Origin of the sequence: Hymenobacter wooponensis, from assembly GCF_004745865.1 — a bacterium.
GTDB lineage: Bacteria > Bacteroidota > Bacteroidia > Cytophagales > Hymenobacteraceae > Hymenobacter > Hymenobacter wooponensis.
On record NZ_SRKZ01000001.1, the window covers coordinates 1 to 57,671 of the forward strand.

Below are 57,671 nucleotides of genomic sequence, written 5' to 3' on the forward strand. Positions count from 1 at the left end.
ACGACGGGATCCTGCTGCGGCCGGGCCAGACGCTGATCCAGGGGGCACAGGTGTTCAACATGGTCTACAACACGCAGCTGGTGGGCAACACGGTGGAGAACGTGGAGGCGGCGGCCAACACGGGGGCGCCGGCTTACATCGGGCTGCTGCCCTACCAGTACGGGGTGAGCCAGACGCTGGGCACGGCCGCCATTGGCGTCGAAATCCGGGATAACGTACTCCAAGGACGAGGTGGGGCCTACACACCTTCCTATGCCAATAACAACCAATTGGGCATGGAAGGCTACTATAACTTCTTCCTAGCCCAGTACATCGGTAGCATCAGCACTATCCCTATCACTCTCGGCACGATATTTCAAAACAACACGGCCCGCGACTGCTCTAATGCATACTACCTGAGCTCGGGGATTCATAACACGCTGCTGTGCTCAACCACGCTGCGCAACGTGGGTAAATTGGTAGATGATCGGAAGCTTGCGAACAGTACGCAGGCTTCCGTAAACACTGTTTCTGAATGTACCGCCCCCACCTCCGGGCCAGACAAAAGCCGACAACGGCCCGTAGCCGATCCGAAAACCAATGCCCCCATTCCGCGCAATGGCGGTGCCACCCGGGTAGTGCCGCTAACGGGCTTCGCCTATGATGGCGTCCTGACTGGGTTTACTATTACGGCGTTGCCGCTGGCTTCGCAGGGGACGTTGTATTTGGGCAGCGTGCCAGCCGCTCAGAATGCTCCGCTATCGGTTGAGCAAGGGGCTATGCTAAGCTTCGAGCCTCGCAATGGCTACACGGGTGATGCAGTATTTACTTATACCTCAGCTGATAACCAGGGTATGGTAAGTCTGGAAGCAAACTTTGTAATTCCGGTAACCAATCCGCTGCCCGTAGAGCTAACGCAGTTCACGGCAAAAGCCCGGAACGCTGATGCCGTCTTGACCTGGACGACTGCCTCAGAGCTACACAACCGCTACTTTGCCGTAGAGCGCAGCTTCGATGCTAGCCGTTTCCAACGGGTGGGAACCGTGCAGGGCGCCGGCACCACTGCTACGGGAGCCACCTATAGCTTCGTGGACGCCAATGTACCTGGCCTAGTTCAGGGCCCGGTTTACTACCGCCTCAAGCAAGTTGATTATGATAGCACCGCGACGTATAGCGCCGTGCGCGCCCTCACCTTTGCGCGGTCGGCACCGATAACCCTGAGTGTTTACCCCAACCCAACCGTTAATCAGCTTCACGTTCTGCTGCCAACTGCCGGAGCTCGCCTCACAGTATATTCGGCTACTGGCCTAGTAATACTAGACACGCGCACTGACACAACGGAAGGAGCGCTTGACGTGGAACAACTGCCCGTGGGCAGCTATTTGCTAATGGTTCAACCCGACCGCGGCGCGCAGATGCACCACCAGTTTATCAAAGAGAAGTCGTAAGAGTAAAGCAGATAGCAAGAGCCCGAAAAGGCGCGGTTAACTTATCCGCGCCTTTTCGGGCTCTTGCTATTTAACCAAAGGCAAAAGAGGCCTAATAGCGTAGCTTCAAGTATTTGCGCACCAGTCCTTACCAGTGTCTGTGTCAAGGGCTCCCAACCATTACAGTCTCATGGCATCTCAACTACAATCCTGTGCATCCCTTTATATATCAGTTACTTGTCAACATCACACCACCCAAGTCATATCGGTAAGCAGGCCTAGCAGAAGGCATTAGTGCAAGTAAACAGTAGAGGGCAAACGGCTTTTTATACTTTCCTGTCATAGTTTGACTATTGTAATATTCTATAAAAAACTAGAATTATATCTAGCAAACATCCAAGCTATTTTCTACTTTAGCCATGCAAATTCGTGGTGATGGTATGGGAGACGTATGGGGTTACCGTTGTAGGCCACACTAGGTGCGGCTAACGCAGAATTACCAGCGGCTTCCACTCAAACCATCTACTACTTCTCACTGGCTATGGCCTACTGCAAGAAGTCAAGCCAGTACCTGCCAACACTTATCTAATCATACATTATAGAAGCGGCGGACAATATGTGCTGCCCAACGAAAGCACGCTATTAAAGAACGAACCTCTACTTCAGCTACGCTCTCGTAGCTCTGACGCTACCATGTAAACGGGGTAGACAAGCCTGGTGCTACCCACGGCCAGCGGCCTAGCAGGCCCTTTTCTGACAGAACGACTCCTCACTTAAGGGCACCATAAGGTAGCTGGCTGCGGATTTGCGCCCAAAGTTCTGCCTAGCCCCCCGAGAGGCAACCTACCCACCCTCATTTATTGGTACCTATGGACCTAAACTTTTACCTAAAAGCGAGGCATTGGAGAAGCCGCTTTCTCTTGTTTATAATGCTGGCCTTTCCCTTCGGGGTTTTAAGCCCTCACTCCATTAAGGCCCAATCATCGGGCAGCAAGCCAGGAGTTGGGGGCAACGCCCAAGGGGAAAAACCGGGAAACAAAAAGGCCAAGCTTCCTCCCGAGAATCTGGGGGCAGTTATGCTGGCTAACGCGCAGTATAACTTCTCTTTTTCGAAAAGCGGGTTAAAAAACGTGAGTTTGGGCAACCCTACTTCCTTGCAATTTGGGCCCGATGGTCGGCTGTATGTATCCCAGCAAAATGGTATCATCAAGGCCTTTACCATTGTACGAGCAGGCCCCGGTGACTATACCGTTAGTGCAACCGAAACGATTGACCTGATCAACACTATTCCCAACCATAACGACGACGGCAGCCTCAATACTCAGGTTACTACGCGCCAGGTAACGGGCATTCTGGTGGTAGGCACTGCCACTAGCCCTATTCTATACGTGTCGTCGAGCGACAGCCGCATTGGCGGACCGGATGGGGACTTCAACCTTGATACGAACTCGGGCATTGTCTCGCGGCTTACCCGTACGGGCAGCACCTGGAGCAAGATGGACCTAGTGCGGGGCCTACCCCGTTCGGAGGAAAACCACTCGGTGAACGGTATGCAGCTGGATGCTACCAAAAACACCCTGTATCTAGCCGTTGGCGGGTTTACCAATGCCGGCGGACCCTCCACCAACTTCGCCTATATCAATGAGTATGCCCTATCGGCTGCTATTCTGTCTATCAATCTAACGGCTATTGATGCATTGCCCACCAAGGGCAGTGGCACCACTACTTATAAGTATGACCTGCCAACGGTAAACGACCCCACCCGAACCAATAACCCCGATGGCACCGACGTGAACGATCCATTTGGGGGAAATGATGGCCTAAACCAAGCCAAAATAGTGGCCGGTGGCCCCGTTCAGGTGTATTCGGCCGGGTACCGCAACCCCTACGATTTGGTAATTACGAAAACCCCGGGCAAAGCGCGCCGCATGTATACCATTGATAACGGGGCGAATCAGGGATGGGGGGGCTACCCGGACAAAGAAGGGTCTCCGGACGTGACCAATAAGTACTTGACTAACGAACCCGGCTCTACCGTTCCCAGCACGAATGAAGGCGTGGTAAACAACCTGGATAACCTAGAGTACATCGGCAACTTAGACACGTATATTCCGGGCAGTCACTACGGCGGCCACCCCAACCCCATTCGGGCCAACCCTGCGGGCGCGGGGCTTTACGTGCACAATGGTACCTCCGGCACGTGGCGTTCCAGTAAAACCGGCACCACCCCATTGCCGCAAGACTGGCCTCCAGTACCCCAGGCCCACCCCATTGAAGGTGACTTTCAGATGCCAGGGGTAGGCGATACGTCGCCCCTGACGTTCACCAACTCAACTAACGGCTTGGCGGAATACACGGCTTCTAACTTTAGCAACGCCCTGAAGGGTACCCTGTTGGCCTGCAGCTACGATGGCAGCATCTACAAAATCACCTTAACCGAGGATGGCACCGGCGTTACCAATCCGAAAGCTGCGGCCGACAAGGTCAATCAGGATCTGCCCTTTGCTTCCAACTTCGGCTCTATCCCGCTGGACGTAACGACGCAGGGAGATACCGACATCTTCCCGGGTACGGTGTGGGCGGCCACATACGGCTCAAACACCATCACCGTATTCGAGCCCCAAGACTTTCTGGTCTGCACTGGCCTGTACAACAGCGCCGACGACGACAATGATGGGTACACAAATGCGGATGAAATTGACAATGGCTCACAGCCCTGCTCGGCGGCAAGCGTACCGACGGATACAGACAAGGACTTGATTTCTGACCTCAATGATCCGGACGATGACAATGATGGCCTAGCCGACAACGTGGACCACTTCGGAATTGACGCAAATAATGGACTCTCTACCAGTATGCCCGTACGGTATGAGCTGCTCAATAACTACCCAGGCACTGGGTTTTACGGCGTAGGCTTTACCGGGCTGATGGTAAGCGGTACCAACGACTATTTCGATTTATACGAAGACAAAAACCTGATTCCGGGAGGTACTGCCGGCGCTTTCACGGTGGTGAATGTTTCCGCGGGCGATGCGCTGGGTGCCCTCAACAACCAGGAGAATGCCTTTCAATTTGGAGTGAAGGCGGGTGTTGCTACCGGGCCATTTACGATCAAAAGTCGCCTCCTAGGCCCCTTCTTCAACGGTCAGACGCCAGTAAACAACCAGTCGCAGGGTATTTATATCGGCAATGGCGACCAAGACAACTACTTAAAGATTGCCCTGGTTGCGAATGGGGGCCTGGGCGGCATCCAGCTAGTGTATGAAAAGGCAGGCAGCGTGGTGCTCAACACAACGTACGCCCTCCCCGCTGGTATTCCTTCTTCAACCTTGGACTTGGTGCTGGCCGTAAATCCCTCCACAGGCACAGTACAGCCCAAGTACTCAGCCAATGGTGGCTCGCTGGTTAACCTAGGCTCGCCTATTACACTGAGCGGAGCTCTGCTGACTATCCTACAAAGCAACCAAGCGCTAGCAGTAGGGCTTATTGCTACCAGCCGGGGCGCGACGCCTTTCACCGCCACTTGGGACTTTATCTACGTCACGGCAGATGAGGCCTTAACGGCGGTTTACCGGCTCAATGCGGGTGCCGATGCGCTGATGACGTCGCTGGGCTCGTTCACGGCCGATCAGTACTTCACGCCAACTCCCGGTAACAGTTACGCCAGCAGCGCCACTATTGCCGGCACCAATGACGCTGCCCTCTACCAAACCGAGCGCTACGGAACCGCAGGTAGCTTTAGCTACGCTCTGCCCGTGGCCAACGGCAGCTACCGGGTAGTGCTGCACTTTGCGGAGCTGTACTGGACCGCCGCCGGCCAGCGCGTGTTCGATGTGAGCTTGGAAGGGGCCCGCGTGCTCGACAATTACGACATCGTGAAGAAAGTAGGAGCCTTCACGGCCACCACCGAAACCTTCACCACTACCGTTGCGGACGGTACGCTCAACCTGCTATTTAGCGGCACTGCCGCCGATGGAGGCGTTGATCAACCCAAGGTGTCGGCAATTGAAGTCTACTCGAATACTCCCTCCGTTAACCGGCCGCCGGTGGTGGCTACTCCTATTCCGGATCAGGTAGCCACCATAAACACGGCATTCAGCTACGCAGTACCGGTTAGCACATTTGCCGATGCAGACCTGGATCCGCTGACGTATACGGCCACGCTCAGCACAGGCCTAGCCCTGCCCAGCTGGCTCACCTTCACGGCCAGCACGCGCACCTTCAGCGGCACGCCCCCGGCCGGCAGCCCCGCCAGCCTAACCCTGCGCGTTTCGGCCAGCGACGGCAAGGGCGGCTCCGCCCTCGACGACTTCCTGCTCACCATTACGGCGGCTACGCTGGCTCCCGTGTACCGTATCAACGCTGGGGGTGACCAACTGCCTACTTCGCTCGGGACATTCGCCGCCGACTATTATTATTCTGCTGCCACGAGCTACGTGTACACCACTACCTCCCCCATTGCCGGCACTACCGACGACGCGCTGTACCAGACGGAGCGCAGTTCTAGTACCAACCAAGGTAGCTTCACTTATGCCCTGCCCGTTCCGAATGGCACGTACCGGGTGGTGCTACACTTTGCCGAAACCTGGTGGACCGCCGCTAACCAGCGCGTGTTTGATGTGAGCCTGGAAGGGGCCCGTGTGCTCGACAATTACGACATCGTGAAGAAAGTAGGAGCCTTTACCGCTACCACCGAAACCTTCACCACTACCGTTGCGGATGGTACGCTCAACCTGCTATTTAGTGGCCTAGCGGGGGATGGCGGGATAGACCGCCCCAAAGTCTCGGCCATTGAGGTGTTTTCCACCACGGCGGTCGGGAATCGGGCCCCACTGGTTGCTACCTCCATTCCAAACCAAGGAGCCACAACGGGCACAGCTTTCACCTACACCTTTCCCGCGGCTACTTTCTGGGATGCAGACCTGGACCCGCTGACGTACACGGCCACGCTCAGCACAGGCCTAGCCCTGCCCAGCTGGCTCACCTTCACGGCCAGCACGCGCACCTTCAGCGGCACGCCCCCGGCCGGCAGCCCCGCCAGCCTGACGTTGCGCGTTTCGGCCAGCGACGGCAAGGGCGGCTCCGCCCCCGATGACTTCCTGCTCGCAATTGCCGGCTCTAACTGGACCCCGCTGCTGCGGGTGAATGCCGGGGGCAGCCAGCTAACAACGTCGATGGGCAGCTTTGCCGCCGACCAGTATTATACCGCAGCCAACAGCTACGTGTACACCACTACTTCCCCCATTGCCGGCACTACCGACGACGCACTGTACCAGACGGAACGCAGCTCCAATGTCAACCAGGGCAGTTTCACGTACTCTATGCCCGTAGCCAACGGCACGTACCGGGTGGTGCTACACTTCGCCGAGCTATACTGGTCGGGTACTGGCAAACGGATTTTCGACGTGAGCTTAGAAGGAACCCAGGTACTCGATAATTACGACATCGTGAAGAAAGTGGGCGCCTTTACCGCTACCACCGAAACCTTTACCACTAGTGTAGCCGACGGCGCACTTACGCTCTACTTCAGCGCCTTGGCTAATGATGGCGGAATAGACCGGCCCAAGGTTTCCGCCATTGAAGTGTACTCCACTGCTCCCGCTAGCGCCCGCACAAGCAGCGTAGCCACGTCTATGTTGCACACAGATGAAACCGTAACGAAGGCCGAGGGCGCAACCTCCGTCACGGTTTACCCCACCCCCACCCGCGACGGGCGCCTACACCTGCGCCTGCCCGCAACTGGGCCGGGCTTCCGCTCTTACCAACTCTACTCTGCCCTTGGCCAACAGCTGGCTACTGGCCTACTACCGGCCGCAGCCGGAGACACGGTACCACTAGACCTGAGTTCCTACTTGCGTGAGCCCGGCGTGTACATGCTGCGCCTGATAGGCCCAGGGGCGAACCTACCCCTCAAACTCGTCAAAGAGTAGGTACTCCGCCTGCGGCGCTACCAAGCCCCTGGCCTGCTAGGCCACTCAGTCTCTGGCTCAGCTATACCCATCTACAAGCTGCGTCGCAACCGCCAGGGTTGCGACGCAGCTTGTGGTTCTGCCCTAATCACCCCTACTCCTTCCATAACCTATGAAAAACGCCTTCTCCTGGCGCACTCATCCTAAGGGATTGTATCGCCCTCTGCTAGTGCTGTGGCTGCTGTTGATGCCGCTGTTGAGTCAGGCCCAAAGCGCGGGCTGGACCTTAGCGACGCCATCCAACACCCCCAAGTGGGTAGGGTTTAGCGTGATGATCAACAATAAGATGTACGTGTTTTCGGGGTTTGATAACAGCGCTGTTCACACTACCGCCAAGTGCGAAGTCTACGACCCGGCCACCAACGCGTGGGCGTACCTAGCGGACATGCCCTATCCGGTAACGCACGCTGGCATTACCGTGGATGGCACGAAGGTATATGTAGCCGGGGGCTTCTTGGGCGGGTTGGTAGGAGACCCCAATTCCGACCTGCTACAGGTGTATGACGTGCCCACTAACTCGTGGAGCCTGGGCCCCAAGCTACCGAGCCGGAGCGGCGGCAATGCGCTGGTGCGGGTAGGCCGGAAGCTACACTCCTTCGGGGGCCTGCTGGATGACCGGCAAACCGGAGCCAACGTCCATTACGTGCTAGACCTAAGCAATTTGGCCGCCGGCTGGACAACGGCGGCCCCCATGCCTGATGCTCGCTGCCACTTTGCCACGGCTCATGTGGGGGGGAAGATTTATGCCATGGGCGGGCAGGTCGGCCACGATGGGCCCTACAATGACGTGAGCTACGTGCAGGCCTACGACCCAGCGACGGATACCTGGACGCGGCTACACGATATGCCCTACATCCGCTCACACAGTGAGCCGGCCACCTTTGTGGTGGATGGCAAAGTGATGCTGGTGGGTGGCCGCAGTGGCCGCCCCAACGGCTTCGACAACGTACTCAACAACGTTACTACCTACAACCCTGCCACCGACACCTGGACTGAGCAGGCCCCGCTGCTGGATCATTTATTTGGCCCCGCCGCGGAAGCAATCGGTAATGTGCTGATTGTTTCAAATGGCGGGCTAAACCAGGCCACTAACCCCCAGACTACCACGCGCAAGCGCGACCTGCCTCGTACCCCCAACAACATCATTGGCTTTGCGCCGGGTAAGCTAACCCTAACTGCCGCGGCAGGGGCGGCGGTGAGCAAGCAGGCTTTATTATGGGCCTTCAGCGGCACCCCAGGTTATACCATTGATGTGAGTACCCTGCCTAGCTGGCTCAGCGTGAGCCCAGCGGCCGGAACCATTGACTTGCTGGGAGGCACTGAGGTTAAAGTTACTGCTTCAACGGCAGGCCTCAGTGCCGGCACCTACTCGGCTACGGTTAGGGCCAAGGCCACTGGCTACCCCGATGCCACGCTGGAGGTAGCCCTCACGGTGCTGGGGGGCAAGCCTAAACTGCTGTACCTGTACGGCAGCATTCCCCCATCCATTCATGACATGCGGTTGGCTGACACTGGCAACCAGGGCATGTCTCAATTCAACCAATTGCTAAGCGAAACAGGGTTTAGCGCAGTAGAGGCTCTTGATGCATCCGTAACGCTCGATGTCGCCACTCTCAGCACGTATAAGGTGCTTATCCTGGGATCTAACAACCGTCGGTTCAGCGCCGCCGAAAAAGCAGCCGTGGCAAGCTGGGTAAACAGCGGAGGTGGCCTACTGGCTTGGTCAGACGCGGCCTTTGGCTGGGAAAATGGCGGCCTCAACAGCACCGTGGGCGCCGCCAGCGACAATGACCTGACCGACCAGTTCGGCATGCACTTTCTGCGCGACAACGGGCTGAGCGTATTTACCCTAAATCAGTGGAGCCAGAACCACTACATCAACCGCTTCAATAAAAACGGCGGCATTACCATTGAAGCGGAAGGAGTCAGCCCCGTGCGCACCAGCGCGCCAGCTACCATATTGGCTGGCTTACCAACGGGTAAGGCCCAGCTTAATAGCTTAGACGGCCCCGTGACGGCGGCCGACGCCGCCCTGGCAATTGCGAAGGTTGGCCAAGGGCGCGTGGTGGGTTTCTTTGACCGTAATGCCTTTTGGAACGCGGGCGAGGGCACCTATTTAAGTCGGGTTGATAACCGGGTATTTGCCCAACGCATACTGCAGTGGGCGGCCGGCGCTGATGACGGCGAAACACTGGCCCCGAAAGTTGTTAACCCCATTGCCGATGTAACGGTGCAGAAAGGCAGCGCCCCCACCCAGATTCCCTTGGCTGGTGTATTTACCGACAACGGCGGTGTTAGTAACCTTCAGTTTAGCGTTGTGGGCAACTCTGACCCAAACGTAATCCGCACGTCAATTAACGGCTCTACCCTAACGCTTACCTATGAGCCTACCCTTTTAGGTGCCAGCGATATAGTGGTGCGGGCTACGGATGCCGAAGGGCTGTGGGTAGAAGATACGTTCCGGGTTATTATTAATCCTTCCAATCCCAGCACGGCTACCTACCGGCTAAATGCGGGTGGGGGTGCGTTGAGCACAGCCCTGGGCAGCTTCGCCGCCGACCAGGGCTACTCCGCCGCCACCAGCTACGTGTACACTACTACCTCCCCCATCGCCGGCACCACCGACGACGCCCTCTACCAGAGCGAGCGTAGCTCCAGCACCAACCTGGGCAGCTTCACCTACGCCCTGCCCCTGCCCAACGGCACCTACCAGGTCGTGCTGCACTTCGCCGACATCTACTGGAGCAGCCCCGGCCAGCGCGTGTTCGACGTGAGCCTGGAAGGCCAGAAGGTGCTCGACAACTACGACATCATCCGCAAGGTGGGCCCCTTCACGGCCACCACCGAGACGTTCACCACCACGGTCTCGGATGGGGTGCTGCACCTGCTGCTGAGCGCCCTGGCCAGTGAGGGTGGCGTGGACCGGCCCAAGCTCTCCGCCCTCGAAGTGTATGCCACCGCTCCCAACAGCAATCAGGCCCCGGTGGCTAATGCAGGCCCCGACCAGAGCCTGCGTTTGCCCGCTACTAGCACGAGCCTTGCTGGCTCAGGCACGGACCCAGACGGCTCAATCAGCGCCTACCGCTGGAGCCAAGTTAGCGGGCCAAACACAGCCAGCTTCAGCAGCCTGACCGCCCCTTCACCTACCGTTAGTGGCCTAGTAGCTGGTAGCTATGTCTTTAGTTTGGTAGTTACAGACAATCAGCAAGCCAGTAGCGCGGCTGATTTGGTCACGGTCTCGGTAATTTCTGACGCTAACACAGCCCTTTACCGTCTCAACAGCGGAGGCGGGCAATTAACTACGTCGCTGGGCACTTTTGCCTCCGACCAGTATTATGGCTCGAGCAACACCTATACTGTCACCACCCCTATTGCGGGCACTACCGACGATGCGTTGTACCAGACCGAGCGCTACGGCAACAATGGCCTACTAACGTATGCTTTACCCGTAACCAACGGCACCTACCGGGTGGTGCTACACTTTGCTGAAAACTGGTGGACCGCCGTAGGCCAGCGCGTCTTCGACGTGAGTATGGAGGGCGCGAAGGTGCTTGATAACTTCGACATCTTCCGCAAGGTCGGGCTCAATACAGCCACTACTGAAACGTTCACCGCCACGGTTGCTGACGGCACCCTAAACATCTTGCTTAGCTCATTAAGCAGCGACGGCGGAGTAGATCAGCCGAAGGTGGCGGCAATTGAGGTTCTGTCGGCCGGAACCAACCAAGCCCCGGTGGCTAATGCAGGCCCCGACCAGAGCCTGCGTTTGCCCGCTACTAGCACGAGCCTTACTGGCTCGGGCTCGGACCCAGACGGCTTAGTCAGCGCTTACCGTTGGAGCCAGGTTAGCGGGCCAAACACGGCCAGCTTCAGCAGCCTGACCGCAGCTACGCCCACCGTTAGTGGCTTAGCGGTTGGCACATATGTTTTTAGCCTAGTAGTCACCGATAATCAACAGACTCCTAGTACCGCCGACCAAGTTACGGTCTCGGTAATTTCTGGCACGGGAGGAACAGTAGTATACCGGCTAAATGCGGGTGGGGGTGCGTTGAGCACAGCCCTGGGCAGCTTCGCCGCCGACCAGGGCTACTCCGCCGCCACCAGCTACGTGTACACTACTACCTCCCCCATCGCCGGCACCACCGACGACGCCCTCTACCAGAGCGAGCGTAGCTCCAGCACCAACCTGGGCAGCTTCACCTACGCCCTGCCCCTGCCCAACGGCACCTACCAGGTCGTGCTGCACTTCGCCGACATCTACTGGAGCAGCCCCGGCCAGCGCGTGTTCGACGTGAGCCTGGAAGGCCAGAAGGTGCTCGACAACTACGACATCATCCGCAAGGTGGGCCCCTTCACGGCCACCACCGAGACGTTCACCACCACGGTCTCGGATGGGGTGCTGCACCTGCTGCTGAGCGCCCTGGCCAGTGAGGGTGGCGTGGACCGGCCCAAGCTCTCCGCCCTCGAAGTGTATGCCACCGCTCCCAACAGTAACCAGGCACTGAAGGTTAGTTCGGCTACAGCGGAGCAGCACCTGGCCGCCAAGGTTGATAAGAACGAAGCGCTTCAGGTAGAGCTATATCCCAACCCAACCCAAGATGGACGGCTGTGGCTACGCGTACCGCCGACGGTGGGCCCGCTCTCGTATCAGCTTTACTCAGCCTTAGGCCAGCGCCTAACTCAAGGCTCTCTGACGGCCGGGTCGGCGTCTCAGACTACCTTACCTCTGGAGCTAGGCCAGTACCTCACTCAGCCTGGCGTATATATGCTCCATCTATTAGGCCCTAGTTTGCACCGCCAGCTAAAGGTGGTTAAACAGTGATTCTAGCTCACGAGTAGCTACTCTAGCTAACAGCCCGGCAATAGCTGGTAAAGAAACCAACCCTGTTACCTAGGTAAGTTGAGAGGTCAACTAGAAGAATCTGACTAAAACGCCTTTGTTCGCTAGAACGAATGCCAATCTGATCAGGCAAAAGCATAGAAATAGCCCAATGCACTGACTAATAAGACATTTCGGCTAAAACATGAATCTTTGTATATATATTCAAAAAACTTTAACTTTATTTTGATTAGTTATGAATGAGCTATACTTTAGGTGCAAAGAAGCTAGTGAGTGCTCTTCTTATTCATTTGATAATATGGCGTTTGCGAAAACATATAGATAACGCCATATTTTATTAATCCAAATCAAGAAAGAAAATGCACGTAGGGAAAGAAAACATTGTGCTAGTTCCGGGAACAAACTGCTAAGCAGCACCTCCCCAACGAACTACCCGTGTTACAGCGTCTGAATAACTGCTACTCCAACGGACTGGAGCTTACCAGCAGAACGCCGAGCTACTTAACTGCCCATCCCTTAGCAAGCCTGCCCCCCCACCCAGGCGTTGCATTACTCAAGCTCTAACTGAGCTTACTGGCGAAGCGCTGCCACATTTTTAACTCACACTGTATCAAGTGGAGTTTACTAGTGTGTCGCAGCAGCAACTATTCATCATGCGGAAAATAATTCAGTTCCGGATAAATAGCTTCTTAAGCTACTACAACTATGCACGTAGAAACTTTAAACAAAGGAACTATGTCACAGCATTTTTTACCAACGCACGTTGATAATATTGTACTTGGTGCCTTTATTAGAAAAAGGGCTTTTGACTTCCTGTTTTCCTTATGCGTAACCGTATTATTTCTAAGCTGGTTTATTCCTCTGATTGCAATAATTATCAAGCTAGATTCTAGAGGGCCAATATTTTTTAAACAGCTACGAACCGGAAAGCATAACAAGCCCTTTTACTGCCTGAAATTTAGAAGCATGCGCCTTAATGCGGATGCCGACCACAAACAAGCAACCAAAGGCGACGCTCGAATCACAAAATTCGGGGCCTTTATGCGCAAAACAAACATTGATGAATTACCACAATTTATCAATGTGCTCCGAGGCGAGATGTCAGTGGTAGGCCCTAGGCCACATATGCTAAAGCACACTGAAGACTACTCTCGCCTGATCGATAATTTTATGGTTCGGCATTTGGTAGCTCCTGGCATAACAGGCTGGGCCCAGGTAACAGGTTACCGCGGCGAAACCAAAGAAACTGAAGCCATGGAAAAACGCGTCAACACCGATATTTGGTATATCAAAAACTGGTCGTTCATGCTCGACCTGAAAATTGTTCTACTAACAGTAAAACAGACATTCAAAGGAAATGAGAATGCTTATTAATGTAATAAATTACAGCAACGCTTATCTATCGATTATTGTATTGACTTTCTAACGCTTTAATATCAGATAATATGCCTTCCAATTTAGCAACAATTTCTTCCGCCGACTTGCCGTAAGCAGTATGCTTATTTGTCCAAGCAAGAAATTGCTTAACCTCTTCTCTGGCAAACTTCACCATTGTAGAAGCATTTTCTAAAAACTCATCTTCGGGTTCCATATGCTAACCTACGCAGCTTGTGTCTGATTTGATTTAACACAAAAGTAAAATTCTAGCACAGATAACGAATCCTTCATTATCAATACAACAGTTACACCAATTTCAATACACTGCTAACCAGCTTAATACAAACCCAAAGACATTACCACGGGAGTACATTTCTCCCTCCTACGTGGTCGGATACCCCGCTTCCTGAGCTCCTTAAGTTACCGACCTCGAATACTCGCAGTAAGGCTTCTCGCCAATCTGTACTGCCCCAAGTAAAAGCCACGCTCTATTCTAATTCCCACTTTTTATTTCTAAACCAAACAGGATTTCTGTGGCTGATGCCTACCCACAAGTGATAGGCGCCAGTTTATAAAACATAATATTCTCCCGCATGAGTAGCCCTACAACGAGACTGATTTTGTTTTTGCTTATCGTGGTGTCGTCAACTGCATGCCGACCTACTCGAAACCTTGTTTATTTCAGTGACTTAAAGAATAATGACAATTATAAAGTAGATGTATCTGCAAACTCTGAATTACGATTCCAGCCGAATGATTTATTAAGCATCCAGCTCATTAGCCTCAGCCAAGAGTCTAATGCCTTATTTAATAGAGGAGCTGTTCAGGCATCGGGTAATAGAACTACAGCAGGCCTGAGCCTGAATGACGAGAGCACGGAAATTAATGGTTACTTACTTGACAAGAATGGACAAGTAGATTTCCCGGTTTTAGGCAAAGTGAAATTAGCGGGGCTAACCAAAGAAGAGGCCACGCAAAAAATGACGGCCGAAATCAAAAGGTTTGTAAAAGATCCAATTGTAAATATCAGGCTCCTCAACTTTAAAATAACGGTAATTGGCGAGGTAAATAAGCCTTCTACCTTCGTTGTACCCACCGAAAAAATAAATATTCTGGAAGCTCTTGGACTTGCTGGAGACATGACCGCTTATGGAAAGCGAGAAAATGTTTTACTAGTGAGAGAAAGAGAAGGAGTGCGTAGCACTACTCGATTAAATCTAAATAATAAGGAAATTTTAAATTCTCCGTTTTTTTATCTGCAGCAAAATGATGTAGTATATGTAGAGCCGGATAAGATGAAGCAAATCCAGGCCACTACAGATACAAGAACTTACACGGTGGCGGCATTAGCAGTTTCGGTTTTAGTAGCTCTGATATTCAATTTTCAGAATATCTTTTAATACGCCGCCTTTAATTCTTCTATTATGAGTACAGAGCCATTTCACTCGGAAGAGTTTGAGCCCACCAATTATCGGCACACAATAGCCAAGTATGTGCGCCACTGGTATTTGTTTGTGGCGGGCGTGGTGTTGGCGTTGGGGGCGGCAGTGCTCTACCTACGCTTTACTACTCCCCAGTACAACATTAGCAGCTTGCTACTGATAAAGGACAAACGCAGTGAGGCCGAAGTCAACCCCAGCGAGAAGTTTAGCGACTACAGCCGACTGAATGCCGCTAAAAACATCGACAATGAAATCGTGCTGCTCAAGTCGGTAAGCCTGATGCACCGGGTGCTATCGGAGTTATCGCTTCAGGCCAGCTATTCCACCAAGAACGGTATCCGCAACGAGGAGCTTTACCAAAATCAGGTACCCTTTCGGCTTATTATCAGCCAGCTGGATTCCACTGCTTTTGGCAAATCGGTTACCGTTTACATCAAAAACAATAACAGCTTTGAGCTGGAGGACGAGAAGGGCCGGACTACGCATCAGTTTGGCCAGATACTACGCAAGCCCTACGGCGTGTTTACGATAGTCTCGCCTCCCTCCACGACTAAGGGCCTCCGGCAGCCCATCACAATTACCTTTCAGAACCTACGCACGCTGGCTAACCAGTACGCGAAGAGCTTGCGGGTAGCGCCCGTGAATAAGCAAGCTAGTGTCCTCAATTTGAGCTTAACCGATGCTGTGCCTGCCAAAGGCAAAGACATTATCAACAAGCTTGTTGAAGTGTATAACAATGAGGCCGTGGAAGATAAAAACGCAACGGCTGCAAACACCATCAACTTCATTGATGAGCGCTTGAAAAGTCTCAGCACAGAACTCTCCGATGTGGAGAAGGCTGATGAAGAGTTTAAGCGCAAAAACAAGGTAGCTGATGTGAGTTCTCAGGTTACCCAATCATTGCAGGAAGCGGGTGAGTACAGCAAGCAAATCTCTTCCTATGGCATTCAGATTGACGTTCTGGAGTCTATTGAAAAGTATGTAACCAACACGGATAATCAGCAGCAGTTGATCCCGGGCACTCTCAATGTAGAGGACGCTACCCTCGTAGGCCTCATTGGCCAATACAATGACTTGCAGCTAGACCGCGACCGGGTACTGCGCACAACGGAGGGTAGCCATCCGATGGTGCAGAACATGAATGAGCAGCTGGCTAACCTACGGCTCAACATTCAGGAGAACATCCGAAACGTTAAGAACAACTTGGCCATTACTCGCCGAAACCTGTTGGCGAAGTCTGGTCAGTTCGGGTCCAGAATACAGCAGGTGCCCACTATAGAGCGAGGCTTGCTGGAGATAAACCGTCAGGTAGATCTTAAGCGTGCCCTGTACCTGTACCTGCTGCAAAAGCGCGAAGAAGCTGCTTTGTCGCTGGCTGCTACGGTATCTAATTCCCGCATTGTAGACCGGGCCATTGCAGATGATTATCCTATCAGCCCTAACAAGACTACGGTATTGCTGGTGGGGCTTCTGCTGGGGCTGGGCGTGCCGTTTGCCTTCGTGTATGTGAAGGAACTGATGAACGACAAAGTGCAGCTTCTGCAGGATGTGCAATGGGCCACGAACGCACCCGTTTTGGGTGAGTTAATCCACGACCGGACGAACAAGGCGATTGTAGTTGCCAACCAAACGCCAATTGCCGAGATGTTCCGCCTGATTAGGATCAATCTGCAGTTTGCGGCTCCAGAGCATACCAACCGAGTGCTGCTGGTCACGTCGAGCATGAGCGGGGAGGGAAAAACCTTCTTTAGCTTGAACCTCGGGGCCAGCCTGGTCTTAACCGGGAAGAAAGTAGTGGTGGTTGGGCTGGATCTGCGCAAACCCAATGCCCTGCTCCAAGGCGAGTTAACCGATAGCCCAGGCATTACCGACTACCTGGTTTCCAACAGCATATCAGTCGACGACATTGTAAAGCCATCGGCCTCGCTCCCCGGTTTGTTCACCGTAGACTCCGGCCCCACGCCTCCCAATCCGTCGGAGCTGATGCTAAGCTCCAAAGTAGACAAGCTGATTGATGTCCTGAAGGAGAGTTTCGATTACGTAATCATCGACTCCGCCCCCGTAGGCCAGGTTGCCGATGCTTTTAGCTTAGCTCCCTACATCGATTCGACGATTTACCTGGTGCGCTACAACTTCACGCACAAGGCTCAACTGGAGATAATTAACCGAGTTCAGGCGGATCACAAGTTAAAGCAGGTGATGCTGGTTGTAAATGACGCCAAGAAAACCAACCTGCGAGATTACGGCTACGGCAATGGCTACGGGTATTACAAACCCGACCCTAAAAAGAAGCGACAGAACCTGGTATAACCGCTCGCGTGCTACTTCCCACCCGTTGCTGCCCATAGCAAGGTAAGTGGCCTACTAGGCCTGGTACCCCAGGCACCCGATCTATCCTATCCTACCTCCCACCCTGGCCTCCCCTGGCACCCCCATTGCCAGGATTGGAAGCGGAATGTCCGACCCATGCCTGTACAGGCAGGACACTTTACGATGTAACCATCTGGGAATTAATAGCTACCACTTTAAACGCACACGAAGATGAAAATTGCAGTAGTAGGTACAGGGTATGTAGGCCTCGTGACGGGCACCTGTTTTGCAGAAGTAGGTATTGAGGTTACCTGCATTGATATTGACCAGCAGAAAATCAACAACCTCAACCGTGGCATCCTGCCCATTTATGAGCCCGGCCTAGAGGAGATTGTTTCGCGCAACGTGTCGGCCGGGCGCCTGCACTTCTCCACTAATCTAGCCGAGAGCATTCAGGAGGCTGATGTTGCCTTCATTGCGGTAGGCACCCCTCCCGGCGACGATGGCTCGGCAGACCTGAAATATGTGCTGGCCGTAGCGCGGGCCATCGGCGAGAATCTGAACGACTACTGCGTGGTAGTCACTAAGAGCACGGTGCCGGTGGGCACCGCCGCCAAGGTTCGGCGCGAGATTGAGAGTGCTCTCGACTTGCGCGGTGCCGATATAGAGTTTGATGTGGCCTCCAACCCGGAGTTCCTGAAAGAAGGTGCTGCCATCGACGACTTCCTGAAGCCCGACCGCATCGTGATTGGGGTTGCTTCGGAGCGGGCGCAGGAAGTCATGAACAAGCTGTACAAGCCTTTCCTGCTGAACGGGCACCCCATCATTTTCATGGACATTCCATCGGCCGAGATGACGAAGTACGCTGCCAACTCGATGCTGGCAACCAAGATTTCGTTCATGAACGACATTGCCAATCTGTGCGAGATTATGGGGGCCGACGTGAACATGGTGCGCAAAGGCATTGGCTCAGATGCCCGCATTGGCACCAAATTCATTTACCCCGGTATCGGCTACGGCGGCTCATGCTTTCCCAAGGATGTGAAGGCGCTGATTAAAACGGCCTCTGAGAACGGCTACGAGATGCAGGTGCTCAAGGCGGTGGAAAGCGTGAATGAAGCGCAGAAATCGGTGCTTTTCAATAAAGTCACTGAGCACTTTGGGGGCGAGTTGCAGGGCAAGAAGTTCGCTATCTGGGGTCTTTCCTTTAAGCCCAAAACCGACGACATGCGCGAGGCGCCCTCGCTGGTGATCATCGACAAGCTGCTCGAGCAGGGCGCCATTGTGACGGGTTATGATCCGGTGGCCATGCCCGAAGCCAAACATACGCTGGGCAACCGCATCACCTACGCCAAAGACCCCTTTGAGGCTCTGATTGATGCCGATGCCCTGCTGGTAGTAACGGAATGGCCCGAGTTCCGCTCCCCCAACTTCGGGGTGATATCGCGCCTGATGAAGGACAAAGTAGTCTTCGATGGCCGCAACATCTACGAGCCGCAGGAAATGCAGGACGCCGGCTTTGTCTACTACTGCATTGGTATTCGCACGGAGTACAAAGAGCTGGCCTTCTAACTCGAGTTGGGTTGCTGCCCGCCGCCTCGTCGGGGCGGGCACATCCTACCACTAGCCACTACGACTATGTCAGACAAAAAACGCATCCTTATCACCGGCGGCGCCGGCTTCCTGGGCTCCCACCTCTGCGACCGGTTTCTGGCCGAGGGGTACCAGGTCATTGCCATGGATAACCTGATTACGGGTAGCATGGAGAACATTGAGCATCTGCTCGATAACGAAGATTTCGAGTTTATCGAGCATGACGTGTCTACCTACGTGTCGCTGCCTGGCAAGCTGGACTATATCCTGCACTTTGCTTCGCCCGCCTCACCCATCGATTACCTGAAAATTCCCATCCAAACCCTGAAGGTGGGCTCTTTGGGCACTCATAATCTGCTGGGACTGGCCAAAACCAAAAATGCCCGCATCCTGATTGCCAGCACTTCAGAAGTGTACGGCGACCCGGAGGTGCACCCGCAGGTAGAGGAATACTTTGGCAACGTAAACCCCGTAGGCCCCCGCGGCTGCTACGACGAGGCCAAGCGTTTCCAGGAGGCTATTACAATGGCCTACCACACCCACCACGGACTGGAAACGCGCATCATCCGCATTTTCAACACCTATGGCCCCCGCATGCGTCTTGATGATGGGCGCGTACTTCCGGCATTTTTATCCCAGGCGCTGCGGGGTGAAAACCTCACCGTATTCGGGGATGGTTCCCAAACCCGCTCGTTCTGCTACGTCGACGATCTGGTGGAGGGCATCTACCGCTTACTGCTGTCAGATTATCCGCTGCCAGTGAACATTGGCAACCCCACCGAAATCACCATCAAGGAGTTTGGGGAAGAAATTGCCAACCTCACGGGGGTCGAGTTTAAGCCGTCTTACCATCCGCTGCCCCAAAACGACCCCATGAAGCGCAAGCCCGACATCACCAAAGCCCGGGAAATTCTGGGCTGGGAGCCGAAGGTAGACCGCGCCGAAGGGCTACGGCGCACGCTGGAGTATTTCAAAGAAAGCGTGCTGCAGTAAGCGTCAGCTGCTTCCACCTCCTTGGCACCGGTAGCAGCCGCTATCGGTGATTTTTCCACAAGCACAATGGCTACTTATGTCAACAGCCTCACGGTTGATTTCCGGAAGTGCGGCGTCTTGGGTGCAGATCGGCGTTACGGTTATATCCCAAATGGCGTTGGTACCCCTCTACCTTTCGCACTGGAGCGTCGTCACTTTCGGGGTTTGGATTGCGATTCAAACGCTGGGCAGCGTCATCTCCATTCTGGATTTGGGGCACCAAGAGTTTCTGGCCTATGAGTTTTTGCGCATTGGCACTACCCGGCGGCCGGCCTTAAGCAGGCACTTGTGGTCGGGCATCAGCATTGGCATATTGCTGAGCCTGGTACAGCTGCTCATTATCACGGGGCTGCTGGTGACGGGGGCTCTGCCCTACTTTTTGGGTAAGACGGATGTTGCTAACCCCGCCTTGATCCGCGACGCGGGCATTGTGCTGCTACTGCAGGGCATTACGTGGCTTATTTGCACGAGTATGTCGGGCCTGTTCTTCCGGGCATTGGCACCATTCGGCTACTACCCGCGCATGGCCTGGTGGGGACTGGCCTACTCCGTTGCTTGCTCGGTAGCGCCGGTTGCAGCAGTACTGCTCGGGGCAGGCCTGCTCATCACCGGAATTGTAACGGCAGTAACTGGCCTAGTCATTGCGCTTCCGCTCTACCTAGACCTGTTCCGCTTGTTGCGCCAAGAGCAGGTTCGGTTTGTACGTCCCTCGCTGCGGCTAGGCGTTAAAAACTTCGTTCGCTCACTGGCCATTACTGGTCGCGTGCTGCTGGAAAATGCCCGTCAGCAGGGTGTGCGCTTACTGCTAGCCCCACTGGCAGGAGCCGCAGGCCTGGCGGCCTTCTCCACTATGCGCACCGGCGCCAATGTGGCCTTGCAGGGACTCAATACCGTGGTCAACCCGATGATGCCCGAGCTAATGCGGTTTCTGCACCAGCGCGACCAGGCACGCAGCGAGGTAGCCTTTGGCACCATCTGGTTTGTGCTGGTGGCCGTGATGGCGCCAGCTACAGTGGTATTTCAAGCCGTAGTTGAGCCCCTTTATGCCCTCTGGACGCGAGGAAAAGTACCGTTCGACCCCATACTGTTTGCGACACTCTCCTTAACCGTGTTGGTGTATGCCGTGGTACAGCCGGCCATGGCTGTGGTGCGGGGCAACAACCTGCTCAGGCCACAATTACTGCTTTCGGCAGCCGCCGCGGCAGTAGTGGTGGGCGGCATCGTGGCCCTGGTTCCTCTAACTGGCATTTTGGGAGGTGGCCTAGCGCTGCTAGCCGCCGAAGTAGTGGCCACTATTGGCTACCGAGTAGTGGCCGGACAGTGGCTGCGCGCCAATGGCCTGCACTGGCCCGCACGTCCCTTCCAGATTGCGCTGGCCTCGGTGTGGATGGCGGCCTTGGCCATGGGGGCCATGATAATGCTGCCTCAGCTTAAGTGGCTGATCCTGCTCACTTCCTTGGTGCTGTTGCTGGGCAACGCCTGGCGCTACTGGCAGGTTCTGCCCACCCTGGCTACTGAGCATACCATTCGGATGGTGAGTGCCCTTCCCCTGGTTAAAAAGCTTTTCCCGGCCTAACTGGCATCTGCCTTCTTGCTCCTATGTACCCCATGGCCGTCACGCAAATCTCCATCGGACGCTTTCATCACTTTCATCTGGCTCGGCAGCTAGAGCAGCACGGGCTGCTTGACTGCATCTGGACCGGATACCCACGCATGAAGCTCCGTGATGAAGCTGGTATTCCACAGGCCAAAATCAGGACCTTCCCCTGGCTGCATTCGCCTTTTATGGCGCGGGGCCGCTTTGGGCTGGGTGGGTCACCCTGGCTTGACCGGGAGTGGTCGTGGTGGGCTCACGAAACGCTGGACCGTTACGTGGCGCTGCGCCTCCGAAACCCAACTACGCTCATGGCCCTGTCAGGCAGTGGCCTACACGCTGGCGCAGCTGCGCAGCGCAGCGGTGGGTACCATGTATGCGACCGAGGCTCTTCCCACATCCGCTTTCAAGACCAGATTCTGCGCGCCGAACACGCCCGGTGGGGCCTACCCTATCACGGCATCGATCCGCGAATTATGGCCAAAGAAGAGGCTGAGTACGAGCAGGCTGACCGCATCACGGTTCCCTCGGAGTTTGTTCGGCGGTCATTCTTGGAAATGGGAGTGCCAGCCGAAAAAATAGTAAAAGTGGCCTACGGGGCCCGTTTAGAACGTTTTCACAAAGTAGCCGACCCACCCCAAGACCGGTTCCGGGTGCTGTGGGTGGGGGCCGTAAGCATCCGGAAGGGGTTTCTGGACCTGCACCAAGCCTTCCAGGCGCTTCGGCACCCACGCAAGGAAATGGTGGTAGTCGGCTACGTTGAGCCAGAAGTTGAGCTCCTCCTCGCTTCGCGCGGAACGGAAGGCATCATCTTCCGCGGGCTAGTTCCCAACCAGGAGTTGCCCGAGCTCTACAGCAGTGCCCACGTGTTTGTGCTCCCGAGCATAGAAGAAGGCCTTGCAATGGTGCAGGGGGAAGCCTTGGCTTGCGGATGCCCGGTTATTGCAACCACCAACACGGGCAGCGAAGACCTATTTACTGATGGGGTCGAAGGCTTCGTGGTTCCTATTCACTCACCCGACCACATTCGTGAACGGCTTCAGCAGCTAGCTGATGACCATTCCCTCCAGCTGCGCATGTCAGAAGCCGCTATGCAACGAGTAAAGGCCATGCGGGGCTGGGACTCTTACGGCCAAGCCCTGGCCACCCTATTTAACGGCCTTTGATACCAACCCCCAGCTGCACTATTGTGCACCTGCTGAAAACGGACAACTCTGTGGCCTCGCTAGAGCGCAGTTCACACTCACCACACGCTATGAAACAACCGGCACTTTCAGCGCACGCTACCATTCCCCGGGTGGTTTCCGGAGCAAAACGGGATTTCCTGTCCCAGTTTGTGTTCTGGTCGTGGGTGGTTATTGGGCTGGCAGCGGTTCTGCAGGGGGTATTTTTTGGCACCGCAGCTAACCTTGTGGGCGTGGGAGCAGTGCTGTTGGCCTGGGCCGCCGTTACCCTAACGGCGCTAAGCCCCGGCAGCCTTCAAAGGTTTCCGCTTTCCTCTTACCTGATAGTGGGCTTTACGGCTACGCAGTTCGTATTTCCTCTCTTGTTCACGCTGCTGGAGGGGAAAGAGCTGGTGTACAATTTAAAGCTCCCCTACACTGTCTTTTTGCACTCCCTGCTGGCCCTCGGGGTGCTCATCCTCACTCACGTACTGTATCGGTTCTTTTCCACCTCCCGCCGGGGCACGCGCACCAGCCGGCCGAGCCTGCTAGAGCGGCTCGGGCTATTCAAAGCGCCCACTGATCTGCAGATCTGGTTGATCGGCTTTATCGGACTGGGCGCCATGTTCTTTTCTTACTTCTACATGCCTTCACAGGGCCGTGAAACGACCGGAGCTCTAGAGAAGATCATTGAAGCGCTGGTCCCATTCACCTACGCGCCCTACTTTATTCCTTTTGGGCGCATGTACGGGCAAACCACTTTGCCCGCGCGCAACCTGATGCCACGGTTAGCCGGGTTTACTGTGCTGCTCTTTGTGTTGAGCCTGGGCACTAACAGCCGCGGAGCCTTTATGCTGGGCTTCACTTCGGTGGGTTTCACCTTTGCCCTAGGCCTCTTGCTGGGCATGATCAAAACCCGCCTCTTTACCTTCAAAAACCTCGCAATAGCCTTGTTTGTAGCCTGGTTCCTAACGGGCCCCTTGTCCGACATTGGGACTGCCATGGTGATGGTGCGCAACATGCGGTCAGACACCCCACGCTCCGAGCTCATTGGGCTCACGTGGCAGGCGTTTCAAGACAAGCAGGCTATTCACGATTTCAAGACCAGCAATGAGGTTTCAAGCGCCTGGGAAGCCTGGGATGAGACCTACTTAGACAACATCTTCCTGGCCCGCTTTTGCAATATCAAGTTCAACGATATCAACCTGCTACTGGGCGCCGAAATTGGCGATAATGATCCGGATGTGCGCCAGTACAGCATCGACCGTTTCCTGACTACGTTGCCCAAGCCAGTGTTGGACCTGCTGGCGCTTGATGTAGACAAGGATGCCGTGAATGCCATTGCCTACGGCGACTTTCTGTACTACAAGGTTACGGGCAGTGATGAGGTATTTGGCGCCCGCCTAACGGGGCATTTTGCGGGTACTGGCCTAGCGGCATTCGGCTGGTGGTATCTAGCTATTCTGGGCGCTGCCATGATTCCGGTGTACATCCTCTTCGACACCCTCTTTACGCGCCGCACGGTGCTGGCAAGCCCGTCGGGCGCCCGCTCCCACTCCAACTTGGTCTTCAGCTTCTGCGGTCTGCTGAGTCTGACCATGGTCTTTCAGTTCCTGCCTACTGAAAGCGTCACTGGCACAGCCAACTTCCTGTTGCGCGGCTGGATACAGCAAGTGCTCTTGTACCTGATGCTCTACTACCTCACCCGGCGGCTAAGCACGCTGGTATCACTGCTTACCTCCTCAGGCCCCCTGAGACGGCAACCGCTGGTTAGCCGCTACGAGCATTAATCCCCTTTGCTTCTATGGAAACAAGACTCCCTCCCATGGCTACTATTTTGTACTTCGGCGACCAAAGTCCCAAGTCAACTTCCGCCCAACGAGCCGAGGCCCTGAAGCGTCTAGGCCACTCCGTCACGATTCACAATCCCTTTGATACCATTGCGGATTTGGTGGGCCCTATGGGAAGCTACCGCTGGTTTGCGGCCTTCCACTACCGCACGGGCTACCGCTTTATGCAAACCAAAGTGGCCCAGTGGCTCCGCAACATCCTGAAAAACACCCCCGCACCCGATTTAATCTGGGTTGACAGCGGGGAGCTATTTGGGGTGGGCTGCCTGAAAGTACTGAAGAGCGCGGGCTGCCCAGTCATACTATACAATGTAGATGACCCAACGGGGCACCGCGATGGTCGGCGATTTGAGTCGATGCTGCCGGCCCTTTCCCTCTACGACCTAGTAGTGGTAGTGCGGCGCGAAACGGAAGCTGAATGCGTAGAGTTGGGCGCCAAGCAGGTACTGCGGGTGCTGCGGAGCTACGACGAAATTGCGCACCAGCCTTTTCCTCAAGAGTCGCACATCCCGGCCCAGTATAAGTCCGACGTGGTGTTCATTGGCACGTGGATGCCCAATGAGAAGCGCGACGAGTTTATGCTTGAGCTCCTGAAGCAGGGAGTGCCGCTCACTATTTGGGGCAGCCGCTGGGAAAAGTCTCCGCACTGGAAAGCACTTCAGGGTGCTTACCGAGGCAATGCCTTGGGCGGCCGAGATTACGTGGCGGCTATTCAGGGAGCTAAAATATGCCTGGGGCTGCTCTCCAAAGGCAACCGCGACCTGCACACCCAACGCTCCTTGGAAGTACCCTACGCGGGCGGCCTATTGTGCGCCGAGCGCACGCCTGAGCATCAGCAAATTTACCAAGAAGGGCGGGAAGCCGTTTTCTGGTCCGATGCCGCCGAGTGTGCTCGGGTCTGCAATGAGTTGCTGCAGAATGAACCACTGCGGGAAAGCATTCGGCAGGCTGGAGCCCAGAAGGTACGGGCGCTGAGGGTTGGCCACGAGGATCTTGGGCGGTCTGTTCTCAGTGAGTTCAACATTCGCTGAAGTTCGACTGCACTGCTTGCTTTCACATGCAGTGCCGCTCCTGCAGCCCAGGCCTGCAACCCAAGATGTAATCACTTCACAATTAATCAGTTGACACCTTACCCCTCCTGGTTGAATTGGTAAGCTTGTGAAGTGCAGCCGCAAAGCCCAAGTGTTTTTTCATGTATTTTGTTGGAATAATTAAACATGAGGCTTATTTTGATCGGAAATTATCCACCTGATGGTCAGGAGAGTATGGAGCGGTTTGCTCTGATGCTCCATTCCGGCTATCAGAAGGCGGGCTTCACCTCCGAAATATGGCGTCCCTCGGTTCTGTTTGGTAGCAGGCAGCAGGCGGCCACCTCTGGCCTAGGCAAGTGGTTGGCGTATTTCGACAAATGGCTGGTCTTTCCGCTAATCCTACGCTGGCGCTTGCTTGACAAGTCACTGAGCACCGAAGGGGTGCGCTTTCATGTGTGTGATCATTCTAATGCTCCATATCTAAAGCATTTGCCGGAGGAGCGCACCGGCATTACCTGTCACGATGTATTGGCTATTCGCGGAGCTTTTGGCTACGCCGATGCGTACTGCCCCGCTTCTGGCCTAGGCAAGGTGCTGCAGAAGTGGATCTTACACCACCTGAGCCGCGCCAAATTACTGGCTACCGTTTCTCAACTTACCCTCCATCAGTTGCGCGAACTAACGGCACATACGGTCCCACTCTCCCAAGATTGGCGGGTTATTCACAACGCATTTAATGCGGAGTTTGCACCCCTGCCCTCTAGCCAGGCAGCGGAGCTATTGAGCCAGGCCGGGCTGCCGCCGGGCCGACCCTTTATCCTTCACGTTGGGTCGGGCCAGGCTCGTAAAAACCGCGCCCTGCTTTTACGCATGGTCCAGGCGCTAGGGCCGCGCTGGCAAGGAGACATTTGCTTTGCCGGCGAGGCCTTAGAACCTGACTTACAGCAACTGGCCGATTCATTTGGCCTGCAGGCTCGGGTAGTATCCGTGGTAAAACCCGCGCACACCACCTTACTAGCCCTGTACACCGCCTGCGAGGCCTTCATTTTTCCTTCGTTTTCAGAGGGCTTTGGGTGGCCCGTTATTGAAGCCCAAGCGTGCGGTGCGCCTGTTATTGCCAGTCATATTGAGCCCATGCCCGAGGTAAGCGGAGGCGCCGCCCTGCACGCCGACCCCACCAAACCCGAGGAATTTGCTGAAGCATTGCTCCTCCTGCAAGACCCTGCTACCCGAGCTGACACTATTGAGCGCGGCTTTGCCAATGCCCGCCGCTTCGAGCCTCAGCAAATGACTCATAATTATCTGGAGCTCTTTAAAGTCAGGAAAGACCTTAGCTATGCTTCTTAAAGCATTGACATGCATCCTGCCCTGGAGCGTGAGGCGCCTTGCCCTTCAACGGTGGTTTGGCTTCACCATTCATCCAACGGCCCACATTGGCCTCGCCTGGATTTTCCCTCATAAGCTCACCATGGGTGCAGGCGCTAGTATTGATCATTTCACCGTAGCCATTAACCTCGATGCCATTACCATGGGCGAGAATGCTACCATTGGCCGTGGTAACTGGATCACAGGCTTTCCAACCCAAACTCAATCACCGCATTTTCAGCACCAACCGGGCCGCCGGGCCGAGCTCATTGTGGGAGAATCGGCTGCCATCACCAAAAACCATCATTTAGACTGCACCAACCTAATTGAGATTGGGCGCTTTTCGACCATTGCTGGTTACGATTCGCAGTTTTTAACGCACTCCATTAATGTATTCGACAACCGCCAGGGCAGCGAACCTATCCGCATTGGCGCTTACACCTTTGTCGGAACAAACGTGGTTGTGCTTGGGGGCGCTATTCTTCCTTCTTACTCTGTTTTGGGAGCTAAATCTCTCCTCAACAAATCACATGTGGAGGAGTGGAAGCTCTACGCTGGCGTGCCGGCCAAATCAGTCAGCGAGATATCACCCGACGCAAAATATTTCACCCGGGCCGAAGGGTTCGTCTACTAACGAATAGCCAAGAACAGCCTCTAGGCCTGTCATCAGCTCTACGCTTTCGCATTTCTCAGTCTCCAATACCTCGCTCGGCATTTTTGCCAGCCTTTGTCTATCACGCATCCTTTAACACTACATCGCCATGGCCCCCACGGTATCAGTGATCTTGCCCGTTTATAACCAGGAGCCGTACCTGGCGGAAACCATCGAGAGCGTGCTGGCCCAGTCGTTCACCGACTTCGAGCTGCTCATCCTCGACGATGGCTCCAAGGATGGCTCGGCCGACATCATCCGCCGCTACGCCGCCCGCGACCCGCGCATTCGCGCCTTCTTCGGGCCCAACGCCGGCCGCTGCGAAGCCACCAATAAGCTTCTGGCCCAAGCCGTTGGAACTTGGTGTGCCCTACTCGATGCCGATGACGTGATGCTGCCCGAGCGCTTAGCCCGCCAGGTTGCCTTTCACGAAGAGAACCCGGAGGTAGATGCCACTAGTTGCCACTGCTATTACATTAACCACAAGGGAGATACGCTAGGCACGCAACGGTATCCCTTCGTCAAAAACGTGGCCGAATGCCGGAAGGCTGCCGCCACCGGTGAGTTCATCCAATGCGCCATGACGGGTCTCATGGTTTCGCGCGAGGTATTGGAACAGACTGGCGGGCTTCGCTCTAAATTCTGGCCCTGTGATGACTTCGAGCTATTCAATAGACTGATAGCAGAGGGCTATGTGCTCGTCATTATGCAGGAGGCGCTCATGAAGTATCGCATTCATGAATCAGCCATCACGGTGCGGAATCCCTTCCACACCTTCGACATGATTGGCTACACCATGCATTGCCTCACGGCTCGTCGGGCACAGGAGCCGGAGATAACTTTTGAGGAGTTTATGGCCATCAGGCAAGCTGAGCCCTGGCTGACCCGATTCAACCGGAAAAGATTCAACTACTCGCAGATCTTCTTCCGCAATGCGGGCTTTTCCATGATGTCCAAGAACTACTTGAACTTCTTGTGGCAAGCCAGTACCGCTACTGCCCTGTCTCCGGGCTACATGCTGTTGAAAGTACGCAATCTTGCTAGAGCTTAAGTCGCCATGGCCCCCACGGTATCAGTGATCTTGCCCGTTTATAACCAGGAGCCGTACCTGGCGGAAACCATCGAGAGCGTGCTGGCCCAGTCGTTCACCGACTTCGAGCTGCTCATCCTCGACGATGGCTCCAAGGATGGCTCGGCCGACATCATCCGCCGCTACGCCGCCCGCGACCCGCGCATTCGCGCCTTCTTCGGGCCCAATGCCGGCAAATGCGAAGCCACTAATAAGCTCGTAGCGCAGGCGCAGGCGCATTGGTGTGCATTCTTAGACGCGGATGACGTGATGCTGCCCGAGCGCTTAGCCCGGCAACTGGCTTTCCATCAGGAAAACCCTGCAGTCGCAGCTTCCAGCTGCCATTGCACCTATATCGACTCCACTGGCAACTACCTGGGCGTACAGCGCTATCTAGGCCTACGTACCGTGGAGGAATGCCAGCAGGCACTGGCTAACAATGAGTTCGTGAAGTGTGCCTTCACGGGCTTTTTGACGTTCAAGCAAGCTTTCATAGAGGCTGGAGGCCTACGCAATGAGTCGTGGCCGTGCGACGATTTCGATTTTTTCAATCGCTTGATCGAGAAAGGCCACCCGCTGGTAATCATACAGGAAATCCTGATGAACTACCGAGTGCATCCCTCCTCCATTACGGCCACCAAGCCCATGCACATGTTTGACATCATGGACTACGCCGCGCACTGCGCCAGCTTGCGCCGATCTCACAAGCCGGAAATTACCTACGCAGAATTTATGGCCCTGCGCAACCAAGAGCCTTGGTGGAAAAAGCTAGACAGAAAACGCTATGGTTATTCAATTATTTATCATCGAGAGGCAAGCTTCGCCATGAAGACTAAAAAATATTTCAGCTTCTCGTGGCTAGTATTAACAGCTTCAATTTTATCACCAAAGTTCGTGCTAGCAACAATATTTAATAGAATAACCAAGCCCGTACAGGCCTAGTAGCACTATATCATATTGGTAGCCCTTGAATAAATAAATACGCCATAAACTACCAATACACTTTATTTGGCACAGCACTAAGCAATGAATCTAGTTTCACTAAATATCGACTTCTGATTTATATAGTCTACCAAATAACACTACTAACATGTTCTGCATTTTTCACTGTCGCTCCCGATGATTAACAGATCAAACTTTATCCATCTCACCCGATGGTTTTCTGCTCTCTTAGTTGTGGTGAGTCATGTCCGCTCTTTCGTTTTTAAAGATTTCAAAGATGTGGCGCACTCTCAAGGGGCCTTGATTAAAGCATTTTATTTTATAACTGGGTTTGGGCACCAGGCAGTAATGGCCTTCTTTGTTTTGAGTGGCTATCTTATTGGTTCGTCGCTCTTAAAGCAATACCAAAACAACCAGTTTCGCTTCCCGGCTTACCTCATATCCAGAGTTAGCCGCATCTACATTGTACTGGTTGTTGCGCTACTGCTAACAGTTATTTTAGACCTAATAGGGCTTCGATTTGACACTCTAGGCATTTATCATAACCGCTTATCTATAACCACCCTCAACTTCTCAATTGACGATCGGCTGAGCATTGGGCATTTCTTCTCCTCCTTGTTCATGCTGCAGAATATTATTCTGCCACCGCTGGGAAGTAACGGCCCCCTCTGGAGCCTTAATTATGAGTTCTGGTATTATGTTTTATTCCCTTGTCTGTTTATCCCTTTATTATCAACCACTAAAAGCCTAACCTACAAGAGCTCAGCCTTATACCTTGTTTTTGCTGCTCTGCTGCTAATTTGGTTACCCGGTACCATTCTCGCTAGTTTTCTTATCTGGCTACTAGGCCTGCTCCCGCTTATACTTTCTATTAACCTAAAGCCCTTGAAATATATAACTGCGCTGAGCTTAATTATTTTTTTAGGGGCCACTAGGCTTAAATTAACATTTTCCACTGACTATCTCAACGACTTCATAATTGCTTTGTTATTTTCACTTTTACTTTGCTGTTTTCAAGATTCAAAGAAACAAGGTAAATTATATAACATTAATCAATTTTTAGCTGCATTCTCCTATACTCTTTACCTGATTCATTTTCCCATTGCCTTGTGCATGCTAGTAATAACTAATTATTTTTTCAAAGTGAGCTTATTAATGGAGCCATCTTTTCCAGCTTTCGTCATTTTCTTTATAGCACTATTTATAATATACTTGATTTCCTATGGCATTGCCTGCATCACAGAATTCAAAACTCATCGATTTAAGCAATTTCTAGATCAGCTATTTCTTAGGCCCGTTTCATCCGCTCTATAATTCCTCAATAATTACCGATTTATTCAGTTAGTGCTATCCGTTTATTAGAGTGCAGTAAATCAATTTTGATCTCAGCTTTCTGCTGATCATACCCAATAGGAATATGAAGTACTTACATGTCATATCCCGCATGGATCCGGAGTTGGGAGGAGTAAGTCAGGCCGTGCGTACCATGGTTACAGGACTTACTGGCCTAGGAATTCAGAGCGAAGTGGTGAGCCTAGACGCGCCCGATGCAGCGTTTCTTAATTCCGCCCTCTTTCCAATTCATGCAGTAGGCCCGGCAACTGGCCCGTGGCAGTACAGCCTTCACCTCGCCCCGTGGCTCATGGCTAATCTGCAGCGCTTCGATGTTGTGCTGCTACATGGCTTATGGCTCTACCATGGGTACGCGGTACGCCAGGCGCTGAAGCGTTGTAAAACACAGTTTCCTGATTCCCCAACTCCCCAACTGTTCGTGATGCCTCATGGCATGCTCGACCCCTATTTCCAACGCGCTGAAGGGCGCCAGCTCAAGGCAGCTCGCAACTGGGCTTATTGGAAGCTGATTGAATCGCAGCTGATACAAGAGGCCGCCGGAGTTATGTTTACCTGCGAGGCCGAGCGGGACCTAGCAGCACAGTCTTTCCGCCCCTACCGGCCTCGTCGAGAACTGGTTGTTGGGTTAGGCGTTGAAGAGCCCCCCGCATATACAGCCGCCATGCGCAATGCCTTTCGGCGCGCGTGCCCGGAGTTGCAAGACCAACCGTATCTTCTGTTTCTCAGCCGTATACACGAAAAGAAAGGCGTTGATCTACTCGTGCAGGCGTATGCGGAGCTAACCAGCAAGGCGGTACACGCCCGGGAGTTTGCGGGCAGCCTTGCCGGAGCAGATGCTGACTATACAGGCACTATTGCTGCCAGCTACCCTCACCTCGTAATTGCAGGGCCTGGCCTAGACACTCCTTACGGCCAGAGCATTCAGCAAACTGCGCAGGCCCTAAACAGGCGCCAGCCCACAGTGTCATTCACCGGTATGCTCACGGGAGATGCTAAGTGGGGTGCCTTTTATGGATGTGAGGCCTTTGTTTTGCCAAGCCACCAAGAAAACTTCGGCATTGCCGTGGTGGAGGCCATGGCCTGTGGCAAACCCGTGCTCATTTCCAATCAGGTCAACATCTGGCAGGAAATTGAAGCCGCAGGTGGAGGACTTGTGGAGGAAGACACCCGAGCAGGCACCAGGTCACTGCTTCAGCAATGGGGCGCACTCTCAGGTCATGAAAAAATGGCTTTTGGTGAACAAGCTCGAGTGGCCTACAGCCAAGAATTTGCGGTGGCAGCAGCAGCAAGCAAACTGGTAAATGCCGTCACAGCTTAAGCTGCATGCTTTGATTTGATCATCAGTTAATTACCCTATATACCCTGCAATTATGCTTCATTATGTCCTGGAATAAATTGGATAAACCATAATTCACTTGCACTGAGCAACGTTTATTTGTAATTTTTTCATTGCATTTTTTTTATTGAAAATTTATTTCTGTAAAATGGCTGTCAATTCCAACACCCACACCGGACCGTCCTTTTCTCGGCGCAACCGGCTAGGACGTTTGTTGTGGGGAGTGTTCTCGGCGGTGTTGTTTCAATACTCTCCAAGGCCACTACACGCATGGCGTTCGTTCTTACTCAGATGCTTCGGTGCACAAGTTGGCCATGGGGTACACGTGTATCCGGGCGTCAAGATTTGGGCACCGTGGAATCTCGATCTGGCCGATGAGTGTGGCATCGCAAGCGGCGCCATTCTCTATTCACAAGGCAAAATTACCATAGGAAAAAGAGCTGTTGTATCACAAGGAGCCCATTTAGTGGCTGGCACACATGACTATAATAAGCCGGGTTTTCCGCTGGTTACCAGCCCAATAAACATTGGGGATCATGCTTGGGTGGCCGCAGAAGCCTTCGTTCACCCAGGTATTACCATTGGAGAAGGCTGCGTGATTGGAGCCAGATCGGTGGTGACCAAGGACATGCCCGACTGGACGGTATGCGCAGGCCACCCCTGTCGCCCTATCAAGGACCGACCTGCTCTCTCATAAGTTACGCTTCGGCTTTACGCCCCGCCCGCTCTCCCTGCGCCTATCCCCGCCCTCATTCCGCTCCCTACTTCTATCCCCCACCCGATAGTCTCACCCTCAAGAAAACAGTCGGTTACCTACCGATGACAGTCTCCTAAAGAGAATAAGATCTTGAAGTTCATGATGGCTCAACCACTTGATTTGACTATCGCTATTCCAGTCCGGAACGAAGAAAAGAATCTTCCTGGCTGCTTGGCGGCTATTGGGAAGGACTTTGCCCGCAGCATTGTCATTATCGACTCAGGCAGCACGGACCAAACCCAGGAAATTGCCCGGCGTTTTGGCGCCGATGTGCTGGATTTCGAATGGAATGGTCAATTTCCGAAGAAGCGCAACTGGTTTTTGCGCAACCACACCCCCCCAACCAAATGGGTGTTTTTTCTGGATGCTGACGAGTATTTAACCGATGAATTTAAAGCGGAGCTGCGAGAAACCCTGACGAGCCCAGCCCAAGATAAAGTAGGGTATTGGCTTAGCTACACCATCTACTTTATGGGCAAGCAGCTAAAAGGCGGCTACCCGCTACGCAAGCTGGCTTTGTTTCAGGTGGGCACCGGAGAATACGAGCAGATTGATGAGAAGCAATGGAGTAAGCTTGACATGGAAGTCCATGAGCATCCGGTGCTTCAGGGAAAAATTGGGGTACTCAACCACAAAATTGACCACCAAGACTTTCGTGGCTTATCTCATTATGTAACCAAGCATAATGAATATGCCGGCTGGGAAGCCGCGCGCTTTCTGAAGTCATCCCACGATGGGGCAGTTTCTACCCGCTGGACGTGGAAGCAACAGCTCAAATACCGCCTCATGCGCAGCGTCTTTATTGGGCCTGCTTACTTCTGCGGAAGCTTTTTCCTGCTCGGCGGCTTCCGGGATGGGGCGCGCGGACTGGCGTTTGCCATTCTCAAGATGTCCTACTTCACTCAGGTATACTGTAAGATCAAAGAAAACTTAAGTTACCAAGAAGCTTAACCCGCCAGCATTTCCCTGAAATATTTTTCACCAGCCTTCAGCTAGGGCATGAACGGGTATATCAACAATGCGACTTGGGATACTACTTATACTATTCATTGGCACCCTCCTGGTCTTTTACTTAAGCTGGCTACCACTGCCCAAACTGAGCCTCCTCTGGTTTATGCCGAGTTGGTTGGGGCAGTGGGCAGATGCGGATAGCAACGACCGGATTCGTACCGGAATCCCTTTTGTTTTCCTGGGTTTGGTGGTGGGTGCCTGGCTCTCGGCTGAGGGCTACCTGTGGTACTGGTGGGGTATGGCCCTGCTGGCACTGAGTGCGGTGGTAGTAATTGCTGAATTAGGCCAGCTTTTTCTACCGCAACGCTTTTTTGATTGGGGCGACATTCTGTGGGGAATTGTGGGAGGAGCTTCTGGCCTAGCGGCAGCAGCTGTGATTGGAGGATATCACAGAAAACTCAAAGCGAAATAAACACACCTGCTGCAACTAGTTCACCGGCATAATTCCTCTGAAATGAGCACCACGTACAATCTTTCTTCAAAAGCAGTAACCAAACCAGTAAAAGTCAAAAGCTTTCGAACATATTATATCCTTATCAGCCTTATCGTTTTTGTTTTTCTGCTTTCAGAAGTAATTCTGCGCAGGGTGTATGGTTTCACTAATGCCATATTGATGAGAGAAGACAAAGCATTTGAGTATATCCCCGTTCCGCAGGACCGTTACCGATTTTTCAAAAACAATTATTATAACTCATACTCCCAAAGAAACCGAGAAATCACCACCAACGATTCCACCATAATTCTAGGCTTCGGCGATTCTGTTATTAATGGCGGTGTACAGACTGAACAAGACAGCTTAGCCACGAGCCTACTTTCTAACTACCTAACTCAAAAAAATCACCAGCAAGTATTAGTCACCAATATCGCAGCTGGCTCGTGGGGACCTGATAATTGCTACGCTTATCTAAAAAAATACGGAAATTTTGGCGCAAAGAAACTATTGTTAGTTGTAAGCTCCCACGATGCGTACGACAACATGAATTTTGAAAAAATAGTTGGTGTTATCCCTTCTTATCCCGACAAGCAATACCAACTAGCCATAACAGAGTTATTTGACCGGTACTTGTACCCACGATACTTATCCCAATACTTTTCTTTTACAGCAGAAAAAACCCCTGAAAAAAATAACAATCTATTGATCAGTAAATACAAAAATGGCATGCAGTTCAATAGCGGATTTAAACATTTTGCCAACTATTCTGACAGCACTAAAATACCACTACTAATTTACTTACATGCCGACCAGGAGGAGCTAAAGCAGGGCACATACAACGAACAAGGAAAAGAAATAATCGCGTTTTGCGCTAAAAACAATATTCCACTGATAAATGAACTCAACTACAAGTTCAGTGCAGATGATTACCGGGATGGTATTCATTTATCAGAAAAGGGACAGCGCCACATGTACGACATTTTAAAGTCGCGCTACTAAAAAAACGGCCACACATCCAGAAGCAAACGGGTCCTCGCAACCGGCATTTCTAACAATTGCCGCCTTACCTCATGCCCTATGAAAATCTTAGTTAGCAGTATGACTTTCGCGCCGGATCACAGCGGCATCTCCCTGTACGCAACTGATTTCGCCACGTACGCCGCTGAGCAGGGCCACGAAGTCACGGCCGTAACGGCCTTTTCCTGGTATCCGAAATGGGTAAAACGCCCCGAGGACGAAGGCAAACTCTTCCGCACCGATGTCTATAAAAACATCAAGGTATTGCGGGGCTACCTCTACGTGCCGAAGAAGGTTACAACCATTAGCCGCATGGTTCAGGAGGTTTCCTTTATCCTGTTCGCTTTCGTCAATTTTCTCAGAGCGGGCAAACAAGACACCATCGTTCTATTTACCACTCCTATCAACCTAGGATTATTAGGTACAATATTCCAAAAGCTGTGGGGCGCCAAGCTGATTATTAACGTGCAGGATTTGCAGCTTGATGCGGCTAAATCGTTGGGCATGGTTGGCAAGTTGCCCATAATTGAAATCATGAACGAGATAGAGAAGTACAGCTATAAAAAGGCTGATTTAACAACTTCTATTTCCACCGGCATGATTGATATAATTAAAAGAAAGGGTATCACTGACGATAAAATATACCTGTGGCCTAACTGGATTGATGTTTCTGAGGCTAAGGACAAAGGCATACAGGGTAAGTTCCGAGAAAAGTTCCCCCAATATCAAGGCAAGAAAATCATTGGCTACGCAGGCAATATTGGCATCAAGCAAGGCCTATCGGTTCTAATTGATTTGAGTGAACGGTTTAAAGACCACGACGACTTAGCTTTTTTAATAATAGGGCAGGGCGGCGACTTAGACAACTTAAAAGATTACGCCAAAAGCAAAAGCATCCCCAACCTAAGCTTTATCGATTTTTTATCACAAGAAGAGTATTTCAATTTCTTAACTGACGCCGATATAGTATTCCTTTCCCAGAAGAAGGATTCGGGAGATGTATACTTCCCTTCTAAGCTTCTGGGAATTATGGCCAAGTCCAAACTAATATTTATTTCGGCTGATAAGGACTCTGAGATATACAAAGTAATTACCCACAACAATCTAGGCATATCCTCTGAATTCGGAGATATTGACCAGATGCAGCTATTACTGAACAAGTACCTGCTAAACCACCAAGAGTTTGAAATATATAAATCGAATGCATATAAATACGTTCGTCAATTTGATCGTGAGGTAGTTATTAAATCCTTTTTAGATAAGGTGCACGCCATTAGTTACGATAAAGAACTCTCTGCCGCCTCTGTTTCCACTGACCTAATTACTCCGCTAAACCCGCCCATTATGCAGGATTCCTAGCAGTAGGATCCGCTCGATTGATCATCCATTCATCACCATACATTTTGTTTTATGAAAAAGATATTAGTCACTGGCTCCAGCGGGCTTATTGGGAGCGAAGTAGTGCGGAAGTATTGCCAGAATGGCTGGAAGGTCTATGGCATCGACAACAACATGCGGGCTGATTTCTTTGGCCCCAACGGCGACACGCGCTGGAACCAACTGCGCTTGCTAGCGGAATTCAAAAACTTTGAGCACATCGAGCTGGATATCCGCGACCGGGAGGGGGTCAGCGATACGCTGAAGCTGCTGCGCCCCGATGCCATTGTGCACACGGCCGCCCAGCCCAGCCATGATTTGGCTGCCAGCCGCCCTTATGATGATTTTGATGTGAATGCGGTGGGCACGCTGAACCTGCTCGAGGCTACGCGTCAGCATTGCCCCGAAGCGGTATTCGTGCACATGTCGACGAACAAAGTTTACGGAGATGCCCCCAACAGCCTCAACCTGGTGGAGAAAGAAAACCGCTGGGACTTTGCCGATCCGTCGTACTACATGGGCATCCAAGAGTCGTTCAGCATCGACCAATCCAAGCATTCTGTCTTTGGGGCTTCGAAGGTTGCGGCCGATGTAATGGTGCAGGAATATGGTCGGTATTTCGGTATCGCAACCTGCTGCCTTCGCGGGGGTTGCCTAACGGGCCCAAACCACTCGGGGGTAGAGTTGCACGGCTTTCTGAGTTATCTCATCAAGTGCAACCTAGAGCAGAAGCACTACACGGTTTTCGGCTACAAGGGCAAGCAAGTGCGCGACAACATCCACTCGCACGATGTCGTCTGCTTTATGGAGGAGTTCATTGAGGCCCCTCGCGTTGGGGAAGTCTACAACATTGGGGGCGGCCGCGACAACTCTATCTCTATACTGGAAGCCTTTCAGCTGATTGAGGAGATATCGGGTAATAAGATGATGTACGACTATGTGGATAAAAACCGGGCCGGCGACCACATATGCTACATCTCAGACTTGAGCAAAATGAAAGCTCATTACCCCAAGTGGAGCATCACGAAAGACTTGCGAACCACTTTCGAGGAGATTTATCAATCCTGGACTGCCCGCATCGAAGTAACTACCTAGGCCACATTTAACAGTAGGCCTCCTATTCTATCGCACTACCCTTTGTGGGGTAGTGGCAGCTTCCCTGTGCCCATTGATATGCGGCAATAGCTCAGCTATCCTCGTGTGTGTCTTAGTGCTCCCGCTCTTTCGGCAGGAGCGCTAAGACACATTTTTTTAGGCGTTACTCTTTTTAGGGGGCCGCTCATGTTATTACTAATTGATCAGCCGGAGTCCAGGCTCAGTGCAGAATAAACCCATACCCCTCCTAGCAGCCTTCTGACTGGCCTACCTCCGCGGCAAAGCGTGCCTTACATGCATGCAGCCTAAATACTGGCCTAGTGAAGCCACACCAAATACCGAGCTTTACCGCCACTCGTGGCTACGCTTGGGGCTGCCTTCAAACGATCCTTAGCCTGGCCCGCAATCCTAGGCCAGTAGCCAGCAGCTTAACCTTATGCGGTGGAGTCTAGTTAGTGTGTGCAGTACCTAGCTTTATCGTGCTTTTTATGACCGCCGAGCGAGACCGCCTCCAGGATGCCAATGCCGACCGTGCCGCCTGGCGCAAATGGGGACCCTATCTTTCGGAGCGGCAATGGGGTACCGTGCGCGAAGACTACTCCGCCAACGGGCAGGCCTGGGATTATATCACCCACGACATGGCTCGCTCCTACGCTTACCGCTGGGGCGAGGACGGCTTGGGAGGCATCAGCGATGAGCAACAGCTGCTTTGCTTGGCCGTTGGGCTTTGGAATGGGAAAGACCCGATCTTGAAAGAGCGCCTGTTTGGACTTAGTGCCTCGGAGGGAAACCACGGCGAGGACGTGAAAGAGGTGTACTACTACCTCGATAACGTGCCTACCCACTCCTACATGCAGATGCTGTATAAGTATCCGCAGCACGCATTTCCGTACAATTGGTTGGTGCATGAAAATGACCGCCGCAACCGCCACGACCCAGAATTTGAACTGCTGGACACGGCCATCTTTCACGATAACCGCTACTTCGATGTCTTTGTGGAATATGCGAAGGCTGGTCCGGAAGACTTGCTGCTTCAGATTACGGTGCACAACCGTGGCCCTGAGGGCGCCGAGCTGCACGTGCTACCCCAGCTGTGGTTTCGCAATACCTGGGCTTGGGGGAAGGATAACTACCGCCCAGAGCTAACCGCCCATGCTGGGGCCATTGCCGTGCGCCACCGCGACCTGGCAGACCTGCACTTATACTGCGACCATGCCCCCGCGCTGCTCTTTTGCGACAACGACACTAATCCGAACAGACTGCCCAACCTGGCTCCTCCTACCGAAACTCGTTTCTATAAGGACGGCATTCACGAGTACGTGGTGCACGGAGCGCCAACCGTTAACCCGGCCCAGGTTGGTACCAAGGCGGCGGCTCACTATACCCTATCGGTAGCTGCCGGCGGTAGCCAGACGGTGCGCGTGCGTTTAGCCCCCGCCGGCCAGCCAACGCCCTTTGCTGACTTTGATGAGGTTTTTAAGCAGCGGCGGCACGAAACTGATGCGTACTATGCCCATATGCAGACGGAGCTTAGTAGCCCCGACGCGCGTAACGTGCAACGCCAGGCCTTTGCCGGCATGCTCTGGAGCAAGCAGTACTACAACTACGACGTGGCCGAGTGGCTCCAGGGCGACCCCGCCTTTCCTGCCCCTCCGGCGCAGCGCCAGCATGGGCGCAACCGCGAGTGGAAGCACCTCAACAACGGGGACATTATCTCGATGCCCGATAAGTGGGAATACCCGTGGTACGCGGCCTGGGACCTGGCTTTTCACTGCCTGCCACTGGCTCAGTTAGACCCCTGGTTTGCCAAGCGCCAGCTGGTGCTGCTCACCCGCGACTGGTACATGCACCCGAATGGGCAGCTGCCGGCTTACGAGTGGAATTTCTCCGATGTAAACCCGCCAGTGCATGCCTGGGCCACTTGGCGCGTGTACAAAATGTGCCAGAAACACCACAACAGCCCCGGAGACACCGAGTTCCTCAGTACCGTGTTTCATCGGTTGCTGCTAAACTTTACGTGGTGGGTGAACCGCAAAGACCGCCACGGGCACAACATCTTCGAGGGCGGCTTTCTAGGCCTCGATAACATTGGCTTGTTCGACCGCTCGGCCCCGTTGCCTGATGGCACGTACCTGGAGCAGGCAGATGGCACCAGTTGGATGGCCATGTACGCGCTGAACATGATGCGTATTGCGCTTGAGCTGGCGAAAACCAACCCCGTGTACCAAGATTTGGCGAGTAAGTTCTTCGAGCACTTCCTCTACATTGCGGGAGCCATGACCAACATGGATGCCGAAGATGTAGACCTTTGGGACGTGGAAGATGAGTTCTACTACGACGCGCTTCACTCACCCAAAACGGGCCGCCAATTCCTGAAAACCCGGTCTTTGGTGGGGCTAATACCACTATTTGCGGTGGAAGTGCTCGATGAGGAGGTGCTGCAGGGAATGCCGGAGTTTATGGCCCGGATGAACTGGTTTTTAGAAAACCGGCCCCAACTGGCTAGCCTGGTTTCACGCTGGCGGGAACCAGGGCACGGCGATACCCACCTGCTTTCGCTCTTGCGCGGGCACCGGGTAAAGCGCTTGCTGGCGCGGGCCCTCGATGAGGGTGAGTTTTTATCAGAATATGGCATTCGTTCCCTTTCCCGCTATCACCAGGCCCACCCTTGCTACCTGAGTTATGATGGGCTGGATATGAAGGTGAAGTACGAGCCGGGCGAGGCCGAGTCAGACTTGTTTGGCGGCAACTCCAACTGGCGGGGCCCCATTTGGCTGCCCATCAACTTTCTGCTGATTGAGTCCTTGCAGCGTTTCCACCACTATTACGGCGATGACTTCCGGGTAGAGTACCCAACCGGCTCGGGGCAGTACAGCTCTTTGCTTGAAATTGCTGATGCCTTGAGCACCCGGCTTGCTAAGCTGTTTTTGCGCGATGAAGATGGCCTACGCCCGTCGCTGGGGCCTGATAAGCGCTGGCAAACCGATCCGCACTTTCGCAACTACGTGCTGTTTCACGAGTACTTCCACGGGGATACTGGGCAAGGACTTGGAGCCAGCCACCAAACCGGCTGGACGGGCCTTATCGCCAAGCTGCTTGCGGCCCGGCCTAGCGCGGGCTAGCTGGGCCAGGCCTCTCATTGCTCCGATACTGCCAGAAATTGATACTCCTGTACTGCATTACTGCAGTATTACCCCTACATGAAGGTTTTATAACCTCTGCGGAAGGAGCCTGCAACCCCAAGCTGATCCTTCTACATTTGGCGCAAACAATGCGCCGTGGCTACTGACAACTTACTTGAGCTGCTAGAGCGGATCCGTAACAACGACTACCAGGCCTTCGAGCAACTGTTTGAAGAGCACTGGCGGGAGCTATACCGGTACGCGCACAAGGTACTGCGGCATGCTTCTGATGCTGAAGACATAACCCAGGAGCTTTTCTGCGACCTGTGGGCCAACCGTGCCCAGCTTCAGGTGCGCACCACGGCGCAAGGCTACCTGCTCGGGGCTCTGCGCAAGAAGATTCTGACCCGCTTCCGGGACGCCGACATTCGTGCCCGCCACTTAAAAGCCTTCGGTGCTACCCTAGAGCACGGGGCAGAGCTTACGTTCAACCGTCTCGTAGGCCACGACACGCGGGCGGCTATTCAGCGGCAGGCTCAGGCGCTGCCCCCCAAGGAGAAAGAGGTGTTTCTGCTCAGTATGCTCGACGATTTCTCGGTCAAGGAAATTGCGGAGAAGTTTGCCACTTCTGAGCAAACTGTGCGCAACCAGATGAACAGCGCCCTGCATAAGCTCTCCCCTTACCTCACCAGGCTTCTGAGCTAGGCCAGGTGGTGCTTTCCATCAAGTAAGGGTATTGCTCTCCTCTCCTGAATAGAGCTAACAACCTAAAAACCAATACATCAGCACTTCTTGTGACAGAGTTGACCCTAAGCCACCGTGTTACCTCTCTGTTAAATCCTACAGTGGCGCTGGTTGAAAGCAGCACGGTCTGCAACTGGTAGATGTGGAGGGCAGCCCCGGCCGGGTCCAGCATGCTACTTGCCCTCCGCCGGCCGCTCCTAGGCCACTGTCTTTCCTTCGGAACACTATCCGGAGCGCCTTTGCGACTCCCGTTAGTAGTTCTCACACCCTCCTTTCTGCTCCGGCATCCTGCACCCACTATTGCAGTGCTGCCCTTTCCGGTATGATTCGTACGATTTTGCTTTCCGCGCTGCTACTGAGCAGCGCACCGGCCGTGCTAGGTCAGGGCACCAAAAAGCCCAAACTACTAGTCGGCATAATGGTCGACCAGATGCGCGCCGACTACCTCCCGCGCTTCTATGACCAGATGGGTAACGACGGCTTCAAGCGCCTCTTGCGCGAAGGGTTTCAGTGCCGCAACACCCACTACAATTACGTACCCACCGTTACGGGGCCCGGCCATTCCTCGGTGTATACCGGCACTACACCCCGCTACCACGGCGTAGTGGGCAACTCCTGGTACGACCGGCGCCTGCGCCGCGACGTGTATTGCACCGATGATTCCACGGTGCAGCTGGTGGGTACGCCTAAGGGCATGGGCGTTTCGGCCCGCAACCAGGTAAGCACCACTCTCGGCGACGAGATGAAGATGGTATCCAACGGGCGCAGTAAGGTGCTGGCTATTTCCCTGAAAGATAGGGCCTCAGCCCTACCCGCCGGGCACATGGCTGATGGTGCCTTCTGGTTCGACATCAATACCGGCGACTTCATTTCGAGCACTTACTACATGCCAGCCCTACCCAAATGGGTTGCCGACTTCAACGCCCAGAAAAAGGCCGACTATTACCGTCAGCAAACCTGGACGCCGCTGCGAGGACCTGAGGCCTACCTCAACAGCGTGGCTGACTCCAATAGCTTTGAGCGCATTTTCAAGGGTAAAACGTCGGCTACGTTTCCCTATGATCTGAGTAAGCTGGCGCCCGAGAATCCGCCTGCTTATGAGGCCGTCAATATCTCCCCCTTCGGCAACAACCTGCTCACGGACTTAGCCCTAGCGGCCCTGACTAACACCGACTTGGGCCGCGACGACGTGCCCGACCTGCTAGCCATCAGCTACTCCAGCCCCGACCCCGTAGGCCACACCTTCGGGCCGCTTTCTAAGGAAGAGAACGATGTGTACCTGCGCCTAGATCTGGAAATTGCGCGCCTGTTGCAGGCGCTCGACAAAACCGTGGGCAAGGGTAACTACACCATTTTCCTGACCGCCGACCACGGGGCCAGCGAAGTGCCCAAGTACCTGGCTCAGCACCACGCCCCTAGCGGAGCTCAAAGCCACGCCACCCTAAACAAAGGCGCCGCCGACTACCTGACGGAGCAACTGGGAGCTGGCCAGTGGATTGAAACGGAGCGCAACAATATGTACTACCTCAACCGCCCGCTTATTGCCAGCCGCAAGCTGGAGCTGGCCCGCGTGCAAAACCTGCTGGCCGACTATCTGCGCAGCCAACCAGGTATTGCCCAGGTGAACACTACCTCCCAGCTACTCACCAGCAGCACGGGGGCCTTCTTGGAAACCAAGCTTCAGAATGGCCTCTACTACCAGCGCTTCGGCGATGTGCGCTTTGAGCTGGAGCCCGGCTGGACCTGGGAGATGGGCGTGGGTGCTACCCATGGCTCGGGCTACCTCTATGACAGCCACGTACCCTTACTGTGGTTTGGAGCCGGCGTCACGCCCGGCATCAGCTACCAGTACCATTCCATCACTGATATTGCCCCTACGGGAGCCATGCTGGTAGAAAGCAAGCTGCCCAGCGCCTGCACCGGACAGCCTATTGCAGAGGTGCTTAGCACCACCCCAACCAAGAGCCGCCGCAAGTAGCACGCCCCTTCCATATTACGCTTTCGTTACATCAGGCCTAGGGCATAGTTACTCCGGGCAGCCTGTGCAACTCTGTTTATGAAGTCCCCCTATTCTTGTTTCAACCGCTTGTCTTTCCGCCTGCAACGCTATGTGCGGCACCGCTCTACCCCGCCACTAACAGAGCAGCAACGGGAGACCTGGTTGGATGAATTGGTGGCGGCTACCCCCGATGATGACGAGCTCATGGATCGGGAGCTGGAGGCAGAACGGCGGGCCCGGATTCTGGGGGGAATTCGGGCCCGTACCCAGCCTCCGGCGCGCGTGCTGCCGCTATGGCCAGCGCTACGGATAGCGGCCGTGCTTGCACTCCTGCTGCTGGCTGGGGCCGTGCTCTGGCCGCGGCTGCAAGCCCCGCAGATGCTGCACTATGCTACTGGTGTAGGGGAGCATCGGGAAATAGTGTTGCCCGACAGTAGCCACGTCTGGCTGCGTCCGCGCTCTGAGCTGATCTGTGCGGCGCAGTTTGGAGCGGTGCGCAACGTGCAGCTGCATGGCGAGGCGTTCTTCGATGTCACCAAGGACCCTAAGCACCCGTTTGTGGTGCACACGGCCAAGGTAGCAGTTACAGTGCTGGGCACGTCCTTCCTGGTGAAGGCCTACCGCCCCCTGCCCACTACCACCGTGCTGGTGCGCACCGGACGAGTGCAAGTAGCTCATCAGCAGCGCACCCTGGCCGTGCTGCACCCACACGATCAGCTAAGCTACAACGACAGTACCCAACAAGTTAGCCTCACCAAAAACGAGTATTACGAAGCCTCCCCGATCAACCGAATGCTGACGTTTGAGCAGGCTTCGCTGCCGGAGGTTCTACTACTGCTAGAAAATACTTACCCCATCCATTTCAACGTACGCCGCGGTGCCCCCGCCGTGGCCCTGACCGGCACCCTCGACCCAGCTCTTTCCGCCGACCAGCTTACCGACGTGCTGAATGTACTCTTGCAGCGCCATCACCTGCGCATTACCAAGCTTACTGCTACCACCTACCAGGTAAACTAACGCCGCCTGCCGGCTCCTTCCGTCTTCCTTTTCATACCTCAGGCTTCTGGCCTGACAGGCACCGCCATGCCCGAACTCTCCTACCACATGATGCACTTAGACTCCTTACCCTACGGCTGTACGCCTGGTCGAAACCTATTGCTTACCAGCGCCTTGGCCGTAACTACCGCGCTCTTACCGCAACAAAGCCTAGCGCAAAAAACCAACGCCGAAGTGGCCTACTTCGCGGTGCAGACGGGGCCCCTCGCTACCGCCCTCCAGCACCTGCAGCGGGAGGCGGGCGTCAATATTGTATATGATGCCCAGGACCTCAAGGAAACCAAGGTAGAAGCCACTGAATTCCGGAAAGCCAAGGTGGGTGATATTTTGCGGCAGCTGCTGCGCAACAAGCCGCTGCGTTTTGAGGAAAAGCAGGGCACTATTATTCTACAGCCTACTACCTCGGCCACTCCAGCTGCCCCCAGCCGCCGCGCTGCTCAGGAAGTGAAAGGCAAGGTGACGGATGCCAAAACCGGCGCGGCCCTGCCCGGCGTAACCGTGCTGGCAAAGGGCACTACCACAGGTGCCGTGACCAACTCTGAAGGCTTCTTCAATCTGGCTGTACCGGATGGGGCCACTACCTTGGTGTTCTCCTTTGTAGGCTACCTAGCGCAGGAAGTGGCCATCGGCAACCAGGCCAATGTGGACGTGACCCTAGCCGTAGATTCTAAGCTGCTCAACGACGTAGTGGTTATCGGTTACGGCTCCGTGAAGAAGGGTGAGGTAACCAGCTCTATCACCAATGTGAACCCGCGCGAGTTTAACCGCGGCGTAGTAGCCACCCCCGACCAGATTCTGCAGGGCAAGGTAGCCGGCCTCAACATCACCCGTAGCGGCGACCCAAACGCTACGGCCTCAGTGGTGCTGCGCGGTGCCTCCTCGTTGCGGACGGGCCAAGCCCAAGAGCCGTTTTATGTAATTGACGGTGTGCCGGCAGCATCCATTAACCTGGTGGCCCCCGATGACATTGTGAGCATTGACGTGCTGAAAGATGCTTCGGCTACTGCCATTTACGGAGCGCGGGCCGCTAACGGCGTTATCATCATTACTACCCGCCGCCAGAAGCCCAACGCGGCCGTTTCCTACAGTGGCTATGTGGGCGTGGAGCAGGTGTCAAACACCATCGATATGCTCAGCGGCGACGAGTTGCGCCGCTACCTGGAAGCAAACAGCAAGAGCCTGAGCCCCGCCGACAACGACGAGGGCACCAACACCGACTGGCAAAAGGAAGTGATGCGCACTGGCCTAAGCCACAACCACACCATCAGCTACGGCGGGGGCTCCGAGAAGTCGGCTTTCAATGCTAGCGTTAACTACTTCAAGCGCCAGGGAGTGATAAAAACCTCCGATAGTGAGCGACTCATCGGCAAGATCAACCTCGACCAGAAGACGCTCAAGGACAAGCTGCAACTACGGTTTACCCTCACCAACTCCCTGCTCAAGCAGAACTTGATATCTGACTTGGTGTACCGCAACATGTTCACGCATTTGCCCACCACCAACATCAAAAACCCCGACGGAACCTATAAGGAGAACCTGACCCGGACGCAGTACTACAACCCCGTAGCCCTACTAGAGCAAAACAGCGAAGAGCGCAAAATCAACACCCTGCTCGGCAACGCCAGCGCCCAACTCACCATTCTGCCCAACCTGACGAATACGCTCAGCGTGTCGATGCAGAATGAGTCGGTGAAGGGCGGGGCCTACCAGGGGCGGGAGTCGCCGGTGCCGAACAGCAACAGCGTGACTGGCCTAGCGGCTAGGGGCCTTGCCCGGCGCTACAGCGTTGACAACAGCCGCAAAATTCTGGAGAACTACCTGACCTATAACCCGCTGAACAACGCCCACCACGACCTGAAAGTACTGGTGGGTTACTCCTGGCAGGAAGACAAAAACGGCGACGGCTTCCAGACTGATACTCGGGGCTTCGTGTCGGACCAGTTGGGCTACAACAACCTAAGCCTGGGCAACCCCGGCGGCGTATCGCCAAACTACGATGCGGCCATTGCCGGCTACAGCCTGGGTATTTCCACGCTGCGCCTGATTTCGTTGTACTCGCGCGTGAACTATAGCCTCCTGGACCGGTACTTCCTGCAGGTTTCGGTGCGGCGCGATGGGTCCTCGGCCTTCGGGCAAAACAACCGCTGGGGCACTTTCCCAGCCGCTTCGCTGGCCTGGAACCTGGCCGGTGAGGACTTTTTGGCGGGCAACACCATGCTCAATGAGCTGAAGCTGCGGGTGGGCTACGGCGTAACGGGCAACTCCTTGGGCTTCGACCCGCTGATTGCCACCCAGCGCTACAGTAGCGTGGGCACCTTCTACTACAACGGGTCCTTCATCAAGGCCATCGGCCCAACTCAAAACCCCAATCCTGACCTGAAGTGGGAGTCGACGGCTATGCTGAACGTAGGCCTAGACTTCGGCCTGTTTGGCAACCGCCTGGGTGGTACCGTGGAGTATTACGACAAGCGTACCTCCGACCTGATCTGGAACTACCCGGTTTCAACCACCCAGTACTTTGTAAATACGCTGTACGCCAACGTGGGCGAAATCAGCAACAAGGGCCTGGAGCTGACGCTGAACGCTACACCGGTGCAAACGTCGAACTTTCAGTGGAGCCTGACGGGTACGCTGGCTCACAACGTTAACAAGGTGGAGAAGCTAGCCAACGAGCAGTTCCGCCTCGACCAAGTGTACACGGCTTACCCCGGCGGCTCGGGCCAAAGCGGCATCTCTACGCAGGTAGTGAAGACGGGCTACCCCATTGGGCAGTTCTTCCTGCCGGAGTACGCCGGCCGCGACGAGAATGGTCTTTCCCTCTTTTATAAGGCCGACGGTACCACCACCGGCTCGCCGGCCCTTGCCGACTACCGCTACCAGGGCAATGCCCAGCCCAACCTCCTGTACGGCCTGAGCAATACGGTGAGCTGGAAAAACCTGGATTTAAACTTCTTTCTGCGCGGAGTGCAGGGCAATAAGATTCTGAATGCGACCCTCGCCAACCTCAACATCCCGGCCCAGTCTACGGCAAACAACCTGCCCGCCTTCTCTCTGGATGAGCCCTACGGCGACAACCGCGCCAACTACTACTCCAACCGATACCTCGAAGATGGCTCTTACCTGCGCCTCGACAACGTGACGCTGGGCTACAATCTGCCTATCAAGAACGAGTACGTGAAGCGGGCCCGCGTGTACCTGACCAGCCAGAACCTGTTCACGATTACCAGCTACCGCGGCATTGACCCGGAAATGAACTTGGGCGGCCTCACCCCTGGCCTAGACAACAACAACTTCTACCCCAAGACCCGCTCCTACGTGCTGGGCGTGAACCTGGACTTCTAGCCTGGAAATCAAGGAGCTGTAGCACATTAACGCTCGTCGGGCTGAGCAGGTAGTGCATTACGCTGGAAGCCGATGCATCTGTGCCACGGCCTGCTCCAGCGGCCTAGGCCTCTGTACTGAAGCAGTGAAGAGGCTCCTCCGCTCAGTCTGACGACCAACTCGATTTCAACTAACCACACATGTTTACCATTCGCCCTTCCCGTTTCCTGACCTTGGCCAGCGCACTCACTGCCGTGGTAGCTGCCACCAGCTGCACCGACCTGAATGCGCCCATCGAATCGGAATACACGCCGGCCAATTTCCTCACCACCCCCGAGCAGTTCATTGCCGCCTCCGGGCCGGTGTACAGCCAGATGCGCAACGAAGTAGCTAAAGCCTACTGGAATCTGCAGGAGCTCAGCACCGATGAGGCTGTGATTGTGGCCCGCAACGGCAACTACTACGACGGCGCCCGTTACCAACAGCTGAGCCTGCATACCTGGAACCCGCAAAACGAGTTTGTGCGCACCGCCTGGGACTGGGGCTTCAGTGGCATCAGCACCTGCAACCGCACTTTGGCTCTATTCCAGAACACCGCCGATGGGGCGTTTAAGACCCAGTTTACTGCGGAGTTGCGCACTATGCGGGCCTTGTACTACTTCCTGATGATGGACTTGTACGGCAACATTCCGCTGGTGCCGGAGTTCGGGAGCACCGTGCAGCCCACCAACGCTACCCGCCAGCAGGTGTTTACCTACATCGAAAGCGAGTTGAAGCAGTCGTTGCCGGACCTTTCGGCCGATGTATCGTCCCAGACTTACGGGCGGCCCACGCAAGGCACGGCCCAGGCGCTGCTAGCCAAGCTGTACATGAATGCCGACGTCTACATCGGGCAGCCGAAGTACACGGAGGCCATTGCCGCCTGCAATGCCATTATCAAGAGCAAGAAGTACAGCCTGGCAGCGAATTACATGGATGTATTCGCGGTGGAAAACGGCCCCCAGGTAAGCGAAATCATTTTTGCGGTACCGTTTGACGCCAACCTGGCTCAGGGCAACATGATGTCGCGCTTTGCCCTGCACCAGCAGATGAAGGACAAGTTTAATCTGCTCTTCACGCCTAGCAACGCCAGCCTGACCTGGCCCGAGTTTTTTGCTCTTTATAAGGAGCCTACCGACACGCGCAACCAGCAGTGGCTCTCGGGCAAGCAATACCTCAACGATGGCCGCACGCCCATCCTGATTGCTACCACCAAGAAAGGCCTGGACTCGCGCTACACCGGCGCCGATGGCGGCGAAAAAGTCAACTACCATCTGGAGCTGTCGGACCGCCTCACGTTCCGGGATGCGGCCAAGTTTGATGTGGGCAACGACGAGTTAGGCAAAGCCCAGGGCACCCGCAACATTAAATATTACCCCGATAAGTCCTCAACCTCCCGCGACCAAGGCAATGACTTGGTGCTGCTACGCTACGCCGACGTGCTGCTGCTGAAGGCGGAAGCCATCCTGCGCGGGGGCCAGGACCCTGACGGGGCTACTCCTTTGAGCTTGGTAAACCAAATCCGCACCCGCGCCCAGGTACCGGCCCTCACTACCATAGACTTGAACAGCCTATTTGAGGAGCGCAGCCGCGAAATGGCCTGGGAAGGCTGGCGCCGCAACGACCTGATTCGCTTTGGCAAGTGGGAATCGGTATGGGGCCAAGGCATGAAGAACAACGCCGAAACCTACCGCCGCATTTTCCCCATCCCAACAACTGAGCTCACGCTCAATGGCCAGCTCAAGCAAAACCCCGGCTACTAGCTCTCCAGCAGGGGCTGCGCTAGGCCACTTGCGCAGCCTCCGCAGCTAAATACTACCCTGTTTTTCCTTTCACCCATAACCAAAACACCTTCATGACACTTATTTCCAAGGCCGCCCTGCTCGCCACTGGCCTAGGCCTATCGGTGCTGGCTAGCTGCAATGTCACCAGCCAGAAAGAAGCCGTGGCGCCAAAAGCCCAAGCCCGGACCGCCGATGCTACTACGGCCTTCAAGGCCAGCTTGGCACTACGCTGGGCCCCCGTACATTACCAGGATACTGACGTGACCGGCGACCATGGCCTGAGCGGCAAGGCTGACTACATCTCGGCCATCAACTTCGACGGGGACTGGTCGGGCACCAACAACTGGAATAATCTGGCTACCCGCCCAGCCTCGGCTCATGGCTACTACTCCGTGGTAGAAACCGGGACCCACTGGTTTATTACCTACGCCTTCTTCCACGCCCGCGACTGGACCGATAACCCCCTGCTCTACAATACGGATGAGCACGAGAACGACCTGGAGGGACTGCTGGCCGTGGTCAAGAAAGACGGCAGCACCTACGGCAACCTACAGGCCATCGTGACGGTAGCCCACTCTGATTTCTACTCCTTTGTGCCGGCCGGGAGCCCGCTACAAGCCAACCAGGAGGACATAGATGGCACTCTGACCTTGGAGCAGTTTAATGGGGGCCTCCACCCCATAACGGCCCAGGAAGCCAAAGGGCACGGCCTGAAAGCTTACCCCTACTACAAGCTCAACGGCGACGGCATCAAGTACTTTCCTTCCGCTACTGTGGCGGGCACGCCTGTCAGCGCCGACGACCGAAACGTATCCTACAAGCTGGTAGATATCTTCGAGCCCAGTGGCCTCTGGGAGCAACGCTTCAACACCGCCCTGTTCACCAGCCCCGATGGCGGTTTCGTAAAAAGCCGTGGCAACGGTGGCGCCAACGCGCCCTGGGCCTGGGACGATGGCAACGACGTGCCCGGCCGCGGCGAGCTAGCCACCGACCCCGCCAAGCTGGTGAATAGCTACTTCAAGAACCTAGGTACGTTCGACCTCAACTACCTCGACAACAAGTACAAGGGAATTTAAAGCTGCCTAGCACAACCCCAATACAAAAGGCCCGATACGTGTCCGTATCGGGCCTTTTGTGCATCTATAAAAGGGGGCAATAGCTATGCAGAAAAAGCTCAGTAGCTAACAGCGCGTTTTGCTAGGCCACTATGTTGCTAAAGTATGAGTTATGGGAAACCAGTTACCAAAGTCAGCTACCTAAGCTGACAGGCGGCTAAGTGGCCTAGGACTCGCTCTTGATACAGCGTAAGCGAGCTTGAGCAGATACAACTAGGCGGCCAGCCGCTCCTCTTCTTCAGGCTCAGTAGCGGGGTGCAATTCGCGCTCTAGCTGCTCCAGAAATTCGAAATCCAGCTGGCTATACTCGTCGTTCAGGAGTGCTTCGGCAACGGGTGGGGCGGAGGTAGGGCGCAACATATTCATGCTCTTTTGTACCCTCTCTCGAGAAATGAGGTTGCATCTCGGCGGTACAAGACTATGGCTTGGCTAGGAAAAGACCTGACCTGGTAAAGGCTTCTTGTGTCTGATTCATGGCTTATGTAAACTCTATTCTCTCACACAGCAACGCAACAACCTCCGGCAGCAGGCTCAGGCACCGGGCAGGCTGGTATATACCTCTAACCAACATAGATAGCCCACACAACTGTTACGTTAGCTGGCAGGCTCGCTGAGTGCTGCTTCAGGAAAGTGTTGTTGTGCAGGCGCTGATGCACGCTAGGCCAGTGGGACTGCGCGCTTCTTGCAGCAAACGCGGCATGAGCTAGGCCAGTACTCCCGCTGCTTAATACACTCCCCTAAATACAATGGGCAGAGTATACATAACAGGCACGGGTTGATTGGCGTTTTTACCGGGGTTCCACCAGGGCATAATGCGCACCAAGCGAAGAGCTTCCTCATCTAAACCAGCGCCTAGCCCTTTCACAATTTTGGCATCGCGAATGCGGCCTTCTTCCGTGACCAGAAAGCTTACGAATACCTTTCCGCCAACACGCCGGTTTAGGGCTTCTTGCGGGTACTGCAGCTTATTGCGCAAGAAGGCACGCATGGCCTCCTCACCTCCCGGAAAGGAAGGCATGATTTCCGCCGTATAATAGGCCGCGGGTGAGCTAGGGGTTTCAACATCGGCCCGAGCTGCCTCATCGGGGACGATGGTAGAACTCACTGACTGGGCCCGGGCCCATGTGCTGCCTGTTAACGATACCAGAAGCAGAATCCAGCGTAACGGTTGGGACATAGATGACCTGAGGTTGAGAGCGAATAGTCGAGCAAAACTATATTTCTCGCCCCCGTAGCCGGTGACGATCCGGTTATCATTACGTTGCGGATTTATGTCCTGCAGCCCTCCACTTTCAGGCAGAAGTGCTCGAATCGCTCTCTTTTTGGCGCAATACTCCGATAACAACCCAGCTGACCGGTAAGAAAGAGCTCAGGATGCGTACTTTTGGTAGAATTCAAGGCCACTGTAGGCCTGCTCGAGGGGTGTACCCCATGAGCGAGTCAGCTCTTGGATACTTAGGCGCACCACTCCTACCAGCTTAGTTTATGCCACCAGTACCCGTTGCGGAAGAGTTGCTGTCGGAATCAGCATTGCTGGCGCGCTTGTTTCCCAATGGTGGGGAGATGGGTGCCCACATTCGTCAGCTAGACTGGTCCACTACTCCGCTCGGGCCGGTACATGGCTGGCCCCAAAGCCTGCGCACGGCGGTTAGCATTATGCTAGGCTCGCAATTTCCCATGATGGTGCACTGGGGCCCCAAGCTCGTTCACTTTTACAACGACGGCTACGCTGCCATTCTGCAAGCCAAACACCCCGGCGCTCTAGGCCAGCCCGCTGAGCCTTGGTGGCGAGAGATGTGGCCTTTTTTGCTGAATATCTTTGAGCCGGTACTGGCGGGGCAAACCACCTATTTCGAGAACGAGCTGGTACTCCCCAACCGCCAAGGGTCAGTAGAGGAAGCGTATTTTACGTTCTCTCACAGCCCTATCTATAATGAGGCCGGAGTAGTAGAAGGCATCTTTGTTACGGCGCTGGAAACCACAAATACCGTGCTGCATCACCGGCGCTTAGCGCTGCTGAGCCACCTAACGGCCCAAACGGCGCTATCAACCTTGCCGGCAGAAGCAGCGCAGCACATCATTGCTGCCTTAGCCACTGATGCCGCTGATATTCCCTTTGCCTTGCTGTATGCGTGTGCCGAGGGCGTTTCTCACTTACAGCTGCGGGCATGGTTTGGCGTACCGCCCGGTGAGCCCGCCGCGCCCACTACTATAAGTGTGAGCGAGCCAAACGAACGAGCTTGGCCGCTGGCCGCCGCACTCGAGCAAAGTGAACCAACGCTGGTTTCTTCCCTCACTGAACGGTTTGGCTCCTGGCCCACCGGAACGTGGCCCGAGGTGCCCACTCAGGCCCTGTTGCTCCCGCTGGCCGTGGGAAACCAGCCTCCTAACACCGTGCTCATTGTGGGCCTAAGTGCCCGCCGGCCCTTAGATGAGGCCTACCGGGAGTTTTTTACGTTGGTAGCAGACTACGCTGGCCGGGCTCTAACACGTGCCACTGCCCTCTACGATGCGCAGCGCCTTAACCAGCGCCTACGCGATATGAATGCCTCCATGGATTCATTCGTGCACATTGTAGCCCACGATCTAAAAGGCCCCGTTACCAACCTAGAGGGGCTGCTGAAAGCGTATCACGAAGAAGCTCCTGGCTCCACGCGAGACCACGTTATAGAGCTGCTTGAGCAGGAAGTGCACCGCCTGACGAGCACCGTACAGGGCCTGCTGCAGGTATTACACACCCAGTACGGCACGGCCCTCGTAACCGATACTATTGCCTGGTCAGACGTTTACTCCTCCGTCCGAGTGGATGTGGCCGACATCCTCGACCAGCAGCAGGGCATTCTTACGGCTGATTTTCAAGGTGCTCCTACCATTCGCTACCCGCGCGTGTACCTGGTCAGCATATTGAAGAACTTGGTGCACAATGCGCTCAAGTACCGAGCTCTGGAGCGCCCACCCCTGGTTCATATTCAAAGCCAGCGGCAGGGCCAGGAGATACACCTGACGGTATCCGACAACGGGCGGGGCATCGATTTAATCAAGGATGGGGAACGGCTTTTTCAGCCCTTCACCCGTCTGACGGCCGAAGGTGAAGGGGCAGGCCTAGGCCTGCACATGATTCGTACGCTTGTGCAGAAGCGCGGCGGTGACCTGCAGGTAAGCAGCACGCTCGGCCTGGGCACCACCTTTACGGTTATCCTGCTTGAAGACCCACCCGTACCGTCGGTCTAACAGGATCTTATTCTATGCTACCAACCTCGTAATAAGGCAATTACGCCGCTCCTGCTTCTGCAGCAGGGTGCATAATGTGGGTGCGGTGCAGCTGCCCCCAAATACGTAATGCTTCAATTACGGGGTACAAATGCTCACCATAGTCGGCGAGGGTGTAGGTGACGGCCACGGGGGCCGCTTGGGTTTCCACGTGGCGGGTGAGCAAACTATTAAGCTCCAGTTCCTTTAATTCCTTACTCAGCATTTTAGCCGTGATGCCGGTCACTTCGCGCTGTAATTGCTTAAAGCGTTTAGGACCGCCACTGAGCGCAATAATGATGGGCAGCTTCCATTTGCCGCCCAGAAAATCTAATGCATCGCGCACTGAGCGCATGGCGCCTGCGCATTCGTGGTGCGTGATTGGTATTGGAGGTTGCAGCATGCAGTAAGATACATTGAGTATCATATCAATATACTACAGTATACCGGTATCCTTTAGTATACTACCCTGCCAAACAGCCGAGAAAGTCAGCATCTTTGGCTGCATTTCATAGCCACTGTTGGCTATGGAATGCCATCACCTCCAACCTTTTACCAGTTATCATGTCTGCCTCTACACGCAATATTATCGCCTGGACTCTGCAAGTCCTGCTTGGGCTAGCCTTCATTGCCTTTGGCGTAAAAAAGCTCACCGTGTTACCTACCACGGTGGCTATGTTCAACAACCTTGGAATGCCCAGCGCTATGGCCTACATTATTGCAGTAGCGGAAGTGTTGGGCGGTGTAGGCCTGCTAATCCCTCGCTTTACCCGCTTGGCTGCCCTGGGGTTAGTAATTATTATGCTTGGTGCTGTAGTAATGCACGCCACGAAAATTCCGGGTGGTATAGCTCAAGGGGTTCCTGCCATTGTTTGCTTGTTGCTACTCCTGGCCGTGCTGTGGTTGCGCCGGCCCGTTGCGGCTACAGCCTAATATACTTGCAAGCCTAGCTCACTTGGCCCACCTATAGAACTTATGCCATCTGTGAGTCAACTCAACTAGTATTACTATCTGAGTTCTGCTCCAGAGCACGTACTAACGCTAAAATACTGACTCGCCACGCTGGGCCCATTTGGGCACCAACGTGGCGAGTCGTCATTTATAACAGACAGGTAAGTAAGCCTGTATGCGGTGGTGGGCCTACAATTAACATTTACCCTCTAAGCTACTTGCCTTGCCTATAACGCTCCAAAAGTTGAAAATCAGCGTTTAGCGATGAAATGGCTGCAACTCCTTCTCTAGCTAACCGATGATTTGTCCCAGTGCTGCATAATAGTCGGGAAGCTAACCTCTACCCAGTCGGCTAGAGCGCGCACTTTCTGCGATGCCTGTTGCCCCAGCGGCGTCAGACTGTATTCTACATGGGGCGGCACCACGTCGTAGGCCACCCGGCGCACCAGCCCATCAGCTTCCAGCCATTGCAGCGTCTGGGCCAGCATACGCTCACTAACGCCGTCAATCAGGCGCCGCAGCTCACTGAAACGGCGGGTTTCGCCTTCCAGCACCATAAGGGTTAACACTCCCCACCGGCTGGTAATGTGCTTTAGCACCACGCGCGATGGGCAAGCCGCTGAGAGCAAGTCGCCGCGTTGTAGCTTTTCAGAAAGCGTAGCCCCTACTTCGAGGGGGGCTTCAATATTTTTTTTCACACTTACCTTTTTGTACGTACTTACTTTACGTAAGTATAGCACATACTTTTGTCAGATCAACAACTTAACGATCTAAAATATGCGCATTGCCATTACCGGCGCGACGGGCCAGCTCGGCCGTCTCGTTATCGAAAAGCTGAAAGCCCTAGTACCCGTTGACCAGATTGTGGCCCTGGTTCGCAACCCGGCGAAAGCGACTGACTTAGGTGTTGAAACCCGCGAGGCCGATTATGCCAAGCCCGAGACCCTTGAAACTGCTTTAGCCGGTGTAGACACGCTGTTACTGATTTCGTCGAGCGAGGTGGGCCAGCGGGCTACGCAGCATCGCAACGTAATTGAGGCTGCCAAGAAAAATGGGGTGAAGCGTATTGCGTACACCAGCTTGCTGCACGCCGACAACTCCCCCCTGAGCTTAGCCGATGAGCATCGTGCTACGGAGGCCGAACTGCGCGCTTCGGGCATCCCCTATACCCTGCTGCGCAACGGCTGGTACACGGAGAATTACACCAACTCAGTACCTGGCGCAGTGGCCGGGGGGGCCTTCATCGGCAGCGCCAAGGACGGTAAGATCTCCTCAGCTACCCGTGCTGATTTTGCAGACGCCGCCGTGACTGTACTTACCACGGAAGGCCACGAAGGCAAAACCTACGAGCTGGCTGGCGATGAAGCTTACACACTGGCCGACCTGGCTGCTGAAATTTCGCGCCAGACCGGCAAGGACATTCCTTACCGGGACTTGCCTGTGGCTGATTACGCCGCCGCCCTCGCCAGCTTTGGTGTGCCCGAAGGGTTTGCGCACGGCATTGCCAGCTGGGATGCTGATGCCGCTACGGGAGCCCTATTTGACGACAGCCGCCAGCTCTCCCAACTTATTGGCCACCCCACTACGCCCCTGGCCACAACCGTTGGCGCCGCGCTGAAGTAAGCGCTGGCCGGTAGATTACATCAGCAGAGGGATTTACTCATCGTAAGTCCCTCTGCTTTTTTGTGCAAAAGCTCCACCACATTACTGGCCTGGTTCTGCTACTGCAAGTGGCCTAGGCGCTTAAATACTACCGTTAGCACGCCCAAAGTGGCCCTAGGCTCAACATTAACAGGGTTAGGAAATATTGCGTAGGATTCAGCACAAGCCGCGCTTCTTTCTACCCAGCTCGCTAGCCTAAGCAGATAGCACTTATCACCCTCTTTCTGAGGCCCTTCTGCCGGACAGTTGCTTATGCCTTTCGAGCCTCTCCCCCTCCTATTATGTTGAAGTCACTCGTTGAAAAGTTTTCGCCCGTTTACTTCACCATGGTTATGGCCACGGGTATTATTTCGCTGGCCGCAGAAGCGCAACATATTCAGTGGCTCGCCGAAGGCTTCTTTTACCTGAATGTAGTCCTCTACCCACTCTTTTTGCTCCTGTTGCTGGGGCGGCTTTTCGGGTTTTACGCCGGATTCAAGTCGGAATTGGCATCGCACGAAAATGGGCCTAATTTCCTGGCGTTGATAGCTGCAACCTGCCTCGTTGGTAATCAGTTTGTAGTGCTGCGCCACAACCAGATGGTGGGGCAAGCACTATGGCTGTTTGGGGCCGTTT

General features: G+C 54.5%; 40 protein-coding genes (1 of these 40 running past the window's edge). 35 read left to right on the top strand and 5 right to left on the bottom strand.

What is annotated here, in order from left to right; translation table 11 throughout:
• From EU557_RS00005 to EU557_RS00020, 4 genes are all read left to right on the top strand, one after another.
• Positions 1 to 1,427, top strand: a 1,427-nt coding sequence (locus tag EU557_RS00005; protein WP_135528379.1) for a T9SS type A sorting domain-containing protein, incomplete at its 5' end; no start/stop codon positions are given.
• A gap of 908 nt (positions 1,428 to 2,335) precedes the next feature.
• Complete coding sequence (locus tag EU557_RS00010; RefSeq protein ID WP_167855033.1) at positions 2,336 to 7,336, top strand: malectin domain-containing carbohydrate-binding protein; 5,001 nt, start codon at positions 2,336 to 2,338, stop codon at positions 7,334 to 7,336.
• 151 nt (positions 7,337 to 7,487) lie between these two features.
• Positions 7,488 to 12,197 carry a malectin domain-containing carbohydrate-binding protein gene (locus EU557_RS00015; protein WP_135528381.1) on the top strand — a complete coding sequence of 1,570 codons (4,710 nt, stop codon included), beginning with the start codon at positions 7,488 to 7,490 and terminating at the stop codon, positions 12,195 to 12,197.
• A 723-nt stretch (positions 12,198 to 12,920) separates the two neighbouring features.
• Positions 12,921 to 13,589: an exopolysaccharide biosynthesis polyprenyl glycosylphosphotransferase gene (locus tag EU557_RS00020; RefSeq protein ID WP_135528382.1), complete on the top strand. Its 669-nt coding sequence runs from the start codon at positions 12,921 to 12,923 to the stop codon at positions 13,587 to 13,589.
• Between the two features lie 25 nt (positions 13,590 to 13,614).
• Here the strand turns inward: EU557_RS00020 and EU557_RS00025 are convergent, their stop codons facing one another.
• Positions 13,615 to 13,806, bottom strand: coding sequence for a hypothetical protein (locus tag EU557_RS00025; protein WP_135528383.1), 192 nt, complete (start codon positions 13,804 to 13,806; stop codon positions 13,615 to 13,617).
• Positions 13,807 to 14,185: 379 nt separating this feature from the next.
• On the opposite strand from EU557_RS00025, the gene EU557_RS00030 reads away from it, so the two are divergent.
• The 27 genes from EU557_RS00030 (at position 14,186) to EU557_RS00160 (ending at position 51,155) form a co-directional block, all read left to right on the top strand.
• The gene (locus EU557_RS00030; protein WP_135528384.1) at positions 14,186 to 14,992 is read left to right on the top strand and encodes a polysaccharide biosynthesis/export family protein; all 807 of its coding nucleotides are present in this window, start codon (positions 14,186 to 14,188) and stop codon (positions 14,990 to 14,992) included.
• Between the two features lie 24 nt (positions 14,993 to 15,016).
• Complete coding sequence (locus tag EU557_RS00035) at positions 15,017 to 17,344, top strand: GumC family protein (RefSeq protein WP_135528385.1); 2,328 nt, start codon at positions 15,017 to 15,019, stop codon at positions 17,342 to 17,344.
• A 231-nt stretch (positions 17,345 to 17,575) separates the two neighbouring features.
• The gene (locus tag EU557_RS00040; protein ID WP_135528386.1) at positions 17,576 to 18,916 is read left to right on the top strand and encodes a UDP-glucose dehydrogenase family protein; all 1,341 of its coding nucleotides are present in this window, start codon (positions 17,576 to 17,578) and stop codon (positions 18,914 to 18,916) included.
• A gap of 66 nt (positions 18,917 to 18,982) precedes the next feature.
• On the top strand, positions 18,983 to 19,930 hold the full coding sequence (locus EU557_RS00045) for a UDP-glucuronic acid decarboxylase family protein (protein WP_135528387.1): 948 nt from the start codon (positions 18,983 to 18,985) through the stop codon (positions 19,928 to 19,930).
• Between the two features lie 76 nt (positions 19,931 to 20,006).
• A complete protein-coding gene (locus EU557_RS00050; RefSeq protein WP_135528388.1) occupies positions 20,007 to 21,545 on the top strand; it encodes a hypothetical protein in 1,539 nt (512 codons plus the stop codon).
• A gap of 32 nt (positions 21,546 to 21,577) precedes the next feature.
• Positions 21,578 to 22,729: a glycosyltransferase family 4 protein gene (locus EU557_RS00055; RefSeq protein ID WP_135528389.1), complete on the top strand. Its 1,152-nt coding sequence runs from the start codon at positions 21,578 to 21,580 to the stop codon at positions 22,727 to 22,729.
• Between the two features lie 89 nt (positions 22,730 to 22,818).
• Complete coding sequence (locus EU557_RS00060) at positions 22,819 to 24,516, top strand: hypothetical protein (protein WP_135528390.1); 1,698 nt, start codon at positions 22,819 to 22,821, stop codon at positions 24,514 to 24,516.
• A 14-nt stretch (positions 24,517 to 24,530) separates the two neighbouring features.
• Positions 24,531 to 25,607, top strand: a complete 1,077-nt coding sequence (locus EU557_RS00065; protein WP_245326124.1) for a CgeB family protein — start codon at positions 24,531 to 24,533, stop codon at positions 25,605 to 25,607.
• 252 nt (positions 25,608 to 25,859) lie between these two features.
• Positions 25,860 to 26,954, top strand: a complete 1,095-nt coding sequence (locus tag EU557_RS00070; RefSeq protein WP_245326125.1) for a glycosyltransferase family 4 protein — start codon at positions 25,860 to 25,862, stop codon at positions 26,952 to 26,954.
• Positions 26,944 to 27,606 carry an acyltransferase gene (locus tag EU557_RS00075; protein WP_135528392.1) on the top strand — a complete coding sequence of 221 codons (663 nt, stop codon included), beginning with the start codon at positions 26,944 to 26,946 and terminating at the stop codon, positions 27,604 to 27,606. Before EU557_RS00070 ends, EU557_RS00075 begins: the two co-directional genes overlap by 11 nt.
• A 127-nt stretch (positions 27,607 to 27,733) precedes the next feature.
• Positions 27,734 to 28,675: a glycosyltransferase family 2 protein gene (locus tag EU557_RS00080; protein ID WP_135528393.1), complete on the top strand. Its 942-nt coding sequence runs from the start codon at positions 27,734 to 27,736 to the stop codon at positions 28,673 to 28,675.
• A 6-nt stretch (positions 28,676 to 28,681) separates the two neighbouring features.
• Entirely contained in the window at positions 28,682 to 29,635 is a 954-nt protein-coding gene (locus EU557_RS00085) for a glycosyltransferase family 2 protein (RefSeq protein WP_135528394.1), read from the top strand.
• A gap of 177 nt (positions 29,636 to 29,812) precedes the next feature.
• Positions 29,813 to 30,949, top strand: coding sequence for an acyltransferase family protein (locus EU557_RS00090; protein WP_135528395.1), 1,137 nt, complete (start codon positions 29,813 to 29,815; stop codon positions 30,947 to 30,949).
• A gap of 103 nt (positions 30,950 to 31,052) precedes the next feature.
• A complete protein-coding gene (locus EU557_RS00095; protein WP_135528396.1) occupies positions 31,053 to 32,306 on the top strand; it encodes a glycosyltransferase in 1,254 nt (417 codons plus the stop codon).
• 145 nt (positions 32,307 to 32,451) lie between these two features.
• Complete coding sequence (locus EU557_RS00100; protein ID WP_245326126.1) at positions 32,452 to 33,021, top strand: LbetaH domain-containing protein; 570 nt, start codon at positions 32,452 to 32,454, stop codon at positions 33,019 to 33,021.
• Between the two features lie 180 nt (positions 33,022 to 33,201).
• Complete coding sequence (locus EU557_RS00105; protein WP_245326127.1) at positions 33,202 to 34,032, top strand: glycosyltransferase family 2 protein; 831 nt, start codon at positions 33,202 to 33,204, stop codon at positions 34,030 to 34,032.
• Positions 34,033 to 34,195: 163 nt separating this feature from the next.
• Complete coding sequence (locus EU557_RS00110) at positions 34,196 to 34,504, top strand: hypothetical protein (protein ID WP_245326128.1); 309 nt, start codon at positions 34,196 to 34,198, stop codon at positions 34,502 to 34,504.
• A gap of 42 nt (positions 34,505 to 34,546) precedes the next feature.
• Entirely contained in the window at positions 34,547 to 35,524 is a 978-nt protein-coding gene (locus EU557_RS00115; protein ID WP_135528398.1) for an SGNH/GDSL hydrolase family protein, read from the top strand.
• 78 nt (positions 35,525 to 35,602) lie between these two features.
• The gene (locus tag EU557_RS00120; RefSeq protein WP_135528399.1) at positions 35,603 to 36,901 is read left to right on the top strand and encodes a glycosyltransferase family 4 protein; all 1,299 of its coding nucleotides are present in this window, start codon (positions 35,603 to 35,605) and stop codon (positions 36,899 to 36,901) included.
• A gap of 51 nt (positions 36,902 to 36,952) precedes the next feature.
• A complete protein-coding gene (locus EU557_RS00125; protein ID WP_135528400.1) occupies positions 36,953 to 38,014 on the top strand; it encodes an NAD-dependent epimerase/dehydratase family protein in 1,062 nt (353 codons plus the stop codon).
• Positions 38,015 to 38,502: 488 nt separating this feature from the next.
• The gene (locus EU557_RS00130; RefSeq protein WP_135528401.1) at positions 38,503 to 41,136 is read left to right on the top strand and encodes an MGH1-like glycoside hydrolase domain-containing protein; all 2,634 of its coding nucleotides are present in this window, start codon (positions 38,503 to 38,505) and stop codon (positions 41,134 to 41,136) included.
• A gap of 156 nt (positions 41,137 to 41,292) precedes the next feature.
• The gene (locus EU557_RS00135) at positions 41,293 to 41,841 is read left to right on the top strand and encodes an RNA polymerase sigma factor (protein WP_167855034.1); all 549 of its coding nucleotides are present in this window, start codon (positions 41,293 to 41,295) and stop codon (positions 41,839 to 41,841) included.
• A 361-nt stretch (positions 41,842 to 42,202) separates the two neighbouring features.
• Complete coding sequence (pafA, locus tag EU557_RS00140; RefSeq protein WP_135528403.1) at positions 42,203 to 43,858, top strand: alkaline phosphatase PafA; 1,656 nt, start codon at positions 42,203 to 42,205, stop codon at positions 43,856 to 43,858.
• A 108-nt stretch (positions 43,859 to 43,966) separates the two neighbouring features.
• Positions 43,967 to 44,896, top strand: coding sequence for a FecR family protein (locus tag EU557_RS00145; RefSeq protein ID WP_210115953.1), 930 nt, complete (start codon positions 43,967 to 43,969; stop codon positions 44,894 to 44,896).
• Positions 44,897 to 44,962: 66 nt separating this feature from the next.
• Positions 44,963 to 48,277 carry a SusC/RagA family TonB-linked outer membrane protein gene (locus EU557_RS00150; protein WP_135528405.1) on the top strand — a complete coding sequence of 1,105 codons (3,315 nt, stop codon included), beginning with the start codon at positions 44,963 to 44,965 and terminating at the stop codon, positions 48,275 to 48,277.
• A 179-nt stretch (positions 48,278 to 48,456) separates the two neighbouring features.
• Positions 48,457 to 50,058: a RagB/SusD family nutrient uptake outer membrane protein gene (locus tag EU557_RS00155; protein WP_135528406.1), complete on the top strand. Its 1,602-nt coding sequence runs from the start codon at positions 48,457 to 48,459 to the stop codon at positions 50,056 to 50,058.
• 92 nt (positions 50,059 to 50,150) lie between these two features.
• Positions 50,151 to 51,155 (top strand): hypothetical protein, encoded by a 1,005-nt coding sequence (locus tag EU557_RS00160; protein WP_135528407.1) that lies wholly within the window; start codon positions 50,151 to 50,153, stop codon positions 51,153 to 51,155.
• Between the two features lie 252 nt (positions 51,156 to 51,407).
• Here EU557_RS00160 and EU557_RS25350 read toward each other — a convergent pair whose 3' ends face one another.
• Together EU557_RS25350 and EU557_RS00165 are read right to left on the bottom strand one after the other, a co-directional pair.
• On the bottom strand, positions 51,408 to 51,554 hold the full coding sequence (locus EU557_RS25350) for a hypothetical protein (protein WP_167855035.1): 147 nt from the start codon (positions 51,552 to 51,554) through the stop codon (positions 51,408 to 51,410).
• 364 nt (positions 51,555 to 51,918) lie between these two features.
• The gene (locus EU557_RS00165) at positions 51,919 to 52,371 is read right to left on the bottom strand and encodes an energy transducer TonB (protein WP_135528408.1); all 453 of its coding nucleotides are present in this window, start codon (positions 52,369 to 52,371) and stop codon (positions 51,919 to 51,921) included.
• 308 nt (positions 52,372 to 52,679) lie between these two features.
• On the opposite strand from EU557_RS00165, the gene EU557_RS00170 reads away from it, so the two are divergent.
• On the top strand, positions 52,680 to 54,425 hold the full coding sequence (locus EU557_RS00170) for a GAF domain-containing sensor histidine kinase (protein WP_135528409.1): 1,746 nt from the start codon (positions 52,680 to 52,682) through the stop codon (positions 54,423 to 54,425).
• Positions 54,426 to 54,465: 40 nt separating this feature from the next.
• Here the strand turns inward: EU557_RS00170 and EU557_RS00175 are convergent, their stop codons facing one another.
• Entirely contained in the window at positions 54,466 to 54,846 is a 381-nt protein-coding gene (locus EU557_RS00175) for a winged helix-turn-helix transcriptional regulator (RefSeq protein ID WP_135528410.1), read from the bottom strand.
• A 161-nt stretch (positions 54,847 to 55,007) separates the two neighbouring features.
• On the opposite strand from EU557_RS00175, the gene EU557_RS00180 reads away from it, so the two are divergent.
• Positions 55,008 to 55,376, top strand: coding sequence for a DoxX family protein (locus tag EU557_RS00180; protein WP_135528411.1), 369 nt, complete (start codon positions 55,008 to 55,010; stop codon positions 55,374 to 55,376).
• 305 nt (positions 55,377 to 55,681) lie between these two features.
• On the opposite strand, the gene EU557_RS00185 is transcribed toward EU557_RS00180, so the two are convergent.
• Positions 55,682 to 56,092 carry a winged helix-turn-helix transcriptional regulator gene (locus EU557_RS00185; RefSeq protein WP_245326129.1) on the bottom strand — a complete coding sequence of 137 codons (411 nt, stop codon included), beginning with the start codon at positions 56,090 to 56,092 and terminating at the stop codon, positions 55,682 to 55,684.
• Between the two features lie 79 nt (positions 56,093 to 56,171).
• Here EU557_RS00185 and EU557_RS00190 point away from each other — a divergent pair, with 79 nt between their 5' ends.
• Together EU557_RS00190 and EU557_RS00195 are read left to right on the top strand one after the other, a co-directional pair.
• Positions 56,172 to 57,017 carry an SDR family oxidoreductase gene (locus EU557_RS00190; RefSeq protein WP_135528412.1) on the top strand — a complete coding sequence of 282 codons (846 nt, stop codon included), beginning with the start codon at positions 56,172 to 56,174 and terminating at the stop codon, positions 57,015 to 57,017.
• A gap of 320 nt (positions 57,018 to 57,337) precedes the next feature.
• On the top strand, positions 57,338 to 57,671 hold the beginning of the coding sequence (locus EU557_RS00195; RefSeq protein WP_135528413.1) for a tellurite resistance/C4-dicarboxylate transporter family protein. It continues 710 nt past the right edge of the window; the window shows 334 of its 1,044 coding nt (coding positions 1-334); its start codon is at positions 57,338 to 57,340; its stop codon lies beyond the right edge, outside the window.

Excerpts from the sequence above, each read along its gene's own strand:
- EU557_RS00010 (WP_167855033.1), top strand. The coding sequence starts at position 2,336 with ATGCTGGCCTTTCCCTTCGGGGTTTTAAGCCCTCACTCCATTAAGGCC.
- EU557_RS00015 (WP_135528381.1), top strand. The coding sequence starts at position 7,488 with ATGAAAAACGCCTTCTCCTGGCGCACTCATCCTAAGGGATTGTATCGC.
- EU557_RS00020 (WP_135528382.1), top strand. The coding sequence starts at position 12,921 with ATGCACGTAGAAACTTTAAACAAAGGAACTATGTCACAGCATTTTTTA.
- EU557_RS00025 (WP_135528383.1), bottom strand. The coding sequence starts at position 13,806 with ATGGAACCCGAAGATGAGTTTTTAGAAAATGCTTCTACAATGGTGAAG.
- EU557_RS00030 (WP_135528384.1), top strand. The coding sequence starts at position 14,186 with ATGAGTAGCCCTACAACGAGACTGATTTTGTTTTTGCTTATCGTGGTG.
- EU557_RS00035 (WP_135528385.1), top strand. The coding sequence starts at position 15,017 with ATGAGTACAGAGCCATTTCACTCGGAAGAGTTTGAGCCCACCAATTAT.
- EU557_RS00040 (WP_135528386.1), top strand. The coding sequence starts at position 17,576 with ATGAAAATTGCAGTAGTAGGTACAGGGTATGTAGGCCTCGTGACGGGC.
- EU557_RS00045 (WP_135528387.1), top strand. The coding sequence starts at position 18,983 with ATGTCAGACAAAAAACGCATCCTTATCACCGGCGGCGCCGGCTTCCTG.
- EU557_RS00050 (WP_135528388.1), top strand. The coding sequence starts at position 20,007 with ATGTCAACAGCCTCACGGTTGATTTCCGGAAGTGCGGCGTCTTGGGTG.
- EU557_RS00055 (WP_135528389.1), top strand. The coding sequence starts at position 21,578 with ATGGCCGTCACGCAAATCTCCATCGGACGCTTTCATCACTTTCATCTG.
- EU557_RS00060 (WP_135528390.1), top strand. The coding sequence starts at position 22,819 with ATGAAACAACCGGCACTTTCAGCGCACGCTACCATTCCCCGGGTGGTT.
- EU557_RS00065 (WP_245326124.1), top strand. The coding sequence starts at position 24,531 with ATGGAAACAAGACTCCCTCCCATGGCTACTATTTTGTACTTCGGCGAC.
- EU557_RS00070 (WP_245326125.1), top strand. The coding sequence starts at position 25,860 with ATGCTCCATTCCGGCTATCAGAAGGCGGGCTTCACCTCCGAAATATGG.
- EU557_RS00075 (WP_135528392.1), top strand. The coding sequence starts at position 26,944 with ATGCTTCTTAAAGCATTGACATGCATCCTGCCCTGGAGCGTGAGGCGC.
- EU557_RS00080 (WP_135528393.1), top strand. The coding sequence starts at position 27,734 with ATGGCCCCCACGGTATCAGTGATCTTGCCCGTTTATAACCAGGAGCCG.
- EU557_RS00085 (WP_135528394.1), top strand. The coding sequence starts at position 28,682 with ATGGCCCCCACGGTATCAGTGATCTTGCCCGTTTATAACCAGGAGCCG.
- EU557_RS00090 (WP_135528395.1), top strand. The coding sequence starts at position 29,813 with ATGATTAACAGATCAAACTTTATCCATCTCACCCGATGGTTTTCTGCT.
- EU557_RS00095 (WP_135528396.1), top strand. The coding sequence starts at position 31,053 with ATGAAGTACTTACATGTCATATCCCGCATGGATCCGGAGTTGGGAGGA.
- EU557_RS00110 (WP_245326128.1), top strand. The coding sequence starts at position 34,196 with ATGCCGAGTTGGTTGGGGCAGTGGGCAGATGCGGATAGCAACGACCGG.
- EU557_RS00115 (WP_135528398.1), top strand. The coding sequence starts at position 34,547 with ATGAGCACCACGTACAATCTTTCTTCAAAAGCAGTAACCAAACCAGTA.
- EU557_RS00120 (WP_135528399.1), top strand. The coding sequence starts at position 35,603 with ATGAAAATCTTAGTTAGCAGTATGACTTTCGCGCCGGATCACAGCGGC.
- EU557_RS00125 (WP_135528400.1), top strand. The coding sequence starts at position 36,953 with ATGAAAAAGATATTAGTCACTGGCTCCAGCGGGCTTATTGGGAGCGAA.
- EU557_RS00130 (WP_135528401.1), top strand. The coding sequence starts at position 38,503 with ATGACCGCCGAGCGAGACCGCCTCCAGGATGCCAATGCCGACCGTGCC.
- pafA (WP_135528403.1), top strand. The coding sequence starts at position 42,203 with ATGATTCGTACGATTTTGCTTTCCGCGCTGCTACTGAGCAGCGCACCG.
- EU557_RS00150 (WP_135528405.1), top strand. The coding sequence starts at position 44,963 with ATGCCCGAACTCTCCTACCACATGATGCACTTAGACTCCTTACCCTAC.
- EU557_RS00155 (WP_135528406.1), top strand. The coding sequence starts at position 48,457 with ATGTTTACCATTCGCCCTTCCCGTTTCCTGACCTTGGCCAGCGCACTC.
- EU557_RS00160 (WP_135528407.1), top strand. The coding sequence starts at position 50,151 with ATGACACTTATTTCCAAGGCCGCCCTGCTCGCCACTGGCCTAGGCCTA.
- EU557_RS25350 (WP_167855035.1), bottom strand. The coding sequence starts at position 51,554 with ATGTTGCGCCCTACCTCCGCCCCACCCGTTGCCGAAGCACTCCTGAAC.
- EU557_RS00165 (WP_135528408.1), bottom strand. The coding sequence starts at position 52,371 with ATGTCCCAACCGTTACGCTGGATTCTGCTTCTGGTATCGTTAACAGGC.
- EU557_RS00170 (WP_135528409.1), top strand. The coding sequence starts at position 52,680 with ATGCCACCAGTACCCGTTGCGGAAGAGTTGCTGTCGGAATCAGCATTG.
- EU557_RS00175 (WP_135528410.1), bottom strand. The coding sequence starts at position 54,846 with ATGCTGCAACCTCCAATACCAATCACGCACCACGAATGCGCAGGCGCC.
- EU557_RS00180 (WP_135528411.1), top strand. The coding sequence starts at position 55,008 with ATGTCTGCCTCTACACGCAATATTATCGCCTGGACTCTGCAAGTCCTG.
- EU557_RS00190 (WP_135528412.1), top strand. The coding sequence starts at position 56,172 with ATGCGCATTGCCATTACCGGCGCGACGGGCCAGCTCGGCCGTCTCGTT.